The 55,135-nt window shown below is 57.4% G+C and carries 52 protein-coding genes, 1 tRNA gene, 1 pseudogene and 1 riboswitch (1 of these 55 running past the window's edge); of the genes and pseudogenes, 28 read left to right on the top strand and 26 right to left on the bottom strand.

What is annotated here, in order from left to right; translation table 11 throughout:
- Positions 1 to 19 precede the first annotated feature (19 nt).
- The 3 genes from L350_RS12895 (at position 20) to pnuC (ending at position 2,211) form a co-directional block, all read left to right on the top strand.
- Positions 20 to 95 (top strand) — tRNA-Lys (locus L350_RS12895).
- A gap of 330 nt (positions 96 to 425) precedes the next feature.
- Positions 426 to 1,469 carry a quinolinate synthase NadA gene (nadA, locus tag L350_RS12900; protein WP_023299618.1) on the top strand — a complete coding sequence of 348 codons (1,044 nt, stop codon included), beginning with the start codon at positions 426 to 428 and terminating at the stop codon, positions 1,467 to 1,469.
- Positions 1,470 to 1,491: 22 nt separating this feature from the next.
- Positions 1,492 to 2,211 (top strand): nicotinamide riboside transporter PnuC, encoded by a 720-nt coding sequence (gene pnuC, locus L350_RS12905; RefSeq protein WP_022647475.1) that lies wholly within the window; start codon positions 1,492 to 1,494, stop codon positions 2,209 to 2,211.
- Here the strand turns inward: pnuC and zitB are convergent.
- The gene (gene zitB, locus L350_RS12910) at positions 2,208 to 3,146 is read right to left on the bottom strand and encodes a CDF family zinc transporter ZitB (protein ID WP_022647476.1); all 939 of its coding nucleotides are present in this window, start codon (positions 3,144 to 3,146) and stop codon (positions 2,208 to 2,210) included. The genes pnuC and zitB overlap by 4 nt on opposite strands.
- Positions 3,147 to 3,245: 99 nt before the next feature.
- Positions 3,246 to 3,605 (bottom strand): protein YbgS, encoded by a 360-nt coding sequence (locus tag L350_RS12915; RefSeq protein WP_022647477.1) that lies wholly within the window; start codon positions 3,603 to 3,605, stop codon positions 3,246 to 3,248.
- Between the two features lie 304 nt (positions 3,606 to 3,909).
- Between L350_RS12915 and aroG the strand changes: the two genes are divergently transcribed.
- The gene (aroG, locus tag L350_RS12920; protein ID WP_022647478.1) at positions 3,910 to 4,962 is read left to right on the top strand and encodes a 3-deoxy-7-phosphoheptulonate synthase AroG; all 1,053 of its coding nucleotides are present in this window, start codon (positions 3,910 to 3,912) and stop codon (positions 4,960 to 4,962) included.
- Between the two features lie 60 nt (positions 4,963 to 5,022).
- Here the strand turns inward: aroG and gpmA are convergent, their stop codons facing one another.
- The 7 genes from gpmA to modE all read right to left on the bottom strand — a co-directional run bounded on the left by gpmA (position 5,023) and on the right by modE (position 12,839).
- Positions 5,023 to 5,775, bottom strand: coding sequence for a 2,3-diphosphoglycerate-dependent phosphoglycerate mutase (gpmA, locus tag L350_RS12925; protein ID WP_003858562.1), 753 nt, complete (start codon positions 5,773 to 5,775; stop codon positions 5,023 to 5,025).
- Between the two features lie 273 nt (positions 5,776 to 6,048).
- Positions 6,049 to 7,092, bottom strand: a complete 1,044-nt coding sequence (galM, locus tag L350_RS12930; RefSeq protein WP_032624643.1) for a galactose-1-epimerase — start codon at positions 7,090 to 7,092, stop codon at positions 6,049 to 6,051.
- Positions 7,086 to 8,234 (bottom strand): galactokinase, encoded by a 1,149-nt coding sequence (gene galK / locus L350_RS12935; protein WP_032624642.1) that lies wholly within the window; start codon positions 8,232 to 8,234, stop codon positions 7,086 to 7,088. Before galK ends, galM begins: the two co-directional genes overlap by 7 nt.
- Before the next feature lie 2 nt (positions 8,235 to 8,236).
- Positions 8,237 to 9,283 (bottom strand): galactose-1-phosphate uridylyltransferase, encoded by a 1,047-nt coding sequence (gene galT, locus L350_RS12940; RefSeq protein ID WP_032624641.1) that lies wholly within the window; start codon positions 9,281 to 9,283, stop codon positions 8,237 to 8,239.
- 9 nt (positions 9,284 to 9,292) lie between these two features.
- Positions 9,293 to 10,309, bottom strand: coding sequence for a UDP-glucose 4-epimerase GalE (galE, locus tag L350_RS12945; RefSeq protein ID WP_022647482.1), 1,017 nt, complete (start codon positions 10,307 to 10,309; stop codon positions 9,293 to 9,295).
- Positions 10,310 to 10,510: 201 nt separating this feature from the next.
- Positions 10,511 to 11,983: a molybdate ABC transporter ATP-binding protein ModF gene (modF, locus tag L350_RS12950; RefSeq protein ID WP_032624639.1), complete on the bottom strand. Its 1,473-nt coding sequence runs from the start codon at positions 11,981 to 11,983 to the stop codon at positions 10,511 to 10,513.
- A gap of 67 nt (positions 11,984 to 12,050) precedes the next feature.
- Positions 12,051 to 12,839, bottom strand: a complete 789-nt coding sequence (modE, locus tag L350_RS12955) for a molybdenum-dependent transcriptional regulator (RefSeq protein ID WP_032624638.1) — start codon at positions 12,837 to 12,839, stop codon at positions 12,051 to 12,053.
- A gap of 127 nt (positions 12,840 to 12,966) precedes the next feature.
- Between modE and L350_RS12960 the strand changes: the two genes are divergently transcribed.
- The 4 genes from L350_RS12960 (at position 12,967) to modC (ending at position 15,821) form a co-directional block, all read left to right on the top strand.
- Positions 12,967 to 13,119 (top strand): AcrZ family multidrug efflux pump-associated protein, encoded by a 153-nt coding sequence (locus L350_RS12960; RefSeq protein ID WP_003858549.1) that lies wholly within the window; start codon positions 12,967 to 12,969, stop codon positions 13,117 to 13,119.
- A gap of 178 nt (positions 13,120 to 13,297) precedes the next feature.
- On the top strand, positions 13,298 to 14,074 hold the full coding sequence (gene modA / locus L350_RS12965; RefSeq protein ID WP_032624637.1) for a molybdate ABC transporter substrate-binding protein: 777 nt from the start codon (positions 13,298 to 13,300) through the stop codon (positions 14,072 to 14,074).
- A complete protein-coding gene (modB, locus tag L350_RS12970; protein ID WP_032624636.1) occupies positions 14,071 to 14,763 on the top strand; it encodes a molybdate ABC transporter permease subunit in 693 nt (230 codons plus the stop codon). The genes modA and modB overlap by 4 nt, the downstream gene beginning before the upstream one ends.
- The gene (gene modC, locus L350_RS12975) at positions 14,763 to 15,821 is read left to right on the top strand and encodes a molybdenum ABC transporter ATP-binding protein ModC (protein WP_032624634.1); all 1,059 of its coding nucleotides are present in this window, start codon (positions 14,763 to 14,765) and stop codon (positions 15,819 to 15,821) included. The genes modB and modC overlap by 1 nt, the downstream gene beginning before the upstream one ends.
- Here modC and L350_RS12980 read toward each other — a convergent pair whose 3' ends face one another.
- Complete coding sequence (locus L350_RS12980; RefSeq protein WP_032624633.1) at positions 15,822 to 16,640, bottom strand: pyridoxal phosphatase; 819 nt, start codon at positions 16,638 to 16,640, stop codon at positions 15,822 to 15,824. It abuts the gene before it with no gap.
- Between the two features lie 119 nt (positions 16,641 to 16,759).
- Between L350_RS12980 and pgl the strand changes: the two genes are divergently transcribed.
- Complete coding sequence (pgl, locus tag L350_RS12985) at positions 16,760 to 17,755, top strand: 6-phosphogluconolactonase (RefSeq protein WP_023305719.1); 996 nt, start codon at positions 16,760 to 16,762, stop codon at positions 17,753 to 17,755.
- Positions 17,756 to 17,858: 103 nt separating this feature from the next.
- Here the strand turns inward: pgl and L350_RS12990 are convergent, their stop codons facing one another.
- Positions 17,859 to 19,142 carry a putative acyl-CoA thioester hydrolase gene (locus tag L350_RS12990; RefSeq protein WP_032624632.1) on the bottom strand — a complete coding sequence of 428 codons (1,284 nt, stop codon included), beginning with the start codon at positions 19,140 to 19,142 and terminating at the stop codon, positions 17,859 to 17,861.
- A 223-nt stretch (positions 19,143 to 19,365) separates the two neighbouring features.
- Here L350_RS12990 and hutI point away from each other — a divergent pair, with 223 nt between their 5' ends.
- From hutI to hutH, 5 genes are all read left to right on the top strand, one after another.
- Positions 19,366 to 20,589, top strand: a complete 1,224-nt coding sequence (hutI, locus tag L350_RS12995; protein ID WP_032624631.1) for an imidazolonepropionase — start codon at positions 19,366 to 19,368, stop codon at positions 20,587 to 20,589.
- Positions 20,586 to 21,524, top strand: a complete 939-nt coding sequence (gene hutG / locus L350_RS13000; RefSeq protein ID WP_032624630.1) for a formimidoylglutamase — start codon at positions 20,586 to 20,588, stop codon at positions 21,522 to 21,524. Before hutI ends, hutG begins: the two co-directional genes overlap by 4 nt.
- A gap of 19 nt (positions 21,525 to 21,543) precedes the next feature.
- Positions 21,544 to 22,278: a histidine utilization repressor gene (locus tag L350_RS13005; RefSeq protein ID WP_032624629.1), complete on the top strand. Its 735-nt coding sequence runs from the start codon at positions 21,544 to 21,546 to the stop codon at positions 22,276 to 22,278.
- A gap of 127 nt (positions 22,279 to 22,405) precedes the next feature.
- Positions 22,406 to 24,094: a urocanate hydratase gene (gene hutU / locus L350_RS13010; protein ID WP_003858533.1), complete on the top strand. Its 1,689-nt coding sequence runs from the start codon at positions 22,406 to 22,408 to the stop codon at positions 24,092 to 24,094.
- On the top strand, positions 24,091 to 25,611 hold the full coding sequence (gene hutH, locus L350_RS13015; protein ID WP_032624627.1) for a histidine ammonia-lyase: 1,521 nt from the start codon (positions 24,091 to 24,093) through the stop codon (positions 25,609 to 25,611). Before hutU ends, hutH begins: the two co-directional genes overlap by 4 nt.
- Positions 25,612 to 25,714: 103 nt before the next feature.
- On the opposite strand, the gene L350_RS13020 is transcribed toward hutH, so the two are convergent.
- A complete protein-coding gene (locus L350_RS13020; RefSeq protein WP_003858531.1) occupies positions 25,715 to 26,191 on the bottom strand; it encodes a kinase inhibitor in 477 nt (158 codons plus the stop codon).
- 47 nt (positions 26,192 to 26,238) lie between these two features.
- Positions 26,239 to 27,528 carry an adenosylmethionine--8-amino-7-oxononanoate transaminase gene (bioA, locus tag L350_RS13025; protein ID WP_032624626.1) on the bottom strand — a complete coding sequence of 430 codons (1,290 nt, stop codon included), beginning with the start codon at positions 27,526 to 27,528 and terminating at the stop codon, positions 26,239 to 26,241.
- Positions 27,529 to 27,614: 86 nt separating this feature from the next.
- Here bioA and bioB point away from each other — a divergent pair, with 86 nt between their 5' ends.
- The 4 genes from bioB to bioD are packed head-to-tail and all read left to right on the top strand — an operon-like array spanning position 27,615 to position 31,242.
- Positions 27,615 to 28,655: a biotin synthase BioB gene (gene bioB, locus L350_RS13030; RefSeq protein WP_017384942.1), complete on the top strand. Its 1,041-nt coding sequence runs from the start codon at positions 27,615 to 27,617 to the stop codon at positions 28,653 to 28,655.
- Entirely contained in the window at positions 28,652 to 29,809 is a 1,158-nt protein-coding gene (bioF, locus tag L350_RS13035) for an 8-amino-7-oxononanoate synthase (protein WP_032624624.1), read from the top strand. The genes bioB and bioF overlap by 4 nt, the downstream gene beginning before the upstream one ends.
- The gene (bioC, locus tag L350_RS13040) at positions 29,793 to 30,548 is read left to right on the top strand and encodes a malonyl-ACP O-methyltransferase BioC (RefSeq protein WP_032624623.1); all 756 of its coding nucleotides are present in this window, start codon (positions 29,793 to 29,795) and stop codon (positions 30,546 to 30,548) included. Before bioF ends, bioC begins: the two co-directional genes overlap by 17 nt.
- Entirely contained in the window at positions 30,541 to 31,242 is a 702-nt protein-coding gene (gene bioD, locus L350_RS13045) for a dethiobiotin synthase (RefSeq protein WP_074143142.1), read from the top strand. The genes bioC and bioD overlap by 8 nt, the downstream gene beginning before the upstream one ends.
- Here the strand turns inward: bioD and L350_RS13050 are convergent.
- Positions 31,205 to 31,927 (bottom strand): ABC transporter ATP-binding protein, encoded by a 723-nt coding sequence (locus tag L350_RS13050; protein WP_023305730.1) that lies wholly within the window; start codon positions 31,925 to 31,927, stop codon positions 31,205 to 31,207. The two genes, bioD and L350_RS13050, sit on opposite strands and share 38 nt — an antisense overlap.
- Before the next feature lie 748 nt (positions 31,928 to 32,675).
- Here L350_RS13050 and uvrB point away from each other — a divergent pair.
- A complete protein-coding gene (gene uvrB, locus L350_RS13055; protein WP_003858519.1) occupies positions 32,676 to 34,691 on the top strand; it encodes an excinuclease ABC subunit UvrB in 2,016 nt (671 codons plus the stop codon).
- A 516-nt stretch (positions 34,692 to 35,207) separates the two neighbouring features.
- Here the strand turns inward: uvrB and yvcK are convergent.
- The gene (gene yvcK, locus L350_RS13060; RefSeq protein ID WP_023299636.1) at positions 35,208 to 36,116 is read right to left on the bottom strand and encodes a uridine diphosphate-N-acetylglucosamine-binding protein YvcK; all 909 of its coding nucleotides are present in this window, start codon (positions 36,114 to 36,116) and stop codon (positions 35,208 to 35,210) included.
- A 226-nt stretch (positions 36,117 to 36,342) separates the two neighbouring features.
- A riboswitch (molybdenum cofactor riboswitch) is annotated at positions 36,343 to 36,476 on the top strand.
- Here yvcK and moaA point away from each other — a divergent pair.
- The 6 genes from moaA (at position 36,464) to L350_RS13090 (ending at position 39,937) form a co-directional block, all read left to right on the top strand.
- Entirely contained in the window at positions 36,464 to 37,453 is a 990-nt protein-coding gene (gene moaA, locus L350_RS13065) for a GTP 3',8-cyclase MoaA (protein ID WP_032624621.1), read from the top strand. (Overlaps the previous riboswitch by 13 nt.)
- Before the next feature lie 24 nt (positions 37,454 to 37,477).
- Complete coding sequence (gene moaB / locus L350_RS13070; RefSeq protein ID WP_032624620.1) at positions 37,478 to 37,990, top strand: molybdenum cofactor biosynthesis protein B; 513 nt, start codon at positions 37,478 to 37,480, stop codon at positions 37,988 to 37,990.
- A gap of 3 nt (positions 37,991 to 37,993) precedes the next feature.
- The gene (gene moaC / locus L350_RS13075; protein ID WP_032624619.1) at positions 37,994 to 38,479 is read left to right on the top strand and encodes a cyclic pyranopterin monophosphate synthase MoaC; all 486 of its coding nucleotides are present in this window, start codon (positions 37,994 to 37,996) and stop codon (positions 38,477 to 38,479) included.
- Entirely contained in the window at positions 38,472 to 38,717 is a 246-nt protein-coding gene (gene moaD / locus L350_RS13080; protein WP_022647502.1) for a molybdopterin synthase sulfur carrier subunit, read from the top strand. Before moaC ends, moaD begins: the two co-directional genes overlap by 8 nt.
- 1 nt (position 38,718) lies before the next feature.
- Complete coding sequence (gene moaE / locus L350_RS13085) at positions 38,719 to 39,171, top strand: molybdopterin synthase catalytic subunit MoaE (RefSeq protein WP_032624618.1); 453 nt, start codon at positions 38,719 to 38,721, stop codon at positions 39,169 to 39,171.
- A gap of 58 nt (positions 39,172 to 39,229) precedes the next feature.
- Positions 39,230 to 39,937: a Bax inhibitor-1/YccA family protein gene (locus L350_RS13090; protein ID WP_015571081.1), complete on the top strand. Its 708-nt coding sequence runs from the start codon at positions 39,230 to 39,232 to the stop codon at positions 39,935 to 39,937.
- Positions 39,938 to 40,469: 532 nt separating this feature from the next.
- Here L350_RS13090 and L350_RS13095 read toward each other — a convergent pair.
- From L350_RS13095 to L350_RS13105, 3 genes are read right to left on the bottom strand one after another with little or no spacing between them, the layout of a single operon-like run.
- Positions 40,470 to 41,432 (bottom strand): lysylphosphatidylglycerol synthase domain-containing protein, encoded by a 963-nt coding sequence (locus L350_RS13095; protein ID WP_023299637.1) that lies wholly within the window; start codon positions 41,430 to 41,432, stop codon positions 40,470 to 40,472.
- Positions 41,432 to 42,670: a cardiolipin synthase ClsB gene (gene clsB, locus L350_RS13100; RefSeq protein ID WP_032624617.1), complete on the bottom strand. Its 1,239-nt coding sequence runs from the start codon at positions 42,668 to 42,670 to the stop codon at positions 41,432 to 41,434. The genes L350_RS13095 and clsB overlap by 1 nt, the downstream gene beginning before the upstream one ends.
- Positions 42,667 to 43,428 carry an endonuclease/exonuclease/phosphatase family protein gene (locus L350_RS13105; protein WP_022647505.1) on the bottom strand — a complete coding sequence of 254 codons (762 nt, stop codon included), beginning with the start codon at positions 43,426 to 43,428 and terminating at the stop codon, positions 42,667 to 42,669. Before L350_RS13105 ends, clsB begins: the two co-directional genes overlap by 4 nt.
- Positions 43,429 to 43,561: 133 nt before the next feature.
- Between L350_RS13105 and L350_RS13110 the strand changes: the two genes are divergently transcribed.
- Positions 43,562 to 43,972 carry a YbhQ family protein gene (locus L350_RS13110; RefSeq protein ID WP_032624616.1) on the top strand — a complete coding sequence of 137 codons (411 nt, stop codon included), beginning with the start codon at positions 43,562 to 43,564 and terminating at the stop codon, positions 43,970 to 43,972.
- Here L350_RS13110 and L350_RS13115 read toward each other — a convergent pair.
- The 5 genes from L350_RS13115 to cecR are packed head-to-tail and all read right to left on the bottom strand — an operon-like array spanning position 43,934 to position 49,622.
- Complete coding sequence (locus L350_RS13115; protein WP_022647506.1) at positions 43,934 to 45,040, bottom strand: ABC transporter permease; 1,107 nt, start codon at positions 45,038 to 45,040, stop codon at positions 43,934 to 43,936. The genes L350_RS13110 and L350_RS13115 overlap by 39 nt on opposite strands.
- Positions 45,041 to 45,097: 57 nt before the next feature.
- Positions 45,098 to 46,231 carry an ABC transporter permease gene (locus L350_RS13120; RefSeq protein ID WP_022647507.1) on the bottom strand — a complete coding sequence of 378 codons (1,134 nt, stop codon included), beginning with the start codon at positions 46,229 to 46,231 and terminating at the stop codon, positions 45,098 to 45,100.
- Positions 46,221 to 47,960 (bottom strand): ATP-binding cassette domain-containing protein, encoded by a 1,740-nt coding sequence (locus L350_RS13125; RefSeq protein WP_032624615.1) that lies wholly within the window; start codon positions 47,958 to 47,960, stop codon positions 46,221 to 46,223. The genes L350_RS13120 and L350_RS13125 overlap by 11 nt, the downstream gene beginning before the upstream one ends.
- Positions 47,953 to 48,948, bottom strand: a complete 996-nt coding sequence (hlyD, locus tag L350_RS13130) for a secretion protein HlyD (RefSeq protein ID WP_032624614.1) — start codon at positions 48,946 to 48,948, stop codon at positions 47,953 to 47,955. Before hlyD ends, L350_RS13125 begins: the two co-directional genes overlap by 8 nt.
- Positions 48,945 to 49,622, bottom strand: coding sequence for a transcriptional regulator CecR (gene cecR / locus L350_RS13135; protein ID WP_023299641.1), 678 nt, complete (start codon positions 49,620 to 49,622; stop codon positions 48,945 to 48,947). The genes hlyD and cecR overlap by 4 nt, the downstream gene beginning before the upstream one ends.
- Before the next feature lie 204 nt (positions 49,623 to 49,826).
- Here cecR and rhlE point away from each other — a divergent pair, with 204 nt between their 5' ends.
- Together rhlE and dinG are read left to right on the top strand one after the other, a co-directional pair.
- A complete protein-coding gene (rhlE, locus tag L350_RS13140) occupies positions 49,827 to 51,209 on the top strand; it encodes an ATP-dependent RNA helicase RhlE (RefSeq protein WP_032624613.1) in 1,383 nt (460 codons plus the stop codon).
- 97 nt (positions 51,210 to 51,306) lie between these two features.
- The gene (dinG, locus tag L350_RS13145) at positions 51,307 to 53,484 is read left to right on the top strand and encodes an ATP-dependent DNA helicase DinG (protein WP_032624612.1); all 2,178 of its coding nucleotides are present in this window, start codon (positions 51,307 to 51,309) and stop codon (positions 53,482 to 53,484) included.
- Here the strand turns inward: dinG and L350_RS13150 are convergent.
- The 3 genes and pseudogenes from L350_RS13150 to L350_RS13160 form a co-directional block, all read right to left on the bottom strand.
- On the bottom strand, positions 53,471 to 53,974 hold the full coding sequence (locus tag L350_RS13150; RefSeq protein WP_023299643.1) for a fimbrial protein: 504 nt from the start codon (positions 53,972 to 53,974) through the stop codon (positions 53,471 to 53,473). The two genes, dinG and L350_RS13150, sit on opposite strands and share 14 nt — an antisense overlap.
- Before the next feature lie 5 nt (positions 53,975 to 53,979).
- Positions 53,980 to 54,969, bottom strand: coding sequence for a fimbrial protein (locus L350_RS13155; protein WP_022647513.1), 990 nt, complete (start codon positions 54,967 to 54,969; stop codon positions 53,980 to 53,982).
- A 22-nt stretch (positions 54,970 to 54,991) separates the two neighbouring features.
- Positions 54,992 to 55,135 (bottom strand): annotated as a pseudogene (locus L350_RS13160) (fimbria/pilus outer membrane usher protein); it runs 2,399 nt beyond the window's last position.

Raw genomic sequence — 55,135 nt, 5'->3', positions numbered from 1 at the left:
TTGAAGTACATCCCGCAAGGGGTCGTTAGCTCAGTTGGTAGAGCAGTTGACTTTTAATCAATTGGTCGCAGGTTCGAATCCTGCACGACCCACCAATTTTAATGTCTTACTCAGATATTACACGTGAAGGATAACGTTGCTTTAGCAACGGCCCGAAGGGCGAGGCGAAGCCGAGTCATCCTGCACGGCCCACCAGTGTAGAAAGGCGCCCTAAAGGCGCCTTTTTGCTATCTTTCTTTCGCCAGTACCTTGTTGGTCGGGTAAGGCGAAGCCACCAGCCGACAAATGCTACCGGCATCAATTCCCGATGACATTCCCCCTCAAATTCGCTATCTTGTTTAGTATATAAAACACCATTGCCTCATTTTTGTTAGCGCATGCAAAACAAAGGCAATATTGTTAAGCCAGTAAAACGAGAAGCCATAATGAGTGTGATGTTTGATCCCGAAACCGCAATCTATCCCTTCCCGCCGAAGCCAGCTCCGCTAAGCCGGGATGAGAAGCAGTTCTATCGTGAAAAAATCAAGCGCCTCCTTAAAGAGCGTGATGCGGTGATGGTGGCGCATTACTACACCGACCCGGAAATTCAGCAGCTGGCGGAAGAGACGGGTGGCTGTATCTCAGACTCCCTGGAGATGGCGCGTTTCGGTGCTAAGCATTCAGCCTCCACGCTGCTGGTCGCGGGGGTTCGTTTTATGGGTGAAACGGCAAAAATCCTCAACCCGGAAAAAACGATTCTGATGCCTACGCTGAATGCCGAATGTTCTCTTGACCTCGGTTGCCCGATTGATGAGTTCACCGCCTTCTGTGATGCCCACCCTGACCGTACCGTGGTGGTCTATGCCAATACGTCTGCGGCGGTGAAAGCCCGGGCAGACTGGGTAGTAACGTCCAGTATTGCCGTTGAGCTGATTGAACATCTGGACAGCCTGGGGGAGAAAATCATCTGGGCGCCCGATCGTCACCTGGGAAACTACGTACAAAAACAGACCGGTGCGGATGTACTGTGCTGGCAGGGCGCCTGTATCGTTCACGACGAGTTTAAGACCCAGGCACTGACCAGGATGAAACGCTTATACCCGCAGGCCGCAATTCTGGTGCATCCGGAGTCGCCGCAGTCGATTGTTGAGATGGCGGACGCCGTCGGCTCAACCAGCCAGTTGATAAACGCGGCAAAAACCCTGCCGCACAAGCAGCTCATCGTGGCGACCGATCGCGGTATCTTCTATAAAATGCAGCAGGCCGTACCAGAAAAAGAGCTGCTCGAAGCGCCAACCGCCGGAGAAGGGGCGACCTGTCGAAGCTGCGCGCACTGCCCGTGGATGGCGATGAATGGACTTAAGGCGATAGCGGAGGGGCTGGAGATCGGTGGCGCAGCGCATGAGATCCACGTAGACGCCGCCCTGCGCGAAGGCGCGTTAATTCCGCTTAACCGTATGCTGGATTTTGCGGCTACACTACGTACTTAACTTATTACGCCCCGGAGAAAAAATGGATTTTTTTAGCACACAGAACATCCTGGTTCATATCCCGATTGGTGCGGGCGGCTATGACCTGTCGTGGATTGAAGCGGTAGGTACGCTGGCCGGTTTACTCTGTATCTGGCTGGCCAGCCTTGAGAAGATCAGTAACTATGCGTTCGGGCTGATAAACGTCACGCTGTTTGCGATCATCTTCTTCCAGATCCAGCTCTACGCCAGCCTGCTTCTGCAGCTGTTCTTCTTCGCGGCCAATATCTATGGCTGGTACGCCTGGTCGCGGCAAAACAGTCAGCAGGAGGCGGAGCTGCAAATCCGCTGGCTGCCGTTGCCAAAAGCCATTGCCTGGCTCGCGGCCTGCGTGGTGGCAATCGGCTTTATGACCGTCTTTATTGACCCGGTATTTGCCTTCCTGACGCGCGTGGCGGTCTCGGTCATGTCGGGTCTGGGATTAAACGTGACGATGCCTGAGCTTCAGCCTGATGCCTTCCCGTTCTGGGATTCCTGCATGATGGTGCTGTCGATTGCCGCAATGATCCTGATGACCCGTAAATACGTTGAAAACTGGCTGCTGTGGGTGGTCATCAACGTGATTAGCGTGGTGATTTTTGCCCGTCAGGGCGTTTATGCCATGTCGCTGGAGTATATGCTGCTGACCGTCATTGCCCTGAACGGTAGCCGCATGTGGATCAACAGCGCGCGTGAGCGTGGCTCTCGCGCGCTTTCCCGCTAATGATGATGCTCGTGTGAGTGGCCGGACTGCGCCTCGTTCAGGTGACAGTCTGGCCCGTTACAGGGCTGATACTCCATCTGGATGGTGGAGTGCGCAATTTCGTAGTGATGCTCAAGGAAGTGCCGAATACGTTCAAGCAACGCATCGTGATCGTGGGGCGGAATAACCTGAACGTGCAGCGTCATAAGCGGTTTCTCACCCACCAGCCAGACGTGAACGTGGTGAACGTTACGGACTTCAGGAATGGAACGACACAGATTGCGTTTTAGCTCGCCAATATCCAGCGACGTGGGAGCGCCTTCCAGCAGTTCATTCACGCTCTCTTTCAACAGCCGCCAGGCACTGCGTAATACAAGGCACGATACCAGCACGGAAAGAATCGGGTCGATGGGGGTCCAGCCCGTACCCATAATGATCAGCGCGGCGACGATGGCACCTACGGAACCCAGCAGATCGCCCAGCACGTGAAGCGCCGCGGCCCGTACGTTCAGATTTTTTTCGCTGCTGCCGCGGTGCAATATCCAGAATGCCAGAATATTGGCGACCAACCCGGCAATAGCAATCACCATCATCGTCGTTCCGGCTACCGGTTGTGGATGACGAAAGCGCTGAAACGCCTCCCAGACGATAAGAATGGTAATAACCACCAGTGCAATCGCATTCACGAACGCAGCAAGTGTGGTCAGTCTGAGCCAGCCAAAGGTGTGGCGGGCATTGGGAGGGCGACGGGCAAACTGCACGGCCAGCAGAGCAAACAGGAGCGCGGCAGCGTCGGTCAGCATATGCCCGGCATCGGCCAGCAGCGCCAGCGATCCGGAGATCAGTCCGCCTGTCACCTCAATAATCATAAAGGTGGCAGTGACGCCAAAAGCCAGCAGAAGCCGTTTGGCATTTTCATCGCCAGTGGAGTGGGAATGGGAGTGGGAGTGCGCCATGGTATCGTTCCTGATTTATTATTATTTTTAGTGTAGCGTTTTTAAGAGCTTAAATAAAAAAGGAGAGCATTCGCTCTCCCTCTTTTACCTTACGGAAGATTACTGGGTAGTACCGTCCGTTTTGGTATTGGCATCGCTGCCCACTTTGTCATTCGGGTCCGGGCATTTCCCGTCTTTACACATTGAGTTTTTGTGAACTTCGTCAGTGCTCATACCGTCATGGTTCATCGTGCCGGTATTCGTACCGCCGGTGTTGGTATTGCCCGTGTTGATATTACTGTTATCAACATTATTTGGCGCGATATTCTGTTTTGCATCCGGCGCAACCTGGCCCGCTTCGGCAGCGGCATTCGCGTCGCCGTTGCTGCCGGAGGAGCCTGTATCGGCTGCCAGTACGCTACCGCTTGCCAGGGTAAGGGTTGCCGTCAGGAAAAGCGTAGTCAGTTTCGTCATTTTCATCATGGTGCTCCTGTTCTTATCGTTACGCTGGATAACATTCTCCAACAGTGCATCTTGTTCAGTGGCGAAAGATCCCAGATTCCTGAATTATGTCAGGATGGAATCGCGTATAAATATCTAAAAACAGTCGTTACAAGTAAAAAGCTTAGGCGAGATCTCATTTTTCGCTATTTTGTTGCGTATTTTAGGCGAATTCCAGGAATTATCTGCGCGAAGTGTAAAAGCCCGTTTACACTTCGTGACCGACAAGTTAGATTGAAAGCATTGCTTTCATTACTAAAGATATGGCAGAGCCGGAAAGAAGATGAATTATCAGAACGACGATTTACGCATTAAAGAGATCAATGAGTTATTACCTCCCGTAGCGCTCCTTGAAAAATTCCCCGCCACCGAAAATGCCGCCAACACGGTGTCTCATGCCCGCAAGGCGATCCACAAGATCCTGAAAGGTAGCGACGATCGTCTTCTGGTGGTCATCGGACCGTGCTCCATTCACGATCCTGCTGCGGCCAAAGAGTACGCGTCACGTCTGCTCACCCTGCGCGAAGAGCTGAAGGGCGAACTGGAAATTGTGATGCGCGTTTATTTCGAAAAACCGCGTACCACCGTGGGCTGGAAAGGGTTGATCAACGATCCGCACATGGACAACAGTTTCCAGATCAACGACGGCCTGCGTATTGCGCGTAAGCTGCTGCTGGAGATTAACGACAGCGGGCTGCCTGCAGCCGGAGAATTCCTCGATATGATCACCCCGCAGTATCTGGCTGACCTGATGAGCTGGGGCGCTATTGGTGCGCGTACGACTGAATCGCAGGTTCACCGTGAGCTGGCGTCTGGCCTGTCATGCCCGGTGGGTTTCAAAAACGGCACTGATGGCACCATCAAAGTCGCTATTGATGCCATCAATGCGGCTGGCGCGCCGCACTGCTTCCTGTCGGTGACTAAGTGGGGCCACTCGGCTATCGTGAATACCAGCGGTAATGGCGATTGCCATATCATTCTGCGCGGCGGTAAAGAGCCTAACTACAGCGCAAAACACGTGGCGGAAGTGAAGGCGGGTCTGGAGAAAGCGGGACTGGCGCCGCAGATCATGATCGATTTCAGCCATGCGAACTCAAGCAAACAGTTCAAAAAGCAGATGGAAGTTGGTGCAGACGTTTGTCAGCAAATCGCCAACGGTGAACGCGCAGTGATTGGGGTGATGATTGAGAGCCATCTGGTGGAAGGCAATCAGAACCTGGAGGGCAGCGAGCCGCTGGTCTACGGTAAGAGCGTGACGGATGCCTGCATTGGCTGGGATGATACCGATGCGATCCTGCGTCAGCTGGCGGATGCGGTAAAAGCGCGTCGCGGTTAAGTTTATCGCGGGCAATAAAAAAGCGTGGATTGCTCCACGCTTTTTTTATGTCCGGCGAAATTACTTCGCTTTACCCTGGTTCGCCACGGCCGCCGCTTTTGCAGCGATTTCGTCGGCGTTACCCAGGTAGTAATGTTTAACTGGCTTGAAGTTTTCGTCGAACTCGTACACCAGCGGCACGCCGGTAGGGATGTTCAGCTCGAGGATTTCATCTTCACCCATGTTGTCCAGGTATTTCACCAGCGCACGCAGGGAGTTACCGTGAGCAGCGATAATGACGCGCTCGCCGCTTTTCAGGCGTGGCAGAATGGTTTCGTTCCAGTAAGGCACAACGCGGTCGATGGTCAGCGCCAGGCTTTCGGTCTGCGGCAGTTCAGCCTCAGTCAGCTTCGCGTAACGCGGATCGTGGCCCGGGTAGCGCTCGTCATCTTTGCTCAGCTCTGGAGGCGTGACCGCAAAACCACGACGCCACTGTTTAACCTGCTCGTCACCGTATTTTTCTGCGGTTTCTGCTTTGTTCAGACCTTGCAGCGCACCGTAGTGACGCTCGTTCAGTTTCCAGGATTTCTCAACCGGCAGCCAGGCCTGATCCAGCTCGTCCAGAATGTTCCACAGGGTATGGATGGCACGTTTCAGCACAGAGGTGTAAGCAAAGTCAAAGGTGAAGCCTTCTTCTTTCAGCAGCTTACCTGCCGCTTTTGCTTCGCTCACGCCTTTCTCAGACAGATCAACGTCATACCAACCGGTGAAGCGGTTTTCGTTGTTCCACTGGCTTTCGCCGTGGCGCACCAGGACAAGCTTAGTATTAGCCATTTCTTACTCCTCAAGCATTTTGAATGATAACAATTCTCATTATATTGCCGTGACTGTGCCAGCAGCAACGCTTAACCCTAACCATAGCGAAAATAGTTCGAGAGTGTAAGATGCATGTGAATCCAGGGTTATGATTTTGTCTGCGATCGCCGCTATTTTCAGCAAGCTGAGCGGAAAAAAGCCCTCGCGGTGAGGGCCAGGCTTTTTGCCGGATGGCGCTTCGCTTATCCGGCCTACATTCGTAGGCCCGTGCACGCGTAGCGCCGCCGGACATTATGCGCGCGGAATGAAATGATACTCTGTGACGCTTACGTACTCTTCACCCGGACGCAGCACACAGTCAGGCTGCGGCCATTCAGGATGGTTAGGACTGTCCGGCAGGAACTCGCTCTCCAGCGCCAGACCTTGCCAGGCGGCGTAGTCATTATGTTCACGCGCCGTGGTCCCCTCCAGGTAGTTACCGGAGTAGAACTGCAGGGCAGGGGCGGTGGTGTAGACCGTCATCTGTAACTTCTCATCCGCAGACCAGACCTGTGCGGCAGGTTGAGAAAGATCGCCTTTCGCCTGCAACAGGAAAGCGTGGTCGTAGCCTTTCACCTTGCGCTGATCGTCATCACTCAGGAAATCCTGGGCGATGGTTTTCGGCTGACGGAAATCAAAGCTATTACCGCTTACCGGTTTCAGCCCCTGATAAGGGATCCCCATCTCATCGACCGGCAGATACGCGTCCGCCAGGATCTGGAGTTTGTGGCTGCGGACATCGGTCTGATTGCCGTCAAGGTTGAAATAGGCGTGGTTAGTCAGGTTGACCGGGCACGGCTTGTCGACGATCGCGCGGTACTCAATGGCGATACGATTATCTTCGGTCAGGGTAAAGCGTGCGGTTGCGGTGAGATTGCCCGGGAAGCCCTGGTCTCCGTCGAGGGAGTCCAGAGAGAACCAGACCTCACCGTCATTTTGCTGCACAATCTTCCAGCGACGTTTATCAAACCCTTCCGGGCCGCCGTGCAGCTGATTTTCACCCTGGCTGGCAAGCAGGGAATAGGTTACGCCGTCCAGCGTAAACCGGCTTCTGGCGATGCGGTTGGCGTAGCGGCCTATGGATGCGCCCAGAAAAGCGGTCTGCTCGATATACTGCTCGGGCGATGCGCAGCCGAGCAGGGTTTCGCGCACGCTGCCGTCAGGCATTGGTACGCGGGCAGAAAGTAACGTTGCGCCCCAGTCCATCAGCGTAACCACCATCCCGGCGCTGTTGCGCAGGGTCAACAGGCGATACGGCAGACCATCCGGTGCGAGAGTAGGTGTTTCGTTTAGCACTGTCCGGCTCCTTGTGATGCTTTGCAGACATAGAAAGTTTCTTTGATGCCCGTTTTGGCTTCGTACTGCTTAGCCACCGCGTCCTGAATGGCAGGGACCAGCTCTTCCGGCACCAGGGCGACGACACAGCCGCCAAATCCACCCCCGGTCATACGCACGCCGCCTTTGTCGCCAATCGTGGCTTTCACAATTTCAACCAGGGTGTCGATTTGTGGCACGGTGATTTCGAAATCGTCGCGCATGGAGGCATGCGATTCGGCCATCAGCTCGCCCATCCGTTTCAGGTCACCTTTCGCCAGCGCGGAGGCGGCTTCTACGGTACGGGCATTTTCCGTCAGCACGTGACGCACGCGCTTCATGACAACCGGATCCAGTTCGTGGGCAACCTTGTTAAATTCGTCAAGTGAGACATCACGCAGGGCTGGCTGCTGGAAGAAGCGCGCGCCGGTTTCACACTGCTCGCGGCGGGTGTTGTACTCGCTCCCCACCAGGGTGCGTTTGAAGTTGCTGTTGATGATCACCACAGCCGCACCTTTTGGCAGCGGAACCGCTTTGGTTCCGAGAGAACGGCAGTCAATCAGCAAAGCATGTTCTTTCTTGCCCAGCGCGGAAATCAGCTGATCCATAATGCCGCAGTTGCAGCCCACGAACTGGTTTTCCGCTTCCTGACCGTTGAGGGCGATCTGCGCCCCGTCCAGCGGCAGATGATAAAGCTGCTGGAACACGGTGCCGACCGCCACTTCCAGCGATGCGGAAGAGCTTAATCCCGCCCCCTGCGGCACGTTGCCGCTGATCACCAGATCGGCCCCGCCGAAATTCTTGTTACGCTTCAGAAGATGCTTCACCACGCCGCGAACATAGTTCGACCACTGCTGGCTGTCGTGGGTCACGATCGGCGCATCAAGGGAAAATTCGTCAATTTCGTTGCCGTAATCCGCGGCGATCACTCGCACGTTACGATCTGAACGTTTCGTGCAGGCGATCACCGTCTGGTAGTCGATGGCACACGGCAGGACAAAACCGTCGTTATAGTCGGTGTGCTCGCCGATCAGATTAACGCGGCCTGGCGCCTGGATAATATGGGTGGCAGGGTAGCCAAATTTTTCAGCAAACAGGGATTGTGTTTTATCTTTCAGACTCATTTTTAAACTCCTGATTCGCGGTAATGGACGTCGCTAACGGCACGCAGGCGTTCTGCCGCCTGTTCCGCCGTCAGGTCGCGCTGGGTTTCCGCCAGCATTTCATAGCCCACCATGAATTTACGTACCGTCGCAGAACGCAGCAGCGGCGGATAGAAGTGTGCATGTAACTGCCAGTGTTGATTCTCTTCGCCGTTAAACGGCGCACCGTGCCAGCCCATGGAGTAGGGGAAGGAACACTGGAACAGGTTGTCGTAGCGGCTGGTCAGTTTTTTCAGCGCCAGGGCAAGGTCGTCTCGCTGGGCGTCGCTGAGGTCCGTAATACGCTGAACATGGGCCTTTGGCAGCAGCAGCGTTTCAAACGGCCACGCCGCCCAGTAAGGGACTACCGCAAGCCAGTGCTCGGTTTCCACCACAGTGCGGCTGCCGTCCGCCAGTTCACGCTGGGTGTAATCCACCAGCATCGGCGAACCGTTCTGGGCGAAATAGGCTTTTTGCAGCCGGTCTTCACGTTCGGCTTCGTTCGGCAGGAAGCTGTTCGCCCAGATCTGGCCGTGCGGATGCGGGTTAGAGCAGCCCATCGCCGCGCCTTTATTTTCAAATACCTGCACCCACGGATAGGTCTGGCCCAGCTCCGCCGTTTGCGCCTGCCAGGTGCTGACCACCTCTTTCAGCGCCTCAACGCTCAGCTCCGGCAGCGTTTTGCTGTGATCGGGAGAGAAGCAGATCACGCGGCTGGTGCCGCGGGCGCTTTCACAGCGCATCAGCGGGTCGTGGTTTTCCGGCGCGTCCGGCGTGTCGGTCATCAGCGCCGCAAAATCGTTAGTGAAAACGAAGGTGCCCTTGTAGTTCGGGTTTGTATCGCCCGTCACGCGCGTGTTGCCCGGACAGAGGAAGCAGTCCGGATCGTGCTGCGGCAGCGTCTGTTTGGCAGGCGTCTCTTGCGCCCCCTGCCAGGGGCGCTTGGCGCGATGCGGTGAAACTAAAATCCATTGCCCGCTGAGCGGGTTAAAACGACGATGCGGGTGATCGACGGGATTGAATTGTGTCATGACAAATCCTTAATCCGGATAACCCTGCGGATGGCGTGACTGCCAGTGCCAGGTATCCTGTGCCATTTCATCAAGCGTGCGGGTAACACGCCAGTTAAGCTCTTTATCCGCTTTGGTGGCATCGGCCCAGTAAGCCGGGAGGTCGCCATCACGACGCGGCGCGAAGTGATACTTCACTGGCTTGCCGCAGGCTTTACTGAAGGCATTCACCACATCCAGCACGCTGCTGCCGACGCCGGCGCCGAGGTTGTAAATATGCACGCCCGGTTTATCCGCCAGCTGCTGCATCGCCGCCACGTGGCCGTCGGCCAGATCCATCACGTGAATGTAATCGCGCACGCCGGTGCCGTCTTCGGTGGGATAATCGTTACCAAAAATCGCCAGGGAGTCGCGACGCCCTACGGCAACCTGCGCGATATACGGCATCAGGTTATTTGGAATGCCCTGCGGATCTTCACCCATGTCGCCTGACGGATGCGCGCCAACCGGGTTGAAGTAGCGCAGCAGCGCGATGCTCCACTCAGGCTGGGCTTTTTGCAGGTCGGTCAGGATCTGCTCTACCATCAGCTTGCTTTTGCCATACGGGCTTTGCGGCGTACCGGTCGGGAAGCTTTCAACGTAAGGAATTTTTGGCTGATCGCCGTAGACGGTCGCGGAAGAGCTGAAGATAAAGTTTTTAACGTTCGCCGCACGCATGGCGGAGATTAGACGCAGGGTACCGTTGACGTTGTTGTCGTAGTACTCAAGCGGTTTTGCTACCGATTCGCCCACCGCTTTCAGGCCCGCGAAGTGGATAACGGTTTCAATCGCGTGATCGTGAAGGATTTCAGTCATCAATGCTTCATTGCGGATATCGCCTTCCACGAAAGTCGGCTGTTTACCCGCAAGGCGTTCAATGACCGGCAGCACGCTGCGCTTACTGTTGCACAGGTTATCAAGAATGACGACATCGTGGCCGCTTTGCAGAAGTTGTACGCAGGTATGACTTCCTATGTAACCGCTACCACCTGTTACCAGAACTCGCATATTTCGCTCCATTAGGCTTATGGTATGAATTAACCATAGCATATCAGAGACGCGAAAAGTGTGACATGGGATAAAATAGTGGTATCGTTTACACTGGTTTTCACAGGCGCTTTTTCACAGACTGAGTGCATTGTAGATCAAAGAGATAGAGATGTATTGTTGCAGGTTGTCTGAAAAGCGGAGGGCAGCGCCCTCCACGCGTTAATCGATTTTGCTCAGCAGGTAGCGGTAATGCTCGCCGTCAGACACAAATTCCAGCCGATGGGTGATGCAGGATGGGGCATCCTCAGCATGGTGGGAGACAAACAGCAGCTGGGTTTCACCTTCGCTAATCAGGACATCCACAAAGCGGCGGATCAGCTGACGGTTGAGGGGATCCAGCCCCTGCAACGGTTCATCAAGAATCAGCAGAGTAGGATGCTTAACCAGCGCGCGGACGATCAATGCCAGCCGCTGCTGCCCCCACGACAGGCTGTGGAATGGCGCATCGGCTACCCGGTTGTCCATACCCAGAATATCCAGCCACTGCTGCGCCAGCTTGTGCTGCTTGTCGGATACCGCCTGATAAATACCAATGGAGTCGAAGAAGCCAGAGAGGATCACGTTTCGCACCGTAGTGCTCACCCGGTAGTCCAGATGCAGGCTGCTGCTGACATAACCGATATGCTTTTTGATATCCCAGATGGTTTCCCCGCTGCCGCGGCGGCGGCCGAAGAGGGTCAAATCGTTGCTGTAACCCTGCGGGTGATCGCCAGTGATCAGGCTTAGCAGCGTGGATTTACCCGCCCCGTTGGGGCCGACGATCTGCCAGTGCTCACCAGGATTAACCGTCCAGCTGAGATGATAAAGAATAGGGCGATCGTCGTAAGCAACCACCCCATCGCGCAGCACAATGCGCGGCTGGTCAGGATCCAGCCCGTGGCGTGCCGAAGGGGCATCCGGCTCCGGCAGCGCAATACCGTCCAGTTTCTCGCTGTGGGCCAGCTGTGCAATTAGCGCCTGCCGGAGCAGTACGGTTTTCTCGCCGGTTTCGGTCAGGCTACAGTCCGCCAGCACGCCCGCGTAATGTACGAAATCCGGGATCTCATCAAAGCGGTTAAGGACCAGCACAAGGGTGTATCCCTGCTGGTTAAGCGACGCCAGCAACGCTGCCAGCTGCGCACGGGACTGCACATCCAGTCCGTCAAACGGTTCATCCAGAATCAGGAGTTCCGGCTCGCTCATCAGCGCCTGACACAGCAGCGTTTTGCGCGTCTCGCCGGTAGAGAGATATTTAAAGCGGCGGTTAAGCAGGGCGGTAATGCCAAATTGCTCCGCCAGCTGCTGACAGCGGGCAGGATCTTTTATCTCATCCTGGATAATGTCCGCCGTCGTGCGGCCGGTATCTTCTTCGCCGGGGCTGAGCAAATCGGTATTGTTACGCTGCCACTCATCGCTGACCAGCTTTTGCAGCTGTTCAAAGGAAAGGCGCGTCAGCCGGGTAAAGGTGCACTGACGCTCACCCTTCAGCTGGGTTAATTCACCCGACAGGGCGCGGGCCAGCGCCGATTTTCCGCTGCCGTTCGTGCCCACAAACGCCCAGCTTTCTCCGGCGCGTAAGGTTAATTCTGGCAACAATAAGGTACGGGTATCGCTAAGACGAAACGTGCCTTGCGAAATATGCAATGATGACATGTGTTATCCCATTTTTTGCAGCAACAGATGTCAGGGATACTCAGTGTTGGTGGGGTTGTCAATGCGCTTAGCACAATGTGGCGATAATTACCCGGTCTGCATTGAAATATGCGGTCACCACAGCACCTTCATCTAATTCGGTCGCGTCGTTCACCGGAACGGTGGCGCAGAGCGACTGTCCATCCGGCAGGGTCATCAGCACTTCACACTGTTCTGCGCCGCGCTCGATGTGGCTGATACGCCCGCGTAGCTGGTTGTCGGCCTCGGCGGCCTGCTCAGGGTTAAGCGTGATGCTGATCCAGGGCGCTTTGAGTAATACCAGCACTTCCTGATCTTCGTTCAGCCCGAGGCGTTGACCGCTTTGCGCGGTGATGGCGGCTTTCAGGCGCGTTGTGCCGTCCGCGAGCAGGATCTCAATATGCTCCTGCACCTGCGAATGATCGCGCCCCGTCACCGTACCAAACCATTGGTTGCGGGCGCTGGTCTGCAAAGAGAAACGGGAGATGGCGCCCAGCAGGCTGTCCAGCGGCAGGTTGTCGTCATCGCTCAGCACATCAAATGCTTTTTGCTGGATCTGCGCCAGTAAGTCATAGAGCTGGATCAGGCGTTGCCCGTAACGCGTCAACACGGCGCCGCCGCCGCCTTTTCCGCCGGTGGCGCGCTCTACCAGCGTTTGTTCGCTTAGGGTGTTCATGTCGTTAATCGCATCCCAGGCGCTTTTATAGCTGATGCCGGCGTTTTTGGCTCCCTGGCTAATCGAGCCAGTTTGTTCTATTTGTTTTAACAGGGCGATGCGTCGCGGATCGGCGAAAAGCTTCTGCTGAAGTCGTAGGGTGAGGAGAATTTCGGCCTGCATAACAATGTCCCGGCAAAAAGGTTATTGTGACCCAAATGTCCGGGGGCGGAAAGCGCACCGCACAAAAGGGGATGTTTTTCTTACTTTTCAGGGTAGAATAAGCCGTTCACAAGATCTGGAGAAAACCATGTTAGAGTTGTTGAAAAGTCTGGTATTCGCGGTAATCATGGTGCCAGTAGTGATGGCTATCATCCTCGGTGCCATCTACGGCTTGGGTGAAGTGTTCAACGTCTTTTCGAATATTGGTCATCGTCGTGACCAGCCTAAAAAGCAGCAATGATTTCCTCCAAAACGCCCGGCCAGCCCGGGCGTTTTGCTCTCAAGTTTATTCCTCTCCCGCCGATATCTTTTACAACGTTCCTTGAGTTTACACATTAATGGGTACGATTTAGCGCTAGGAACGCCTGCGATATGTCGTTATATTTGTTTGTATATAACGATACGCACAGGAGCTTCAAATGGCACGTTCATGGGTACGCCTTTTCGCAGGGGCAACACTGACTCTCTCACTCACCGCCCACGCGCTGGCGGATGAAGGAAAAATCACGGTCTTTGCGGCGGCGTCGCTGACTAACGCGATGCAGGATATTGCTGCGGTATACAAAAAAGAGAAAAACGTCGAGGTCGTTTCGTCGTTTGCCTCCTCGTCCACGCTGGCCCGCCAGATCGAAGCGGGGGCTCCGGCTGATCTGTTCATCTCTGCCGATCAGAAATGGATGGACTACGCGGTGGAGAAAAAATCTGTTGATACGGCTAGCCGCGAAACCCTGCTGGGAAATAGCCTGGTGGTGGTCGCGCCCGCAAACAGTAAGCAGGGCGACATCGCCATCAACAAACAGACGGACTGGACCCGTCTGCTCAACGGTGGCCGTCTGGCGGTGGGCGATCCGGAGCATGTCCCTGCCGGGATTTATGCGAAAGAAGCGCTGCAAAAACTGGGCGCATGGGAGACCTTATCGCCGAAGCTGGCTCCCGCAGAAGATGTGCGCGGCGCGCTGGCGCTGGTGGAGCGTAACGAAGCGCCACTCGGGATCGTTTACGGCTCCGATGCCGTCGCCAGTAAAGGTGTGAAGGTGGTCGGTACCTTCCCGGAAGACTCGCATAAGAAAGTAGAATATCCTGTTGCGATAGTTGATGGACATAAAAATGCGACCGTGACGGCCTTCGTTGACTACCTGAAGGGGCCTGAAGCGTCCGCTATCTTTAAACGTTACGGATTTACGACTCACGAATGATATTGACCGAACCTGAATGGCAGGCCGTGCTGCTGAGCCTGAAAGTCTCTTCCCTGGCGGTTGCGCTGAGTTTGCCCTTTGGGGTGTTCTTTGCCTGGTTACTGGTTCGCGTGAAGTTTCCAGGCAAAGCCCTGCTCGACAGTGTTCTCCATCTTCCGCTCGTGTTACCGCCTGTGGTGGTCGGCTATCTGCTGCTGATCTCCATGGGGCGACGCGGTTTTATCGGCGAATGGCTGTACGACTGGTTCGGCCTGACCTTTGCTTTCAGCTGGCGCGGCGCGGTTCTGGCCGCGGCAGTAATGTCCTTCCCGCTAATGGTGCGCGCTATCCGCCTGGCGTTGGAGGGGGTGGATATCCGGCTAGAGCAGGCCGCCCGCACGCTGGGCGCAGGCCGCTGGCGGGTATTCCTGACCATTACGCTTCCGCTCACCTTACCGGGCATTATCGTCGGTACGGTGTTAGCCTTCGCCCGCTCACTGGGTGAGTTCGGCGCGACCATCACCTTTGTGTCCAACATTCCCGGCGAGACGCGGACCATCCCGTCGGCCATGTATACCCTGATTCAAACCCCGGGTGGCGAAGGTGCGGCGGCCCGGCTGTGTATTATTTCGATTGTACTCGCCCTGGTCTCGCTGCTGTTGTCTGAATGGCTGGCGCGCCTCAGCCGTGAACGGATGGGGAAACCGTGATGCTGGAACTCAACTTTACGCAAACCATGGGCAGCCACACTCTGACGCTTAACGAAACGCTGCCTGCCAGCGGTATCACCGCCATTTTTGGCGTTTCCGGGGCAGGGAAAACGTCGCTGATTAATGCGATTAGCGGCCTGACGCGTCCCCAGTCTGGCAGAATTGTGTTAAATAACCGCGTCTTAAACGACGCGGAGAAGAAGGTCTGCCTGTCACCGGATAAGCGCCGCATCGGCTATGTGTTTCAGGATGCGCGCCTGTTTCCGCACTACAGCGTGCGCGGAAATCTGCGCTATGGCATGGCAAAAAGCATGGCCGGACAGTTCGATAAGCTGGTGGCGCTGCTGGGCATCGAACCGCTGCTTGATCGTCTCCCGTCTTCGCTGTCGGGTGGTGAAAAACAGCGCGTGGCGATTGGCCGCGCCCTGTTAACCGCGCCGGAATTGTTGCTGCTGGATGAGCCGCTGGCCTCGCTGGATATTCCGCGCAAGCGCGAGTTGCTGCCGTATCTGCAACGTCTGGCGCGGGAAATCAACGTGCCCATGCTGTACGTCAGCCATTCGCTGGATGAGATCTTACATCTGGCCGACAAAGTGCTGGTGCTGGAGGCGGGCAGGGTGAAGGCATTCGGCAATCTGGAAGAGGTATGGGGCAGCAGCGTTATGCATCCGTGGCTGCCAAAGGAGCAGCAGAGCAGCATTCTGAAGGTGAGCGTGCTGGAGCACCATCCACATTATGCGATGACCGCGCTGGCGCTGGGTGACCAGCATTTGTGGGTGAATAAAATCGATACGCCGATTCAGTCCACGTTACGGATCCGCATTCAGGCGTCGGATGTCTCCCTGGTGCTGCAACCGCCGCTGCAAACCAGTATCCGCAATATTTTGCGCGCAAAAGTGGCGCAGTGTTTTGATGATAACGGCCAGGTAGAAGTGCAACTGGAAGTGGGCAACAGAACGCTGTGGGCGCGCATCAGCCCGTGGGCCAGGGATGAGTTAGGCATCAAGCCTGGCCTGTGGCTTTACGCGCAAATCAAGAGCGTCTCTATCACCGCCTGATTACAGCAGGTGGGTATAAATATACTGCGCGATGCTGTCGGTGGTGTTATCGCCAATCACCACGTTAGCACGCGCTTTCACCGCATCATCGGCGTTGCCCATCGCCACGCCCGTTCCGGCCGCTTCCAGCATGCTGATGTCGTTATAGTTATCGCCGAAGGCAATCACGTCCTGCATTGACCAGCCCTGTGACTCAACGAACTGGGTCAGACGCTTTCCTTTGCTGTTGCCTTTACGGGCGATATCCACCTGATCGTGCCAGGACCATTCACATTCCAGACCCAGCGTATGCTCGACATGTTTTGCGAAAGTATTCAGTTTGGCGGTGTCTTCATCGGTCAGGGCAAATTTCCAGATTGCCTGGACGTCTTCCGCCGCCTGGCGCAGGGAGGAAACCTGAGTGAACACCGGACGCTGCGCTTCCGGCAGAGACAGGGCCCAGTTGCTGGTGCGGATCACATGGCCGGTAGGGCGTTCATACAGCATGGCGTTATCCACATACATCAGGCCGTGAATCGCGTGCTCATCCAGTAAATCAATCAATTGCAGCGCCTGCGCAACGGGAAGCGGATCAGAGGTTAAAACCTTTTTTGCCTGATAATCATACAAATAAGTGCCATTACAACAAATTGCAGGTGTATCTAAGCCCAGTGCCTGATAAAAAGGATGAATGGCTACGTGATGTCGACCCGTTACGATGAGAAGTTGATACCCCGCTTCCCGGGCTCGTTTGAGGGCCTCAAGAGAAGAGGGGAGCAGGGTTTTCTGAGGGGTAAGCAGTGTTCCGTCTAAATCCAGGGCAATCACTCGCGAGGTCATTTTTTCTTCCGGGTTAATGTTGAATTTAAGGTCTGTCGGGATGGTACACCGAGAGCGGAACCCTGCAAAATCCCGGACTACAATTCAGCATTCACCGTTAAAAATAATCAGGAGTATTCATGAAACAAACCGTTTATACCGCCAGTCCTGAAAGTCAGCAGATCCATGTCTGGCGTTTGAATACAGAAGGTTCGCTTACGCTGGTTCAGGTTGTTGATGTGCCAGGCCAGGTGCAGCCGATGGTCGTCAGCCCGGATAAACGTTTTCTTTATGTCGGGGTACGCCCGGAATTCCGCGTACTCGCATACCGCATCTCCCCGGATGACGGCGCGCTGACCTATACCGCAGAAGCGCCGCTGCCGGGCAGCCCGACCCATATTTCTACCGACCATAAAGGCAACTTTATCTTCAGCGGCTCCTACAATGCAGGCTGCGTGAGCGTCACCCGCCTGGAAGACGGTATTCCCGTTGAAACCGTCGACGTGGTAGAAGGGCTTGAGGGTTGCCACTCCGCCAACATTTCGCCGGATAACCGCACGCTGTGGGTGCCAGCGCTGAAGCAGGATCGCATCTGCCTGTTTACCCTGAGCGATGACGGTCATCTGGTCGCGCAGAGCCCGGCGGAAGTCACCACCGTGGAAGGCGCAGGCCCGCGCCATATGGTCTTCCACCCGAATCAGCAGTATGCCTATGTCGTTAACGAGCTGAACAGCTCGGTAGATGTCTGGGAGCTGAACGATCCTAACGGGCAGATCGAGTGCGTACAGACGCTGGACATGATGCCAGCTGATTTCTCCGACACACGCTGGGCGGCAGACATTCACATCACGCCGGATGGCCGCCACCTGTATGCCTGTGACCGTACCTCCAGTCTGATCACCGTCTTCAGCGTCTCAGAAGACGGCAGCGTTCTGGCAGTTGAGGGCTTCCAGCCGACAGAAACCCAGCCGCGCGGCTTTAATGTCGATCACAGCGGCAAATACCTGATTGCGGCGGGGCAGAAATCCCACCACATCGCGCTCTATGAAATCAAAGGCGTGCAGGGTCTACTGGAAGAGAAAGGACGCTATGCGGTCGGACAAGGGCCGATGTGGGTTGTAATTAACGCTCACTGATCCGTAGACGAAAAAAAACCTCGCACATGCGAGGTTTTTTTATGCGTGGTTAATGCATGAGGTAGGCCGGGTAAGGCGTAGCCGCCACCCGGCAGCAGGCATTTTACTGCTTCGGTTCAGCAACCACTTTGCTACCCAGACCGCGGTTGTTGTATTCCCACATGCGGTTGAAGTTAGCGTCGTTCAGGTTACGCTGCACGTTGTCTTTATCATCCACCGTGCCGGTGTTGCCGGAGAAAGGACGTTTCGAGATCGCCGCATCCGCCCACGGTTTCGCCATGTTAAAGCCTTCGTTAATCACGCTGTCGCGGATCACGACCTGGCCGTTAGTGGCGGAGTCCACGTCCAGAGAGCGGCCAAGCTGCGCCACGCCATCGCCAGCAGCAGTAAAGCGGCTATTCACGGCCAGGAAGCCATAGAACAGATTGGACTGCGTGGCCGGGGCAAAGACGTAACCTTCCTGCTGCGTACGTGAATTCACCACGCGGAAGTCGGTGTTATCAAATACCACCGCGCCGCGACCGGAGACCATATCCACGTCGCCTTCAATGTAGCTGTTGGTGACCAGAGTACGCGTCAGACGATTGTTCTGAAGGGTATTCTGCACGCCGCTGTTGGTCACGAAGAAGGTATTCTGGCGGCCCAGGATATTGACGTTGTTAATCTGTACCTTGTCGCCATCGCTACGCAGCGCCACGGCCTGGTGATTACCGGCGTCAACGCTGTCGCCCAGGGTGTTCTGAATGGTCAGGTTCTGCAATTGCAGGCCATTGTTCTGTGACCAGAATACTGCCGAGCACATCACGCCAATGGTGGCGGCACGTTTGCGCTGGCAGTTATCAAACATATACCACGCCGGTTTACCTGGCATGTATTTACCGGCCGGGTTCACCAGATGGCGCCAGGTGGTGCTGTCGATCTCTGAATCAATCGCCAGGCCAATTTTCACGTCGACCGCTTTTTCGCCAAGTCCGTAAAGCGTAATGCTTCCCGGTGCAGCCGGAACATAAACGGTTCCTTCGTATTCACCCGGCAGGATGGCAATGTACTGACGAGATGCGCTGTGTTTGGTGATTGCGGCATCAACAGCTGCCTGAATTGAGGTGTGCGTAACGCCCTCTGCTCCGGCCGGGCCGACAACGAAGTCTGGCTGTTTCGGCAGGTTAATAGAAGAAGGCGTCCATGGGGCTGCATTGGGATCCATCGCCGTGAAATAGTGCGCACGGGTGAAGTTCTTCGCTTCAGCCGCTGACAGGATCGGACGGGAAGCGGTGCCCGGAGCAACCTGCTCAGAAGGTTGCTGATCCGGTGGTGTTGAACTGCAAGCGGATAAAGTCACGCCAAAGGCGAGTGCCAACGCCAGACGGGAAATCCTGGAAATATTCAAGGTAATGCTCCTGGGTATGCAAGTCTTATCTGAATAGACGAAATAGCCTGCTTTTTTATACTAAGTTGAGCGAAACGGGAAGATAAAAACGGGAAAAGTTGCATTTTTGCCCGCAGGCGACGGGAAAGTCATCACAAATAAATAACATTTTCCTGCAAGGCGGTTGACAGCAGGTGACAGATGAAAATAAATGTCTATACAACCCATGACAAGCGGAAGGCACATGCAGCAGCTTCATCCCGATGATGTGATATGGCGAAATGCGCGACTGGCGACCCTGGCAACAGGTGAGCCGGAACCCTATGGTCTGAAAGAACAACATGCCCTCGTCGTGCGCGGCCAGACGATTGCGGCCGTTATTCCTGAAGCCGAGATCCCCTCCGGGCATCGTCAGTGTGTCGATCTCGACGGGCGTCTGGTTACTCCCGGCCTGATCGATTGCCACACCCATCTGGTGTTCGGCGGCGATCGCGCAGCGGAATGGGAGCAACGGCTTAACGGCGTGTCGTATCAGACCATCAGCGCGCAGGGCGGCGGTATTAACGCCACGGTCACGGCGACCCGCAACAGTTCGCCGGAAATGCTCCTGACGGTGGCACAGCAGCGGCTCCAGCGGCTGATGAATGAAGGCGTAACGACCATTGAAATCAAATCGGGATACGGACTGAATGCCCAGGCCGAAGAGAAAATGCTGCTGGTTGCCCGCCAGCTCAGCCTGAACAATCTGGTCGATATCAGCCCGACGCTGCTGGCCGCGCACGCCGTTCCTGCCGAGTACCGACAGGATCCGGATGCCTATCTCACGCTGGTCTGTGAGCAGATCATGCCCACGCTGTGGCAAAAAGAGTTATTTGAAGCGGTGGACGTGTTTTGTGAAAACGTCGGCTTTACCCCGGCGCAAACCGAGCGCCTGTTCCAGGCCGCCGCCGCGCTCGGGATACCGGTTAAAGGGCATGTAGAGCAGCTGTCGAATCTGGGCGGCGCGGCGCTGGTCAGCCAGTATAAGGGGCTGTCGGCCGATCATATTGAGTATCTCGATGATTCAGGTATTCAGGCGATGGCGCAAAGCGGCACGGTGGCGGTATTGCTCCCCGGCGCGTTCTATTTTCTTCAGGAGCGCCAGCGTCCACCGGTGGCGCAGCTCAGAGAGCAGGGCGTGCCGATGGCGGTGGCTACCGACTACAACCCGGGCACCAGCCCGTTTGCCAGCCTGCATCTGGCAATGAACATGGCCTGCGTCCAGTTTGGCCTCACGCCGGAAGAGGCCTGGGCTGGCGTGACGCGGCATGCGGCGCAGGCGCTAGGTCGTGGTGCGACACACGGGCAGTTAAAGCCCGGTTATGTGGCTGATTTCGTCGTCTGGGAGGCGAAGCATCCGGTTGAGATGGTTTACGAGCCGGGGCGGAATCCTTTATATCAACGCGTGTTTCGGGGGCAGGTAGCATGAAATTGTGGCATCCCGTTTCCCCGCAGGTCTGGCAGGGTCGTGACGACAGCGCCGAATCCAGCACCGCGAAACGTCTCTTCCAGACCATACAGCAGCGCGTACACTTTGCACCCGTGCCGTCAGGCATCGCCCTGCTGGGCTTTGAATGTGATGAAGGGGTTAAGCGTAACCAGGGCAGGCCCGGTGCTGCACAGGCTCCCGATGTGCTGCGCGGCGCGCTGGCGAATATGGCGAGCCATCAGGGGCATGCGCGCCTCGTGGATATGGGCTCCATTTTTGTTGAAGGCAATGCGCTGGAGGCGGCACAGCAGGCGCTGAGCGAGGCCATAACCGCGTGCCAGCAATCCGGGATGCGTACTCTGGTTTTTGGCGGTGGACATGAAACCGCCTGGGCGCACGGGCGCGGCGTGCTTGACGCCTTTCCGAACGATCGCATTGCGGTGATCAACCTGGATGCGCACCTCGATTTACGTAAGGCTGAACGGGCTACGTCCGGCACGCCGTTCCGCCAGCTGGCGCACTACTGCGCGTCGCAGTCGCGGGCGTTTCACTACGCCTGCCTGGGGGTAAGCCGTGCGGCGAATACCCAGGCGCTGTGGGAGGAAGCTGAACTGTTGAACGTGATGCTGGTTGAAGATCTCGATTTTCGCCGGGATGCGCTATCCGCGCTGGATAGCGTGCTTGCGCAGGCAGACCGGGTTTATCTCACCATTGACCTCGATGTGCTGCCCGCCGCAGAAATGCCCGCCGTATCCGCCCCTGCGGCGTTGGGGATCCCGGCGCTGGATCTGTTCCCGGCGATTGAGCGTATCTGCCGAAGCGGTAAACTACAGGCGGTGGATCTGGTGGAATATAATCCGCACTACGACCGGGACGGTCAGGGGGCGAAGCTTGCCGCCCGACTGGCCTGGCAAATTGCTCACTGGTGGGCATAACAACATTCAAGGAGTCATGATGTTTTCACGCTCGCCCCTGCCGCAGCCGAGCCCTCCCGCGCCTTTTTACGAAAAGGTGAAGCAGGCGATCAGCGAAAAAATTGCTGCCGGCGTCTGGCGTCCGCACGACCGTATTCCCTCCGAAGCTGAACTGGTCGCGCAGTTTGGCTTTAGTCGAATGACCATTAACCGGGCGCTGCGGGAACTGACCGATGAAGGGTTGCTGGTGCGTTTGCAGGGTGTCGGAACCTTTGTCGCCGAGCCAAAAGGACAGTCGGCGCTGTTTGAAATCCGCAGCATTGCCGATGAAATTGCCGCCCGCAACCATCAGCACCACTGCGAAGTGCTGGTGCTTGAAGAGACGCAGGCCAGCGCCGAACAGGCCATTGAGCTGAACGTTAATGAGGGCACCCGGATCTTCCATTCGGTGATGGTGCATTATGAGAACGATATTCCGGTCCAGATTGAAGATCGCTGCGTCAACGCGGAGCGGATCCCGGACTACCTGAACCAGGATTACACCCAAACCACACCGCATGCGTATCTCTCGCTCGTCGCCCCGCTGACGGAAGGGGAGCATATCGTGGAGGCCGTGCGCGCCACGCCTCAGGAGTGCGAGTTGTTGCGTATTAAAGAGCACGATCCCTGCCTGCTGATCCGCCGTCGTACCTGGTCATCCTCGCAGATCGTGTCGCATGCGAAGCTGCTGTTCCCGGGGAATCGTTACCGGTTGCAGGGCCACTTTATGTCATAAGTTTTATAAGCGTGATCGCTAACGCAATATAGCAAAATTGTATCTTTTTTGTTAAATCCGGCCTTGTGTGTGCTTGTCTATACAAGTATATCTAAATGCATCACCTGTCCCTTATGAGGAACACACAATGTCGTCAGATAAATACCGCAAGCAGGATGTCCGCGCCGCGCGCGGCACCACGCTCACCGCAAAAAGCTGGCTTACCGAAGCACCGCTGCGCATGTTGATGAACAACCTTGATCCTGAGGTAGCAGAGAATCCCCATGAGCTGGTGGTCTACGGCGGCATTGGCCGCGCCGCGCGCAACTGGGCGTGCTATGACGCGATTGTTGAGTCTTTGACGAATCTCGAAAACGACGAAACGCTGCTGGTGCAATCCGGCAAACCGGTTGGCGTATTCAAAACCCATAAAAATGCGCCCCGTGTGCTGATTGCCAACTCCAACCTGGTGCCGCACTGGGCGACGTGGGAACACTTCAACGAGCTGGACGCAAAAGGGCTGGCCATGTATGGCCAGATGACCGCGGGCAGCTGGATCTACATCGGCAGCCAGGGGATTGTGCAGGGCACCTATGAAACCTTCGTGGAAGCGGGCCGACAGCACTATAACGGCTCACTGAAAGGCCGCTGGGTGCTAACCGCCGGACTGGGCGGCATGGGCGGCGCGCAGCCGCTGGCCGCGACGCTGGCCGGCGCGTGCTCCCTGAACATTGAGTGCCAGCAGAGCCGCATCGATTTCCGTCTGCGTACCCGCTATGTTGATGAACAGGCCGACAACCTCGATGACGCGCTGGCGCGCATCAAAAAGTACACCGCTGAAGGCAAAGCCGTGTCGGTTGCCCTGTGCGGCAACGCGGCGGATATTCTGCCGGAACTGGTGGCGCGCGGCGTGCGTCCGGATCTGGTCACCGACCAGACCAGCGCTCACGATCCGCTTCATGGTTACCTGCCAAAAGGCTGGACGTGGGAAGATTACCAGCAAAAAGCGGAAACCGATCCTGAGGGCACGGTACTGGCGGCTAAACGCGCCATGGCGGAACACGTCTCCGCGATGCTCGCCTTCAGTAAGATGGGGATTCCGACCTTTGATTACGGGAATAACATCCGCCAGATGGCGAAAGAGATGGGGGTGAATAACGCCTTTGACTTCCCCGGCTTCGTGCCCGCCTATATTCGTCCGCTGTTCTGCCGCGGCATCGGGCCGTTCCGCTGGGTTGCCCTGTCCGGCGACCCGGAGGATATCTACAAAACCGACGCCAGAGTGAAGGAAATTGTCGCCGACGATGAACATCTGCACCGCTGGCTGGACATGGCGCGCGAGCGCATTAATTTCCAGGGCCTGCCAGCGCGTATCTGCTGGGTCGGGCTGGAGTGGCGGCAAAAACTCGGCCTCGCCTTTAACGAAATGGTGCGCAGCGGCGAAGTCTCCGCGCCGATCGTCATTGGCCGCGACCACCTGGACTCCGGCTCTGTCGCCAGTCCGAACCGTGAAACCGAAGCCATGCGCGACGGCTCGGATGCGGTCTCCGACTGGCCGCTGCTGAATGCCCTGCTGAACACCGCCAGTGGCGCAACCTGGGTGTCGCTGCACCACGGCGGCGGCGTCGGGATGGGCTTCTCCCAGCACTCCGGGATGGTCATCGTCTGTGACGGTACCGACGAAGCGGCGGCACGTATTGCTCGCGTGCTGCATAACGACCCGGCAACCGGCGTAATGCGCCACGCGGATGCGGGTTACGAGATTGCCATTGATTGTGCCAAAGAGCAGGGCCTGAACCTGCCGATGATCCCCGCCACACAAGGAAAGCCTGCATGAACGCGTTAACACTTACTCCCGGCTCTTTGTCGCTCAAACAGCTGCGTCACGTCTGGCGTCAGCCGGTGACACTCGCCCTTGATGAAAGCGCCCACCGTGCCATTAATGACAGCGTGGCCTGCGTGGAGGCGATTGTAGCGGAGGGGCGCACCGCCTACGGCATCAATACCGGGTTTGGCCTGCTGGCACAGACCCGCATTGCCACGCACGATCTGGAGAATTTACAACGTTCGCTGGTGTTGTCGCACGCGGCGGGGGTTGGCCAGCCGCTGGACGATGAGATCGTCCGCCTGATGATGGTGTTGAAAATCAACAGCCTGGCGCGTGGGTTTTCCGGCATTCGTCTGAGCGTGATCCAGGCGCTGATGGCGCTGGTGAATGCGGAAGTTTATCCGTGGATACCGGCAAAAGGCTCCGTCGGAGCTTCCGGCGATCTGGCGCCGCTGGCGCATATGTCACTGCTCCTGCTGGGTGAAGGCAAGGCGCGCTGGCAAGGGGAGTGGCTGCCTGCGAAAGAGGCGCTGAAAAAAGCCGGCTTAGCGCCGATCACCCTCGCGGCAAAAGAAGGGCTGGCGCTGCTCAACGGCACGCAGGCGTCGACGGCCTTTGCGCTGCGCGGCCTGTTTGAAGCGGAAGATCTGTTCGCCTCCGCGGTGGTGTGTGGTGCGCTGACCACTGAAGCGGTGCTCGGCTCGCGTCGTCCGTTCGATGCCCGCATCCACGAGGTGCGCGGCCAGCGTGGTCAGATTGATGCCGCAGCCATGTACCGCCACGTACTTACCGATACCAGCGACATTGCCGATTCGCATCACAACTGCGAGAAGGTGCAGGATCCGTATTCTCTGCGCTGCCAGCCGCAGGTGATGGGCGCATGCCTGACACAGCTTCGCCAGGCGGCAGAAGTGCTGCTGGTGGAGGCCAATGCTGTGTCCGACAACCCACTGGTATTTGCTCAGGAAAACGAGGTGGTCTCCGGCGGCAACTTCCACGCCGAGCCGGTGGCGATGGCCGCAGATAATATCGCGCTGGCGATTGCCGAAATCGGAGCGTTGTCCGAGCGTCGAATCGCACTAATGATGGATAAACACATGTCCCAGCTGCCGCCATTCCTGGTGCGCAACGGTGGGGTGAACTCGGGCTTTATGATCGCCCAGGTCACCGCCGCAGCACTGGCAAGCGAAAACAAAGCCCTGTCGCATCCGCACAGCGTGGACAGCCTGCCAACGTCAGCAAATCAGGAAGATCACGTTTCGATGGCCCCGGCTGCCGGGCGTCGACTGTGGGAGATGGCCTCCAACACCCGCGGCGTGCTGGCGGTGGAATGGCTGGCGGCGTGTCAGGGTATTGATTTACGCGAAGGGCTAAAATCCAGCCCGCTGCTGGAGCAGGCGCGTCATACGCTGCGCGAGCACGTTACGCACTACGATGAGGACCGCTTCTTTGCGCCGGATATTGATAAGGCGATACAGCTTCTGGAAGAAGAAACCCTTGCAGGACTGCTACCTTCCGTGCTGTGATTTTTACCCTCACCCTAACCCTCTCCCACAGGGAGAGGGAATTGTTAGGTTTTCTCCCTCTCCCTGTGGGAGAGGGCCGGGGTGAGGGCATCAGCCCGCACGATTATGAATACATCGCCGTAATCGACGCGCTGCCCAGCGAATGGAAATGGACGTTAAAGCCTACCATTGCCCCGCTCGCCCCTTCGTCAACCTCAATCTTGTCCACATCCAGCGCGTGCACCGTGAAGATATAGCGGTGCGTTTCCCCTTTTGGCGGCGCCGCGCCGCCGTAGCCCGCTTTGCCAAAGTCCGTGCGGGTCTGAATCGCACCGTCGGGCAGGGCAACCAGATCGGAACCGGAACCCTGCGGCAGCACGCGGGTGTCGGCGGGCAGGTTTGCCACGATCCAGTGCCACCAGCCCGAGCCGGTTGGCGCATCCGGATCGTAGCAGGTCACGACAAAACTTTTGGTTCCCGCTGGTACATCGTCCCACGCCAGATGGGGAGAGATATTATCTCCCTGATAACCCATCCCGTTAAACACGTGACGTTCCGGCAGCTTTTCGCCGTCGCGCAAATCTTTACTGATGATTTTCATCCTATTTCCCTCGTTACTCACTCATTCAGAAAGTGTAACGCATGGGGTTAAATCGTGAAATGCGCTGATATGTTAACGGCTTTAACCATTGCCCCGGTCAGCTTGTGGAGCTGATCCGGAGAAATACTGTACGGCGGCATGAGGTAAATCAGCTTACCGAAAGGTCGCACCCAAACGCCCTGGTCAACGAAGAAGCGCTGCAACGCGGCCATGTTCACCGGATGCGTTGTCTCGATCACCCCGATGGCGCCCAGCACGCGGACGTCCGCGACGTATTCCGCCTCCACCGCTGCGCTTAGCTGCTGCTTCAGCTGCGCCTCAATCGCCGCCACCTGCGTCTGCCACTCGCCGCTCTCCAGAATGGCGAGGCTTTCGCTTGCCACGGCGCAGGCCAGCGGGTTGCCCATAAACGTCGGGCCGTGCATAAAGCAGCCCGCGTCGCCGTCGCTGATGGTGTCGGCAACCTGGCGGGTGGTGAGCGTGGCGGAGAGCGTCATGGTGCCGCCGGTGAGCGCTTTCCCCAGGCACAGAATATCCGGCGCGATCCCCGCATGCTCGCAGGCAAACAGCTTCCCGGTACGGCCAAAGCCGGTGGCGATCTCATCGGCAATCAGCAAAATCCCTTCGCGGTCGCACATCTTCCGAATGCGCTTCAGCCACTCGGGGTGATACATCCGCATTCCGCCCGCGCCCTGCACAATCGGTTCGAGAATAACGGCGGCAATCTCGTGGCGATGGGCCGCCATCAACCGCGCGAAGCCCACCATGTCCATCTCGTCCCATTCGCTGTCGAAGCGGCTCTGCGGGGCTGGCGCAAACAGGTTTTCCGGCAGGTAGCCTTTCCACAGGCTGTGCATGGAGTTGTCCGGATCGCACACCGACATCGCCCCGAAGGTGTCGCCGTGATAGCCGTTGCGGAAGGTGAGGAACCGCTGGCGCGTTTCGCCCTTCGCATGCCAGTACTGCAACGCCATTTTCATCGCCACTTCCACGGCCACCGAGCCGGAATCAGCCAGGAAAACACACTCCAGCGATTCAGGCGTCATCGCTACCAGGCGACGGCATAAATCCACCGCGGGCTGATGCGTGATCCCGCCAAACATTACGTGTGACATCTGGTCAATCTGCGCTTTCATCGCCGCGTTCAGACGCGGGTGGTTGTAGCCATGGATCGCCGCCCACCAGGAGGACATCCCGTCAACAAGCCGCTCGCCGCTGGCGAGATGCAGCTCGCAGCCGTGGGCCGAGGCTACCGGATAGACGGGAAGGGGGCGGGTCGTGGAGGTGTAAGGGTGCCAGATATGCTGCTTGTCGAAGGTGAGATCGTCCTGGGTCATAATCGACTTGTAAACCATTTTGAAAAGTTTTAGGTTTACAAGTATAAACCGAACCGACAATTAACAAAACCCTTTGGAGAAGCCCGATGGCTCACCACGCACGCTGGACGATGTCGCAAGTCACTGAATTATTCAACAAACCTTTCCTGGAGCTCATGTTTGAAGCGCAACAGGTGCACCGCCAGCACTTCGATCCGCGTCATGTTCAGGTCAGCACGCTGCTGTCGATTAAAACCGGGGCTTGCCCGGAAGACTGCAAATATTGCCCGCAAAGCGCGCGCTATAAAACCGGTCTCGAATCCGAGCGCCTGATGGAAGTCGAGCAGGTGCTCGACTCAGCGCGCAAGGCCAAAAACGCTGGCTCAACCCGCTTCTGCATGGGCGCGGCGTGGAAAAACCCCCATGACCGCGACATGCCCTATCTGGAGCAGATGGTGAAGGGGGTGAAGGAGATGGGGCTTGAAGCCTGCATGACACTGGGTACGCTGAACGAGGAGCAGGCGCAGCGCCTCTCGGCGGCAGGGCTGGATTACTACAATCACAACCTCGATACCTCGCCGGAATTCTACGGCAACATCATCACCACGCGCACCTATCAGGAGCGTCTGGACACGCTGGATAAAGTGCGTGATGCGGGGATCAAGGTCTGTTCCGGCGGGATCGTGGGACTGGGCGAAACGGTAAAAGATCGTGCCGGCCTGCTGTTACAGCTGGCGAACCTGCCGACCCCGCCGGAAAGCGTGCCCATCAACATGCTGGTGAAGGTAAAAGGCACGCCGCTGGCGGATAATGAGGACGTGGATGCCTTCGATTTCATCCGCACCATCGCGGTGGCGCGCATCATGATGCCAACCTCTTACGTTCGCCTCTCTGCCGGTCGCGAGCAGATGAGCGAGCAGACCCAGGCGATGTGCTTTATGGCCGGGGCCAACTCCATCTTCTACGGTTGCAAACTGCTGACCACACCAAACCCGGAAGAGGACAAAGACGTTCAGCTGTTCCGCAAGCTGGGGCTGAACCCACACCAGACCGGGGTACAGGCGGGGGATAATGAGCAACAACAGCAGCTGGAGCAGCAGATATTCAACGCCGACACTGACCAGTTCTACAACGCGGCAGCCGTATGACCTGGCAGGCACGTATCAGGACCGCGCTCGACGAGCGGCGGGCGGCGGATGCATTTCGGGTACGCAGGGTAGTGGAAAACGGTGCAGGCCGTTTTCTCACCCGGGAAGGAGAGCGGTTCTGTAATTTCTCCAGCAACGATTATCTGGGCCTGAGCCAGCACCCGCAGATCGTTCGTGCCTGGCAGCAGGGCGCGGATCGTTACGGCGTGGGCAGCGGTGGCTCCGGGCACGTCAGCGGCTACACCACGGCCCATCAGGCGCTGGAGGAAGAGCTGGCCGACTGGCTGGGCTACCCGCGGGCGCTGCTGTTTATCTCCGGTTTTGCCGCGAATCAGGCGGTGATTGCCGCCCTGATGGGCAAAGACGACCGCATCATCGCGGACCGCCTGAGCCACGCCTCCCTGCTTGAAGCCGCCAGTCTCAGCCCGGCACAGCTGCGGCGTTTTGCCCATAACGATGCCTCTCAGCTGAACGTCCTGCTGGGTAAACCCTGTTCAGGGCTTCAGCTGGCGGTCACGGAAGGGGTATTTAGCATGGACGGCGACAGCGCGCCCCTGGCCGCGTTGCACGACGCCGCAAAACAGCAAAACGCATGGCTGCTGGTCGACGATGCCCACGGCATTGGCGTCACCGGCGAGGAGGGGCGCGGAAGCGCTTATCAGCAGGGCGTCAGGCCGGAACTGCTGGTGGTCACCTTCGGCAAAGGCTTCGGCGTCAGCGGTGCCGCGGTGTTGTGCAGCGAGCCGGTGGCCGACTACCTGGTGCAGTTCGCCCGGCACCTGATCTACAGCACCAGCATGCCCCCGGCGCAGGCCGTGGCACTCTCTGCGTCGCTTGCGGTGATCCGCGGCGAAGACGGCGCTGAACGCCGGGCTCGCCTGGCCGACCATATTCAGCGTTTCCGCCGGGGGGTAAGCGAACTGCCTTACCGGCTTACCGACTCGCACAGCGCCATTCAGCCCGTGATTGTGGGTGAAAACCATCGGGCGCTGATGCTGGCACAGGCGCTACGAGAACGCGGGCAGTGGGTCACGGCGATCCGCCCACCCACCGTGCCGCCAGGCACCGCGCGCTTGCGTCTGACGCTTACGGCAGCGCACGAGCCGCAGGATATCGATACCCTTCTGGAGGCACTGTATGTCTCCCGTCAATAAACAGGCCGTTGCCGCTGCGTTTGGCCGGGCAGCGCAAAGCTATTCACAGCACGATGAGCTGCAACGCCTGAGCGCGCGCGGGCTGCTGGCCGCGCTCGGGGAGGGGCATTTTATGCAGGTGCTGGACGCGGGCTGCGGGCCAGGCGGCAATAGCCGCTACTGGCGCGCAACGGGCAGCCACGTCACGGCGCTGGATTTATCCGCGCAGATGCTGGATGAAGCCCGCCAGCAGCAGTCAGCAGAGCGCTATCTGGTGGCCGATATCGAGGCCATCCCGCTGGAGGATGCGCTGTTTGACCTCGTCTGGAGCCATCTGGCGGTGCAGTGGTGCACCAGCCTGTCGCAGGCGCTACGCGAGCTTTACCGCGTGGCACGGCCCGGCGGAGCGGTGGCCTTTACCACCCTGCTGGAAAGTTCGTTGCCGGAGCTGAATCAGGCGTGGAGGGCGGTGGATGCGCAGCCGCACGCCAACCGGTTTCTCTCGCACGAACAGGTCACACAGGCGCTGGCCGGCTGGCGCTATCGCAGCGTGGTCCAGACCGTCACCCTCGAATTTAGCGATGCGTTAAGCGCCATGCGCTCTCTTAAGGGCATAGGCGCGACGCACCTGCACGCCGGTCGGGAGAAGAAACCCCTTACCCGCGAACAACTCCAGCGTCTCGGGCTGGCCTGGCCGCAGGATCGGGGCCGGTTCCCGCTCTCTTATCATCTTTTTCATGGGATTATTGAACGTGACTGAACGTTATTTTGTTACCGGTACGGACACCGAAGTCGGTAAAACGGTTGCCAGCGCCGCGCTGTTGCAGGCGGCGCGTCTGCTGGGGAAAACAACGGCCGGGTATAAGCCCGTAGCCTCCGGCAGCGAGATGACGCCGGAAGGCTTACGCAATACTGATGCGCTGGCGCTACAGCGTAACAGCAGCCTTGCGCTGGCCTATTCTGCGGTGAACCCCTATACCTTTGCTGAACCCACCTCGCCGCACATCGTCAGCGCCGATGAAGATCGTTCGATTGATTTTTCGGTGCTCTCTTCCGGATTACGCAACCTGGAAACGCAGGCCGACTGGGTGCTGGTGGAGGGGGCTGGCGGCTGGTTTACCCCGCTGTCCGACGAGCAGACCTTTGCTGACTGGGTGCAGGCCGAACAGCTTCCGGTCATTCTGGTAGTCGGCGTGAAGCTTGGCTGTATCAATCACGCCATGCTGACCGCTCAGGCCGTGCAGCAGGCCGGGTTGCGTCTGGCAGGGTGGATTGCCAATGACGTGGTTGCGCCGGGTAAACGTCATGCTGAGTATCTGGCGACGCTGAAGCGGGTGCTGCCTGCGCCGTTTCTCGGCGAGATCCCGTGGCTTGCCGACGGCGCAGAGCAGGCGGAAACCGGACGCTATCTTGACCTCAGCGCCTTATGTCCCGCGCCATCCAGTGCGCAATAAGGTCGTCATCCAGCTCGTTAACGTGGCCCTGTGCCACGTTACGCCCGCGATAGAGCATGCAGAAACGATCCGCTACCCGGCGGATAAACGACAGCTGTTGCTCCGCTAACAGCACCGTCATTCCCAGCTCCCGATTCAACCGTACCAGCAGTTGACCCAGCCTGCGGGCGAAGCCTTGCCCTGCGCCATACATGGGCTCATCCAGAATCAACACGCGCGGGCGATTAACCAGCGCACTGGCGAGGGCCAGCTGATACTGGTCGTCGGGGGACAGCGCAGAGGCACGGCTCTGTCGCAGCGGATAGAGCTCCGGAAACAGGGCGTACACGTCATTTTTTGATGTCGGGTCGGATTTCCCCGTCGCCCGCATAGCGATATGCAGATTTTCATCGACGGTCAGTTGGGAAAATATCCGCCGATCCTGCGGGACGTAGCCTATCGTTGGCGGCGCCGTTAATGCTGACGCAGGGCTGAGCAAATTACGCGGCGGCGCGCCAGCCTCATGCCAGATGATGGTGCCGCTCTCAACGGGCACCTTTCCGGTAATGCAGTTCATGAGCGTGGATTTACCCATGCCAGGCAGGCCAACAATGCCCGTACAGATGCCTTGCGGGAAATCGATATTCACGTTCCATAGCGTATGTTGGCTTCCGTAAAACTGATTTACAGCACGCAGACTCAACATCTTTCTCTCCTTAAAAATGTGTGGGGTAATGCTCAGGCTGATATCTGCAAAACGCCTGCCAGCAACAAAATAATGATTAAAAAAGAGCCATTTTTAGGAATAACCCACTGCTAAAAGCTTAACGTTTGTTCGAATTGCACGCTCCCGGTGCCGTGCGTGTCGAATCGTGGTGCAGGGAAAATGACGGAATTGTGATTAAGATCTCGCCGGTTACTTATGAAAAAATGAACGTTTTCCAGGCAAAAAAGAGTGATAAAAATTTTTTACTGCCGCTTCGTGGGAAAAACCGGGAATTTGCTGGAGTGCATGCTGTACGGGCTGGAGGCAGTTATCCACTATTCCTGTGGATAACCTTGTGCATTAGAGTTAGAAAACACGCGATAAGCGAGAGAATACGCGGGTTACGCCCAAATTGATGCGAAACGCGGCTTTAGGAAATAGTCTATATTTTTTAACGAATTAGATAAAAGCAATTCCCTCAGCGCCAGCGACACCTGTTGCCATAAAACTTTCATAACCGCCCTTGACAAATGTTAAAAAAGTAATAGTTCTGGGGATAACCCCCTGAGGCTGGTGTTTTATATTGTCACAGTTGAAATTTAGCTCGCGAACGCACTAATCCTCTCTGCGCTACGCTAAATATCCTGACACGCTACTGGTTTTCCATCCAGTGTTTTTTACTGGCAATCCTGGCCACAACGAGTAAAATTACTCACCTGCCGCTTATTCTGTCATCAGGTCGTCGCCCATGAGTAAACCGTTCAAATTGAATTCTGCTTTCCGTCCTTCCGGGGATCAGCCCGAGGCCATTCGTCGCCTGGAAGAGGGGCTGGAAGACGGGCTGGCGCACCAGACCCTGCTGGGGGTAACCGGTTCGGGTAAAACCTTCACTATTGCCAACGTCATTGCCGATCTTCAGCGTCCTACGATGGTTCTCGCGCCGAACAAAACGCTGGCGGCGCAGCTGTATGGTGAGATGAAAGAGTTCTTCCCGGAAAACGCGGTGGAGTATTTCGTCTCCTACTACGACTACTACCAGCCGGAAGCCTACGTTCCCAGCTCCGACACGTTTATCGAGAAAGATGCCTCGGTGAACGAACATATCGAGCAGATGCGTTTGTCGGCGACCAAGGCGCTGCTGGAGCGTCGTGATGTGGTGGTGGTGGCCTCGGTGTCGGCGATCTACGGCCTGGGCGATCCGGATCTCTATCTCAAGATGATGCTGCACCTGACGCAGGGGATGATCATCGATCAGCGGGCGATTTTGCGCCGTCTGGCGGAGCTGCAGTACACCCGTAACGATCAGGCGTTCCAGCGCGGGACCTTCCGCGTACGTGGTGAGGTGATTGATATCTTCCCGGCGGAATCGGACGACATGGCGCTGCGCGTAGAGCTGTTTGATGAAGAGGTTGAACGCCTGTCGCTGTTCGATCCGCTGACCGGTCATGTGGAGTCGGTGATCCAGCGCTTCACCATCTACCCAAAAACGCACTACGTGACGCCACGCGAGCGTATCGTACAGGCGATGGAAGAGATTAAAATTGAGCTGGCAGACCGCCGCAAGGTGCTGCTGGCGAACAACAAGCTGCTGGAAGAGCAGCGCCTGAGCCAGCGTACCCAGTTCGATCTGGAGATGATGAACGAGCTGGGCTACTGCTCCGGCATCGAAAACTACTCGCGCTACCTCTCCGGACGCGGGCCGGGCGAAGCGCCGCCGACGCTGTTTGACTACCTTCCGGCGGACGGCCTGCTGGTGATCGACGAATCCCACGTTACGATCCCCCAGATCGGCGGGATGTACCGCGGTGACCGCGCGCGTAAAGAGACGTTGGTGGAGTACGGATTCCGACTGCCGTCAGCGCTGGACAACCGTCCGATGAAGTTTGAAGAATTTGAGGCGCTTGCTCCGCAGACCATCTACGTATCGGCGACGCCGGGCAACTACGAGCTGGAGAAATCCGGTGATGACGTGGTGGACCAGGTTGTGCGTCCGACCGGGCTGCTGGATCCGATTATCGAGGTGCGTCCGGTGGCGACGCAGGTGGACGATCTGCTCTCGGAAATACGTGCCCGTTCCGCCATCAACGAGCGTGTACTGGTGACCACGCTCACCAAACGTATGGCGGAGGATTTGACGGAGTATCTGGAAGAACACGGCGAGAAGGTGCGGTATCTGCACTCGGATATTGATACCGTGGAGCGTATGGAGATCATCCGCGACCTGCGCCTGGGCGAGTTCGACGTGCTGGTGGGTATCAACCTTCTGCGAGAAGGTCTGGATATGCCGGAAGTGTCGCTGGTGGCGATTCTGGATGCGGACAAAGAGGGCTTCCTGCGTTCCGAGCGCTCGCTGATCCAGACCATTGGCCGTGCCGCGCGTAACGTCAACGGGAAGGCGATTCTGTACGGGGATAAAATCACCCCGTCGATGGCCAAAGCGATTGGCGAAACGGAACGTCGTCGCGAGAAGCAGCAGCGCTATAACGAAGAGCACGGCATCACGCCGCAGGGGCTGAACAAGAAAGTGGTGGATATCCTGGCGCTGGGTCAGAACATTGCGAAGACCAAAGCGAAAGGGCGCGGCAAGGCCCGTTCAGTGGTGGAAGAGGATACCGTCGCGCTGACCCCGAAAGCGTTGCAGCAAAAGATCCACGAGCTGGAAGGGCAGATGATGCAGCACGCGCAGAATCTGGAGTTCGAAGAGGCTGCGCAAATCCGCGATCAGCTGCATCAGCTGCGGGATCTGTTTATTGCGGCATCGTAGTTTTTTGCCCGGTGGCGTTTTCTCCCTCTCCCTGTGGGCTGAGGGATCCCCAGTAATTTTTTTATGCAAAAGCAATAAAGTTGCTTTCTAAATGACTGAGGGCTGTCAGCGATGCCCTGGTCCGGCTGTAAATCGCTGAGGCGTTTGCCTTCCGGCCGGGGCGAGGCGCAGGGATGCGCCGAGAGGGCGGCTTTACAGGGATGTTGCCTCCGCCCGTACCCGATAAGCCGGAAGGAATAAGCCGAGGGCACCGCGAAGCGGCGATTTACCGCCGGGAGCCCGGGTCGCCAGGGTGGTGGCGACTGAGCCACCCTGGCACGTTCACCGGTCATGTCGTTACAGAGTAGCAAGGAACATAAAGTGAACGGAATGACCACCACCGCCGTATGTTCCCCTCACCCTAACCCTCTCCCCGGAGGGGCGAGGGGATTGCTCAGTGCTCGCATTAATTTGTGGGGAACCCTCAGCCCTGTGGGAGAGGGCCGGGGTGAGGGCATCAGGCCGCACAAAACGAACCTAACCTAATGCCTGAATCGCCTTCTCCAGCGCCTCGCGCAGCAGATGGCGGTCGTGGCGATATTTAATATCGCTGGCTTCCAGCGGCTCCTGCACCACCACGCGATCGCCAATCCCCGACACATCTACTTTTGGCCCGACCACGACACCATCGATAATTTTCTTACCAACATACTGTTCCATCAGGTCCAGCTTATCCGCCAGCGACAGGCTTGCCGCCGCCGGACTGAGTTCGCGGCCTAAATTACCGATATAGACCATGGGCGCAGGCGTTCTGCGCAGCGCCTGCGCCAGCTCTTTCACCAGCAGGATCGGCATCAGGCTGGTATAAAAACTCCCCGGCCCAATCAGGATCAGATCGGCCTCGCCAATCGCTTCAACCGCTTCACGCGTTGCGGGTACGCTGGGGTAGGTCATCAGCTCTTTTGGCGGAAGGAGAAGCTGGTCGATATTCACTTCACCATACACTTCGTGATCGTCAGCATCGATCGCCATCAAATCTACCGGCTGTTCGGACATCGGGATCAGGAACGCATCCACTTTTAGCAGGTTACGAATTAAATTGATCGCTTCCAGAGGGCGCACGCTCAGGTGATCCAGCGCCTTTAACATCAGATTTCCAAGGTTATGGCCTGAAAGTTCGCCATTTCCCCCAAAACGGTACTCAAACATCGCCGAGGCCACGCTTGGCTCAGTGATGAGCTGGTTGAGGCAGTTGCGCATATCACCCCAGGCTATCCCGCCTTCAGCACGTCGGATCCGCCCGGTTGAGCCGCCGTTGTCCGTTGTTGTCACGATGCCCGTCAGGCGTGAGCCCAGTGACGATAACGACGACATAACCCGTCCCAGACCGTGACCTCCTCCAAGAGCGACCACGCGGTCCAGATCCGCAAAAGTGCGATTGCGCATACCTATTCCTTATCCTGTTAAGCTTGCGTCACAGTAACGCAACTACTCCTAAAAGACGATGCCTCTCACAAACCATAATGACGTATATCAATGCGAAAGCGCTGTTTTTGCGTATTCTATAGTGAAAATGCACGATAACATCGTTATTTATAAATTTATATAGCGAAAAGCGACAATGGCGAAGTGGCGATTTCCACGCTACTATCGCCATAACCACGTTTTCAAAACTGAAAACATACACTCTAGCCCTGGCGCCTGTGTCGAGAGATATGGCGCCCTGGCCGTGGCGGATTTGCCACCAGGGTACAGAAAGAAATGACTGTGCCTCCCGATCTGGAAAGGTGTACATGGCTTCACAACTTACTGATGCTTTCGCGCGTAAGTTTTTCTACTTACGTTTGTCGATTACCGACGTGTGTAACTTCCGTTGCACCTACTGCCTGCCCGACGGCTACAAGCCGGGCAGCGTCACCAACAACGGCTTTCTCTCCGTGGATGAAGTACGCCGCGTCACGCGCGCGTTCTCTGAACTCGGTACGGAAAAAGTGCGTCTTACCGGGGGAGAGCCCTCCCTGCGCCGTGATTTCCCTGACATCATTGCCGCCGTGCGTGAAAACGAACGTATCCGCCAGATAGCGGTGACCACCAACGGTTACCGCATGGCGCGTGACGTGGCGAACTGGCGCGATGCGGGGCTGACGGCGATCAACGTCAGCGTCGATAGCCTGGACGCCCGTCAGTTCCACGCCATTACCGGCCAGGATAAGTTCCAGCAGATAATGGACGGCATCGATGCCGCGTTCACCGCCGGTTTCGACAAGGTCAAAGTCAATACCGTGTTGATGCGTGATGTGAACCACCATCAGCTGGACACCTTTCTGGCGTGGATCAAACCGCGCCGCATTCAACTGCGTTTTATTGAGCTGATGGAGACCGGGGAGGGCAGCGAGCTGTTCCGTCGCCATCACATCTCCGGCATGGTCCTGCGTGACGAACTGCTGAAACGCGGCTGGATCCACCAGATCCGCCAGCGCAGCGATGGCCCGGCGCAGGTCTTTTGTCATCCGGATTATGAAGGCGAAATCGGCCTGATCATGCCCTATGAAAAAGACTTCTGTGCCAGCTGCAACCGCCTGCGCGTCTCCTCTGTTGGCAAGCTGCACCTCTGCCTGTTCGGGGATGGCGGCGTCGATCTGCGCGATTTGCTGGAAGACGACGCCCAACAGGACGCGCTTGAAGCACGCATTTCCGAGGCGCTGACGCACAAAAAGCAGACCCATTTCCTGCATCAGGGCAACACCGGCATTACTCAGAACCTGTCCTATATCGGCGGGTAATCAGGCTTTAGAAGGAACCAGAAGATGAGTCAGGTAAGCGCGGAATTTATCCCGACACGCATTGCAATTCTTACCGTTTCCGAACGTCGTGGTGAAGAGGATGATACCTCCGGCCACTGGCTGCGCGAGGCGGCACACGAAGCCGGGCACCAGATTGTTGATAAAGCGATCGTCAAAGAGAACCGTTACGCCATTCGCGCTCAGGTTTCACAGTGGATTGCGAGTGATGACGTCCAGGTTGTACTGATCACTGGCGGCACCGGCTTTACCGCAGGCGACCAGGCGCCGGAAGCGCTGCTTCCGCTGTTCGATCGCGAAGTAGAAGGCTTCGGCGAAGTGTTCCGCATGCTCTCATTTGAAGAGATTGGCACCTCTACGCTCCAGTCCCGTGCCGTCGCGGGGGTAGCGAACAAGACGCTGATCTTCGCCATGCCGGGCTTGACCAAAGCCTGCCGCACCGCGTGGGAAAACATTATTGCCCCGCAGCTGGATGCCCGTACCCGTCCGTGTAATTTCCATCCCCATTTAAAGAAATAAGCTATGTCACAACTGACCCACATAAACGACGCTGGCGAAGCGCATATGGTGGATGTCTCCGCCAAAGCCGAAACGGTGCGCGAGGCGCGTGCTGAAGCGTTCGTCACCATGCTGCCGGAGACGCTGGCGATGATTATCGACGGTAGCCATCACAAGGGTGATGTGTTTGCCACCGCCCGCATCGCCGGTATTCAGGCCGCTAAACGCACCTGGGACCTCATCCCGCTCTGCCATCCGCTGATGCTTAGCAAAGTGGAGGTAAATTTGCAGGCGCAGCCGGAGCATAACCGCGTGCGTATCGAGTCCCTGTGCCGCTTAACCGGGAAAACCGGTGTGGAGATGGAGGCGTTAACGGCAGCCTCCGTGGCGGCGCTGACCATCTACGACATGTGTAAAGCGGTGCAGAAAGATATGGTGATTGGCCCGGTGCGTCTGCTGGCAAAAAGCGGCGGCAAATCCGGTGATTTTAAGGTGGAAAGCCATGATTAAGGTGCTCTTTTTTGCCCAGGTCCGTGAGCTGATCAATACCGACAGCCTGACGCTGGACGGCTCTTTCGAAAACGTCGCCGCCCTGCGTGCGCATCTGGCGGCGCAAAGCGACCGCTGGGCGCTGGCGCTGGATGAAGGCAAATTGCTGGCCGCCGTGAATCAGACGCTGGTGGAGTTGACCCACCCGCTGGCTGATGGGGATGAAGTGGCCTTCTTCCCGCCGGTCACAGGGGGTTGAGATGACGGAAACCCGAATTCTGGTTGGCCATGAGCGTTTTAACGTGGGCACGGAATATGACTGGCTGGCCGGGCGCGACGAAGACGGCGCGGTCGTGACCTTTACCGGGAAAGTGCGTAATCATAATCTCGGCGACAGCGTAAAAGCGCTGACGCTGGAGCACTATCCGGGAATGACCGAAAAATCGCTGGCGGCCATTGTCGAAGAGGCGCGAGGCCGCTGGCCGCTGGGGCGCGTTACGGTTATCCATCGCATCGGCGAAATGTGGCCCGGCGAAGAAATTGTGTTTGTCGGCGTCACCAGCGCCCATCGCGGGAGTGCTTTTGCGGCGGGGGAGTTCATCATGGATTACCTCAAAATTAAAGCGCCGTTCTGGAAGCGTGAAGCGACGCCGGAAGGTGAGCGCTGGGTGGAATCGCGGGACAGCGACAAACAGGCTGCCAGCCGCTGGTAACAGGTTTACGTGGATGTGTTAGTCTTAACGTGTGTGTTTACTTAATCAGGAGTGAATCATGGACCGATTTCCGCGTTCCGATTCGATAGTTCAGCAGACCCGTAGCGGGCTGCAAACCTACATGGCTCAGGTATATGGCTGGATGACGGTTGGCCTGCTGCTTACCGCGTTTATCGCGTGGTATGCGGCAAACACGCCTGAACTGATGATGTTTATCTTCTCCAGCAAAATCACCTTCTTTGGGCTGATTATTGCGCAACTGGCGCTGGTATTCGTGCTCTCCGGGCTGGTGCACAAGCTCAGCGCGGGCATGGCGACCACGCTGTTTATGCTCTATTCGGCGCTGACCGGGCTGACGCTCTCCAGTATTTTCATCGTTTACACCTACTCCTCCATCGCCAGCACCTTTGTGGTGACCGGCGGGATGTTCGGTGTGATGAGCCTGTACGGTTACACCACCAAACGTGACCTGAGCGGCTTCGGCAACATGCTGTTTATGGGGCTGATAGGGATTGTGCTGGCGTCGCTGGTGAACCTGTGGTTGAAGAGTGACGCGCTGATGTGGGCGGTGACCTATATCGGGGTGGTGATCTTCGTGGGCTTAACCGCCTACGACACCCAGAAACTGAAAAACATCGGTGAACAAATTGATGTTCGCGACAGTTCAAACCTGCGCAAATACTCGATTCTGGGCGCGCTGACGCTGTATCTGGACTTCATCAACCTGTTCCTGATGCTGCTGCGTATTTTTGGCAACCGGCGTTAGTGAGGGTGGCGCTGTCTGATGCCCTCACCCTGACCCTCTCCCTTTGGGCTGAGGGTTCCCCACAAATTAATGCGAGCACTGAGCAATCCCCTCGCCCCTCCGGGGAGAGGGTTAGGGTGAGGGGAACATACGGCGGTGGTGGTCATTCCGTTCACTTTATGTTCCTTGCTACTCTGTAACGACATGACCGGTGAACGTGCCAGGGTGGCTCAGTCGCCACCACCCTGGCGACCCGGGCTCCCGGCGGAAAATCGCCGCTTCGCGGTGCCCTCGGCTTATTCCTTCCGGCTTATCGGGTACGGGCGGAGGCAACGTCCCTGTAAAGCCGCCCTCTCGGCGCATCCCTGCGCCTCGCCCCGGCCGGAAGGCAAACGCCTCAGCGATTTACAGCCGGACCAGGGCATCGCTGACAGCCCTCAGTCATTTAGAAAGCAACTTTATTGCTTCTGCATAAAAAAATTACTGGGGATCCCTCAGCCCACAGGGAGAGGGAACACACCCTAAAAACGGCAACGAAGTTGCCGTTTTGCTTTTATTTTGCCATCGCCTTCTCGTTTTTGGCGCGCAGCTTCTTCGCCCGACTCTCCAGCACCAGATAACAGATCGTTGCCAGCGCCAGCGGCAGGAAGTAGTAGATCATGCGGTACGCGAGCAGGGCAGCGATAATCGTCCCGTGAGACACATGCTCCCCTGCAAGCAGCGCGATAAACACCGCTTCCAGTACGCCGATCCCCGCCGGAATATGCACAATTACCCCGGCAATACTGCTTACCAGCAGCACGCCCAGCACGAAGAAGTAGTTCACATCTTCGCCAATCAGCAGCCAGATAATGGCCCCCATCGCCATCCAGTTGGCGCTGGAAACCACCATTTGCAGGACGGCAAACTTCCATGACGGCAGCACCAGCTTCTGCCCTTTAATGGTCATGTGACGACGTTTGGCAAAGGCGCAGGCCCACAGGTAGGCGGCGATGATCAGCAGCAGTACGATGCCCAGAATGCGCAGGGTGGCCTCATCGATGTACCAGTGCGCAGGCAGCTGCACCACGCCAATGGTGAAGATCACCCCGCCGAGCAGGATATACCCCAGCCAGTTGGTGGTGATACTCAGCGAGAAAATACGCGTGATGGTGCCGCCCGGTAAGCCAAGGCGGGAGTACAGGCGATAGCGCATGCCAATCCCGCCCACCCAGGTGCTCAGCGTCAGGTTAAAGGCGTAGCAGATGAATGACACCAGCATAACCTGCCGTTTGGCAAGCTTATGCCCGCAGTAGGCGCGTCCCAACAGGTCATAGCAGCCGTACATCAGGTAGCTCACAATCACCAGGCCAACCGCCCCCAGCAGGACTGTCCGGTTGTAGTTGCGAATAACCTTCCACACCTCTTCCCAGTCGACCTTTTGGGCATACACCACCAGCAGGACCGCGACGGCAATGAAGAACAGCCAGGTCAGGATTTTTTTCGCCAGCCGCCAGCGAGGATGAGATTTCGACATCAGGTTTTCCCTCCATCTTCCGCCTCTACGCGGTCCTGGGTTTCCATTTCGGGTTGCACTGGCGGATCCACCAGCGCCAGTTTCGGTGTATGCGCGGGCAGCCAGCCCACCATGGCCGGGAAGTGGCGCAGGAAGTGGAACACCACCACGCCGATGCCAACGTTCCACCAGCTGCGTTTCGGCACCATGGACTCATCCACACGCACGCAGTCTTTATTGATCAGACCCTGAAGGTTATCGCGCAGGGTCTGATTAAACTGGCGATCGTGGATGATCAGGTTCGCTTCCAGATTGAGCGATAAGCTCAGCGGATCGAGGTTGCTTGAGCCAACGGTCGCCCAGTGGTCATCCATCACGGCCACTTTGCCGTGCAGCGGGCGGCGGCGATATTCATAGATTTGCACGCCGCTTTTGACCAGATAGCGATAGAGCAGACGCGCGCCCACCTTCACAATCGGCATATCGGGCTCACCCTGGACGATGAGCTTCACGCTCACGCCGCGTCGGGCCGCGTTGCGCATGGCGTGCAAAATCCGGTAACCGGGGAAGAAATAGGCGTTGGCGATAATCACCTCGCGCTTCGCGTTCGCCAGCATCTTCAGGTAGTGACGTTCGATATCGTCCCGGTGCTCCTCGTTATCCCGCCAGACGAACAGCGCCTGCGCCTCGCCGGGCTTGCGGTTCTCTTCCGGGCGATGGCGGCGTCGCCACCAGCGGCGTGCGGCCTCTTTGCCGGGTAAGTTTTCCAGCACGAACAGCTGGATGTCCTGTACCACCGGTCCCTCAATGCGGATCGCGTAGTCCTGTTTGGCCTCAGGACCGTAATCCGACATATGCTCGGCGGAGTAGTTAATGCCGCCCACGAAGGCCACCGTTTCGTCCACCACCACAATTTTGCGGTGCATTCGGCGGAACAGGTTGGTGCGCATCCCGAACAGACGCGGGCCGGGATCGTAATAGCGGAATACCACCCCTGCGGCAGTGAGCTCGTTAACAAATTTGTCGCTGAGATCCGGCGAACCATATCCGTCGAGCAGGACCTCGATTTTTATACCGCGACGAGCGGCTTGCAGCAGCGCGCTGTGCAACTGCCTGCCCACGTCGTCTTCAAACCAGATAAACGTTTCCAGAAAGACTTTCTGCTGTGCGTGGCTAATCGCCTCAAAGACCGCCGGATAAAAGTTATCGCCATTTTCCAGCAGCGTAATACGGTTACCTTCCTGCCATGTGCATTTCATAAGTGGATCTCCGCGCTGAGTGGGGCATGGTCGGAGAGATGTCGCCAGTTGAGTAAAGCCAGCGCCGTCGGGCTGCTGGCGTGGGCATTTTTTACGTAGATGCGGTCAAGGCGCAGCAGGGGGAAGCGCACCGGAAACGTCCGCGCGGGACGACCGCGTGAGCGGGTAAAAATCTCCTCCAGCCCCGCATTCACCTTCAGCGGATGGTTGGCCCGCTGTCGCCAGTCGTTAAAATCACCGGCCACCACCACGGGCTCGCCCTCCGGCAGCGCATTGGTCCAGTCTGCCAGCATCTGTAGCTGAGCCTGACGGTGGGCCTCACGCAGGCCAAGATGAACGCAGCCCACATGAATGGGAAAATCGAGCGCCGGTGGCGTGATGCGGCAGTATAACAACCCGCGTTTTTCGCTCTCGCCAACGGAGACGTCCCGGTTCTCATAATGCTCGATAGGAAAACGCGACAGCACTGCGTTACCGTGATGCCCCTCCGGGTAGACCGCATTGCGCCCGTAGGCGTAATCGCTCCACATGGTATCCGCCAGAAACTCGTAATGGGGCGTGTCGGGCCAGTTTTCGAAATGCATCGGGTGCACTTCGTGCGCGCCCATGACCTCCTGGAGGCAGACAATATCGGCGCTGACGGTGCGTACCGCGTCGCGCAGCTCCGGTAAAATGAAGCGGCGGTTAAATGCTGTGAAGCCCTTATGAATATTTATCGTCAGCACCTTAAGCGAGAAATGCTGCGTTCTTTTGCTCATAAACACCTTCCTGGGTGACTATCCCGATGAAAATAAAGTGTAGTAGGCGTCACAAAAAGATGCGGCGTTACGGAATTTTCCGTAAAGTGCGGTAGTCTGAATTAGCAGAGAAAAATCCTTCAGGAGAGAAGCCATGAAGTGGCAACAACGCGTTCGTGTCGCAACCGGTTTGAGTTGCTGGCAGATAATGTTGCATTTACTGGTCGTGGCCGTACTGGTGATGGGCTGGATGAGCGGCACGCTGGTGCGTGTCGGCTTAGGGTTATGTGTGGTTTACGGCGTGACCGTGCTGTCGATGCTGTTTTTACAGCGTCACCACGACGTGCGCTGGCGTGAAGTGGGTGATGTGCTCGAAGAGCTCACCACCACCTGGTATTTTGGTGCGGCAATGATCGTCCTGTGGCTGTTGTCACGCGTGCTGCAAAACAACCTGCTGCTGGCCCTGGCGGGTCTGGCTATCCTCGCAGGGCCTGCGGTGGTGTCGTTGCTCACCAAAGAGAAAAAGCTACGCGATGTTTCGTCTAAACATCGCATAGGCCACTGAGCCCGTTGTGGCCGCGATGACCAGTAGCGGCCACAAACTTCCCCACACAATATCCAGACTCGCATCCTTCAGATAGATTTGCTTGGTGATATCCGTGAAGTGACGAATCGGGTTTATCCATGTCAGATCCTGTAACCACACCGGCATGTTCTCCACTGGCGACACGTACCCTGAAAGCAAAATCGCCGGCATCATAAAGACAAACACCCCGATAAACGCCTGCTGCTGCGTTGAGCAGAGCGCGGAAATCAGCAGCCCAAACCCCACCAGCGACAGGCCGTAAATCACCATCGTGAAGTAAAACAGCGCCAGCGATCCGGCAAACGGGATCTGGTACGCCCATATTCCCACCCCCAGCACGATGGTGGCCTGGAACGTCGCGACAATCAGTGCTGGCACCGCCTTGCCGACAAATATCTGCCAGGTAGCGAGCGGCGAGACCAGCAGCTGATCCAGCGTACCTTGCTCACGTTCGCGTGCCACGGACAGCGAGGTGACAATCATCACGCCAATAGTGGTGATCATGGCGATTAACGACGGCACCACAAACCACTTGTAGTCCAGATTCGGGTTGTACCAGTTGCGCACCACCAGCTCGCTGTTGTTGGGTTTGGGTTTGCCCGCCATCAGCTCTTGCTGGTAGTCCTTCACTACCTGCTGCAAATAGTTCGCCGCTATCTGGGCGCTGTTGGAGTTACGTCCGTCGAGGATCAGCTGCATCGGCGCGGTCTGGAAGGTGTCCAGATTGCGGGAGAAATCCGCCGGGAAGCGCACCAGCAATAATGCTTTCTGCGTGTCGATGGTGGGCTGGATCGCCTGGGGGCTTTGCAGCAGCAGGACATGGGTAAAGGCTTTGGCGCGGGCGAAACGCTGTGTCAGCTCGACGGAATGCTTGCCATTATCTTCGTTGTAAATGGCGATGGTGGCGTTGGTGACCTCCAGCGTGGCGGCAAACGGAAACAGTACAACCTGAAGCAGCACCGGCAGCACCAGAATGGCGCGGGTCTGCGGCTCGCGCAGCAAGGATTGCAGCTCTTTGCGGATCAATGTCCATAAACGGTGAAACATCGCGTCGTCCTCCTGTCGGGTGGCGCTTGCGCTTATCCGACCTACAAAATCCGATGGCTAATCCAATCTTCTTTTCGTTTTCATCCACGTCAGCCCGATAAACATCACCGCCGACGCCAGCAAAAACAGGGTGTTGATAATCAGCACTACCGGGATGTTCCCCGCCAGAAACAGGCTTTGCAGGGTGCTCACAAAGTAGCGTGCCGGAATGATGTAGGTCACGGCACGGATCACCGCTGGCATACTGTCAATCTGGAAGATAAAGCCGGAGAGCATAATCGACGGCAGGAAGGCGGCATTAAGCGCCACCTGCGCGGCGTTAAACTGGTTGCGGGTGATGGTGGAGATCAGCAGCCCCATTCCCAGCGTGCTGAGTAAAAACAGGCTGGTAATAAAGAACAGCACCACCAGCGAACCGCGGTACGGCACGCCAAGAATAAATACCGAGACCAGCATACAGAGCAGCATCGCCAGCATGCCGAGGAAGTAGTAGGGGATCAGCTTGCAGAGCAAAAGCTCGACGCGCGTCACTTCGGTGGAGAGCAGCGCCTCCATGGTGCCGCGCTCCCATTCGCGGGCGATCACCAGCGAGGTGAGGATCGCGCCAATCACCGTCATGATGATAGTGACTGCACCCGGGATAATAAAATGCTGGCTGATGGCGGCGGGGTTAAACCAGTAGCGCGTCTGCACGTCAATCAGCGGTTCAAACTTCTCCCCCCGGTCTTCGGCGCGCTGCATCTGCCAGAGCTGCCAGATCCCCTCCGCATAGCCCTGCACGAAGTTGGCGGTGTTCGGTTCGCTGCCGTCGGTGATCACCTGAATTGGCGCATCGGCGCCCGGGCGTGCCATGTTGGCGGCGAAATCGACCGGGATGACGATCAGACCGCGAATTTTACCGGCCTGCATTTTCTGGATCAGTTCCTGCCGGTTGTCGCTGATGGTGGCATCGATGTAGGGCGAGCCGGTCATGGCGTGGGTGAAGTCCAGCGCCTCTTCGCTCTGCTGCTCCAGCAGGATCCCGACCCGCAGCTTGCTGGAATCGAGGTTAATTCCGTAGCCAAAAATAAACAGCAGCAGCAGGGGGATCACCACCGCAATCAGCCAGCTGCTGGGGTCACGCACAATCTGCCGCGTCTCTTTGACGCACAGGGCGCGCACCCGGCGCCAGGAGAGGGCGTTACTGCGCATGAGGATTCTCCTTATCCCAGTCGTGGATGAGGGTGATAAACGCCTGCTCCATGGTCGGGTCCGGCTGTGCGTCGTCGGCGGCCTGCGCTTTCAGGTCGTCCGGCGTGCCGTGGGCAATCAGCTTGCCGCGATAGACCAGCCCGATGCGGTCACAATACTCTGCCTCGTCCATAAAGTGGGTGGTGACCATCACGGTCACGCCTTTTTCCACCATGCTATTGATATGCAACCAGAATTCACGGCGGGTGAGGGGGTCCACGCCTGACGTAGGTTCATCAAGAAAGAGGATATCGGGCTCGTGCATCAACGAACAGGCCAGCGCCAGCCGCTGTTTGAAGCCAAGCGGCAGCGCGTCGGTAGCGTGTGAGGCGATATCGGTCAGGCCAAAGGCGTCGCACATGCGGCCGATTTTCTCGTTCTGCGCCCGTCCCCGCAGGCCGTAGACGCCGGAGAAAAATCGCAGATTTTGCTCCACCGTCAGGTTGCCGTAGAGCGAAAACTTCTGCGCCATATAGCCCAGATGCTGGCGCGCCTTGCCGGAGCTGACTTTGAGATCCATGTTCAGCACCAGCGCTTTGCCGGAGGTCGGTACCAGCAGGCCGCACATCATTTTAAAGGTGGTGGATTTCCCCGCACCGTTCGGCCCGAGCAGGCCAAATATCTCGCCGCGCTTCACAGCAAAATTGACGTTATCGGTGGCGGCGAAATCGCCAAATTTTTTGGTGAGCGATTTCGCTTCAATGACCGTTTCGCCCGGCGTGCCTTCCACCGTGTGCAGAATGGCGCCAAGCGGTGATTCTGAGGTTCCCGCCCCGCCCAGCAGATCGATAAACGCATCTTCAAAGCGCGGCGCGGTCTCTGTCATGTCGATTTCAGGCATCCCCTGCGCACGCTGGATATCGTCGGCGGTGGCCTCTTTTTTGAGGATCACGCGCACCGAACGGCCCTGAATCATCCCGTCGCTCACCTGGGGCAGCTTCAGCACCCGTTGCAGCAGCTTGCGGTTGGATTCCTGCGCGCTGTGTAGCAGAAAACTGCGCCCGGCCATGGTTTGCGTCAGCTCGGTGGGCTCGCCCTGATAGAGCAGTTCGCCTTCGTTCATCAGCAGCACGTCACGGCACTGCTCTGCTTCATCAAGGTAAGAGGTACTCCAGAGGATCAGCATGCCGTCACCCGCCAGCTCGTGCACCATCTGCCACAGCTCGCGGCGGGAAATCGGGTCCACGCCGACGCCGGGTTCATCCAGCAACAGCACCTTCGGTTCGCCCACCAGCGTGCAGGCCAGCCCCAGCTTCTGCTTCATCCCGCCGGAAAGTTTGCCCGCCAGCCGGTCGGTGAACGGGCCGAGGGAGGTAAACGCCAGCAGACGCTCGAAGGTTTTCTGCCGGGTTTCGCCGGTAACGCTGCGCAGATCGGCATACAGGTTGAGGTTTTCCATTACCGTCAGATCTTCATACAGACCAAACTTCTGCGGCATATAGCCGAGTATGCCGTGGAGCGCCGCGTCGTCTTTGATGGGATCAAGGCCAAGCACGCTGGCGCTGCCTTCATCCGGCTTCAGCAATCCCGCCAGCATCCGCATCAGCGTGGTTTTACCCGCGCCGTCCGGCCCCACCAGCCCGGTCACATAGCCTTTCTGAATCGTACAGTTCAGCGGCGCGACCGCCGGTTTAGCCATTCCCGGGAAGCGTTTGACCAGATTATTGAGCTGGATAACCGCATCATTCATGTTGTTCCCCGTCGTTTAAGGTCACGGTAACAGGCATGCCCTGACGCAGCGCGTCGTCCGCATCGGTGACGATGATGCGCAGGCGATACACCAGGTCGGTACGCAGATCCGGGGTTTCAACGGTTTTTGGCGTGAACTCGGCCGTTGGGGAGATGAAGCCCACTTTGCCGTGATACGGCTTGTCCGGGCGACCATCGGTGTAGAGCAGCAGTTCGCGGCCCGGCTGCATCTGGCCAAGATTCGGCTCATCAATGTAAGCGCGCACCCACACCGGACGGGTTAAGGAGAGCGTTAACACGGTGCTGCCCGCGCTGAGCATGCTGCCCGGCTCCACGGCGCGGGTCATCAGCGTACCGTCAGACGGGGCGATTAACGTGGTGTCGTGCAGATCCAGCTCCGCCTGGGCTAACTGCGCCTGCGCCTGCTCAAGGCTGGCCTTCGCCTGGGCAATGTCCTGCGCGCGGTTACCGGTGCGGTACTGGCTTAACTTATCCTGGGCAGATTTCAGCGTCGCCTGCGCCTGGTCGCGGGATGAGCGCGCGTTTTCCAGGTCGTTGGCGGAAATAGTGCGGCTTTTCCATAAGCCTTGCTGACGGTTATAGAAATTCTGCGCATAGTCATAGGCGGCTTTTGCCTGCTTAACTGCAGCGGCCGCCTGGGCGATCTCTTCATCACGATAGCCCGCCAGCATCAGGTCGTACTGCGCCTGTGCGACGGCGACGCCCGCTTTTGCCTGCATCAACGCGTTTTCAAACGGGGCTTTGTCCAGCATCCCCATCGTCTGCCCGGTTTTGATGGCATCGCCTTCGTCAACGCTCAGCGAGGCCAGCCGTCCGCCGACGCGGAAGCTCATGTTCACGGTGCGGATATCCACGTTGCCGTACAGCGTCAGGCCACGATCCTGCTGGCTCTGATACCACAGCCAGCCGCCTGTTCCCGTAGCAAGCAAGACAACAACCACCAGAATAATGGCGACAGGTTTTTTCATGACTTCTGGCTCCTTTGCGTTAAGCCTTGCAGGATCAGATCAACGTGACAGGTAATGACCTGGCTAATTTGCGCGGCTTTATCCTCATCGAATTGTGTCCAGCCCGTACGTAACAGGATGGTCTCACGCCCCAGACGGAAGGCGAGCACTTCGCCCAGCAGGGCGTGGGTATGCAAAATGGTGTCCGTATCGCTGGCGTCCCGTCCGGTATAGGCGGCAATAAGCCGGGTCAGATGGCTATGCATCGGGGCGATCACCTGATCGTGTACCAGCTGGTACGCGGCAGTGGGGGAGAGCTGCTCGCGGGAGATAAATTTGCTCAGGTTCAGCGTATCGTCGTGCGTCAGCAGGCGGATCATGTTGTGACAGGCGTTAAGGATCAGCTGGCGGATGGCAACCCGGTCCGGCTCTGGCTGGCTGAACAGCGCGGTGGCTTCTTCCACGTGCGGGCGAAAGCTGGTGCCGATAAAATCCGCGATCCACTGGGCGCAGGCGAGGTATAAATCCTCTTTTGAGCCAAAATAGTAGGTAATGGCCGCAATATTCTGCCCGGCCTGCGCGGCGATATCCCGCGTGGTGGCATGCAGACCATACTCGCCAAACTGCGCCAGCGCGGCGGCGATAAGCTGACTTTTCGCCTGTTCGCCTTTGGTTGTCGTTGGGGTTGTATTCATAGCAGCATTAAAAATTAATCAATCGATTGATTAAGATTATGCCTGATTTGCGCAAACGTCGAGTCATCGCCGGGGATATTTTATGCGCCACGTCACAAAAGCTGCTACACTCCGCTCCTTCGCGACATTGTGGTTTTTGTCCTTCTATTCGTTATATCTCCCTGAAAACTACACCTGTGATGGTCGGGGCGGTTCGGAGTTTTTATGTCTTTTGATTCCCTTGGTCTGAACCTGGAAATTCTGCGCGCCATCGCAGAGCAGGGCTACGTTGAGCCAACCCCTATTCAGCAGCAGGCTATCCCGGCCGTTTTGCAGGGCCGTGACCTGATGGCAAGCGCGCAGACCGGTACTGGTAAGACCGCGGGCTTTACCCTGCCGCTGCTGGAGCTGCTGGTAAAAAACCAGCCACACGCCAAAGGCCGTCGTCCGGTGCGTGCGCTGATCCTCACCCCAACCCGCGAGCTGGCGGCCCAGATTGGTGAGAACGTGCGTGAATACAGCCGCTATCTCAACATTCGTTCGCTGGTAGTTTTCGGCGGGGTAAGCATTAACCCGCAGATGATGAAGCTGCGCGGCGGCGTCGACGTGCTGGTGGCAACCCCGGGGCGTCTGCTGGATCTCGAACACCAGAACGCGGTGAAGCTCGATAACATCGAAATTCTGGTGCTGGACGAAGCCGACCGTATGCTCGACATGGGCTTCATCCACGACATTCGCCGCGTGCTGGCGAAGCTGCCGACGCGTCGTCAGAACCTGCTCTTCTCCGCGACCTTCTCCGACGAGATCAAGGCGCTGGCGGAAAAGCTGCTGCATAACCCGCTGGAAGTGGAAGTCGCGCGCCGCAACACCGCCTCCGAGCAGGTGACGCAGCACGTGCACTTTGTAGATAAGAAGCGCAAGCGGGAACTGCTCTCCCAGATGATCGGCCAGGGCAACTGGCAGCAGGTGCTGGTCTTTACCCGCACCAAGCACGGCGCCAATCACCTGGCGGAACAGCTGAATAAAGATGGCATCCGCAGCGCGGCCATTCACGGCAACAAGAGCCAGGGCGCGCGTACCCGCGCGCTGGCAGACTTCAAGTCCGGCGACATACGCGTGCTGGTGGCAACCGACATCGCCGCACGCGGTCTGGATATCGAAGAGCTGCCGCACGTGGTGAACTACGAGCTGCCAAACGTGCCGGAAGATTACGTTCACCGTATCGGCCGTACCGGACGCGCGGCGGCAACCGGGGAAGCGCTCTCTCTGGTTTGCGTGGATGAGCACAAGCTGCTGCGCGACATCGAACGCCTGCTGAAGAAAGAGATCCCGCGCATTGAAACCCCGGGCTATGAAGTTGACCCGTCAATCAAAGCCGAGCCAATTCAGAACGGTCGTCAGGGTGGCGGGCGCGGTCAAGGCGGCGGTGGTCGCGGTCAGCAGCCGCGTCGTGCCGAAGGCGGCGCGCCGAAATCTTCGGGCAAACCGCCGCGTCGTAATAACGACAGCAAACCGGCCGGTGAAAACCCATGGCGTAGCGGCGAAGGGAAACCGGCAGGCGAGGGGCAGCGCCGACGCCGCCCGCGTAAGCCTGCTAACCCGCAGTAATCTGGAAGCCCGGTCGTAAAGCCGGGCTTTTCTTTTTGCGGCAGCGGAGAGAAAGTGCCACAATAGTGGCTGTTTATACAGTATTTCAGGTTTTCCGATGGCTTTAACCGCTGCGCTCAAGGCGCAAATTGGCGCATGGTATAAGGCGCTACAACAGCAGATCCCCGATTTTATCCCCCGAGCCCCGCAGCGGCAGATGATTGCCGACGTGGCAAAAACGCTCGCCGGGGACGACGGGCGACATCTGGCGATTGAAGCCCCGACCGGCGTCGGGAAAACCCTGTCGTATCTTATTCCCGGCATTGCCATCGCGCGGGAAGAAGATAAAACGCTGGTGGTCAGTACCGCTAACGTGGCCTTGCAGGATCAGATCTTCAGCAAAGATTTGCCGCTGCTGCGCAAAATTATCCCCGATTTACGGTTTACCGCCGCCTTTGGTCGCGGGCGCTACGTCTGTCCGCGCAATCTGGCGGCACTGGCCAGCAGTGAACCCTCCCAACAGGATCTGCTCGCGTTTCTTGATGACGAGCTGACGCCAAACAACAAGGCGGAGCAGGAGCAGTGCGCAAAGCTGAAGGCCGATCTCGACGGCTACAAGTGGGACGGCCTGCGGGATCACACCAACCAGGCGATCGGCGACGACCTGTGGCGCAGGCTCAGCACCGATAAAGCAAGCTGCCTGAACCGTAACTGTCACTACTATCGCGAGTGCCCGTTCTTTGTCGCCCGGCGTGAGATTCAGGAAGCGGAGGTGGTTGTCGCCAACCACGCGCTGGTCATGGCTGCACTGGAGAGTGAAGCGGTCCTGCCGGAGCCCAAAAACCTGCTGCTGGTGCTCGATGAAGGTCATCATCTGCCCGACGTGGCGCGAGATGCGCTGGAGATGAGCGCGGAAATTACCGCCCCGTGGTTTCGCCTGCAACTGGATCTGTTCTGCAAACTGGTGGCAACCTGCATGGAGCAGTTCCGCCCGAAAACCACGCCGCCGCTGGCGGTTCCGGAGCGGTTGAGCGAGCACTGTGAAGAGGTGTACGGCCTCATCGCCTCGCTGAATAACATCTTTAACCTGTATCTCCCCGCCACCCAGGAGGCGGAACACCGCTTTGCGATGGGTGAGTTGCCGCAGGAAGTGATGGAGATTTGCCAGCAGCTGGCGAAGCACCTGGAAAAGCTGCGCGGGCTGGCGGAGATGTTCTTAAACGATCTCAGCGAGAAAACCGGTACTCACGACGTGGTGCGTTTGCACCGCATTCTGCTGCAAATGAATCGTGCGCTGGGGATGTTTGAAGCGCAGAGCAAACTCTGGCGGCTGGCTTCGATGGCGCAGGCGTCCGGCGCGCCGGTGACTAAGTGGGCCACCCGCGAAGTACGAGACGGGCAGGGACATCTCTTCTTCCACTGCGTGGGCATCCGCGTGGCCGATCAGCTGGAAAAGCTGATCTGGCGCAGCGTTCCGCACGTGGTAGTGACGTCAGCGACTCTGCGTTCCCTGAACAGCTTCTCAAGGTTGCAGGAGATGAGCGGCCTGAAAGAGAATGCGGGCGACCGCTTTGTGGCCCTGGACTCGCCGTTCAACCACTGTGAGCAGGGAAAGCTGGTCATTCCGCGCATGAATTATGAGCCGCTTATCGATAACGAAGAGCAGCATATTGCGGAAATGGCGGCCTATTTCCGCGAGCAGGTTGAGAGTAAAAAATACCCCGGTATGTTGGTGCTGTTTGCCAGCGGTCGGGCGATGCAACGCTTCCTGGAGCACGTCACCGATCTGCGCTTACTCCTGCTGGTGCAGGGCGATCAGCCGCGCTATCGGCTGGTGGAAACCCACCGTAAACGCATTGATAACGGCGAGCGCAGCGTGCTGGTGGGGTTACAGTCCTTTGCGGAAGGGCTTGATTTGAAAGGCGACTACCTGACGCAGGTGCATATCCATAAAATCGCCTTCCCGCCCATCGACAGCCCGGTGGTGATCACCGAAGGCGAATGGCTGAAAAGCCTTAACCGTTATCCGTTTGAAGTGCAAAGCCTGCCTGCAGCGTCGTTTAACCTGATTCAGCAGGTCGGGCGCTTGATCCGTAGCCACGGCTGCTGGGGCGAGGTGGTGATTTATGACAAACGACTGCTCACCAAAAACTACGGCCAGCGGCTGCTGAATGCGCTGCCGATCTTCCCGATTGAGCAGCCGGACGTGCCGGAAGTAAAAAAACGCCCGACAAAACTGGCTGCCGGGCGTCGAAAAAGCTTCCGTGCTAAGGGGCGCGGTCCTACTGGTAAGTGAAGGTCACCTGGATCACGCTGCTGAACGTGCCGGCAGAGATGGGCATCGAGGTGGCGTAATAGCGTGCGGCCAGCGGGAACGTGGCCGTGTGGTCTGACGGGTTTATGGCAGCGTTAAAGGCGGCCTGCGGGGCAATCAGTATCTTGTCCTGACGATCTGCCAGCTCCAGTGCCAGCCCCTTTGCGCTACCGAGATTGGCAAATTTGGTGGGATGGGTGCTGTCGGCCTGACCGTAGAAAAAGGCGGTGGCAAGCGCCAGCGTGGCCGGGCAGTGCGACACCGAAAGGGAAAAGTCCTTCCACTCGCCGGTATCGCCCACGTCTTTAAAACTACCCGATGCCGCCTGGCCTAAGTCCACCGTCAGGTTGCGGCTGGCACTGTCAATGACGCACGTGTTGGCGTAAATGTTACCCGTCATCTGGATCTGTATATCATCGGCGTGGGCCTGGGCGATCAGCCCCAGCGCGAGAATCAATGCGGTTTTTTTCATGACGTTCACTTATAAGCGAGGGTGATGGTTGCCACAGTATTGGCTGGCCCGGGGGTGACTACATTGCTGACCTGCTCGTAGCGAACCTCAAACGGGATCACCAGCGTTTCGTTGGCTACGGCCTGATTTTGGGTACTTACATAGGTACCGAAGGTGGCGAGATGGTCATCAAATAGCATTCTTACTCCGACGCCTGTAGCCATGCCGGTCTGCTGCGTGAGTTTGATCACCCCCTCAAATGCTGTGTCATATCCATTCGCGCTGGTGATTTTTAGCTCAGGCTGTACGGTTGTGTCACAGTTGACGGTGATATTAAATTTTTGAGCAGGGCTGGATAAAAAACCTACGCTGATGAAATCACTGACGGGAAAATCGCCCAAATTAACGGTGAGATTTTTCGGTAAAACGGAGCAGGTGACCTGATGAAGAATAACATTACCTGCATAGGCGATGTGGTTAGGGTTGCCGATCCCTTCATGGCCGAAAACGCCAATGCCAAATTCGGTTTGAGACTGCACCAGCGTACCGGATGTCACGGTGTCACTCGTTTTAACCAGCTCAAGCGTTATTTCAAAGCTAAAAGTCTGTGTTCCATCGGTAGAGACGTAGCCGACAGGCGTTCCACGTGAATCGCACTGCACGCCGCCAGCGCCGCTAATTCGCTGCCCGTGATCATTCATCAATGCTACGCCAATCCCCGGCACGCCGGATTCGTATACCCCCCTGAGCCCTGGCATTTCCGCTCCGGTGCCGTAGTAGCAGGAGACAATCTCCAGGCCGCTGTCGGTACTCTGATCGCAATGCCCGGCAACATGAACGCTCTGCTCTGTACCCGGGATAGTTGCGCCAACTGCCAGCGTCGTCGGGACAGAAATGGATGCCACGTTGATCATTTTGGGGAGATCCGGCGTGGTGCAGGTCGCCTTCGCATGCGGCATGAATAACGCAGCGGTTCCCAGAATCAGTAAGAAAAAGCACTGTTTAATCATTTGCATAATGTTTTGCCTTTAGGGGAGATCAGTGACACCGCGCGGCAGCGTTAATGATGCTGGTTTTCGCTTTCTCATCCGTGAGCACATAGTCAGCGACGCAATGCTCGTTTGCCTCCTGTCCCAGGAAACGCGGAGATGCCCTTGCTGTGGCAGACCGGAGAGATAGGTC

The sequence above is a fragment of the Enterobacter sp. MGH 4 genome (genome assembly GCF_000534735.1).
In the GTDB taxonomy this organism is placed as follows: Bacteria; Pseudomonadota; Gammaproteobacteria; order Enterobacterales; family Enterobacteriaceae; genus Enterobacter; species Enterobacter intestinihominis.
This window is presented reverse-complemented; position numbering and strand designations above follow the sequence as displayed.

Bases quoted from the DNA above. Each gene is read 5' to 3' on its own strand.
- nadA (WP_023299618.1), top strand. From the start codon at position 426: ATGAGTGTGATGTTTGATCCCGAAACCGCAATCTATCCCTTCCCGCCG.
- pnuC (WP_022647475.1), top strand. From the start codon at position 1,492: ATGGATTTTTTTAGCACACAGAACATCCTGGTTCATATCCCGATTGGT.
- zitB (WP_022647476.1), bottom strand. From the start codon at position 3,146: ATGGCGCACTCCCACTCCCATTCCCACTCCACTGGCGATGAAAATGCC.
- L350_RS12915 (WP_022647477.1), bottom strand. From the start codon at position 3,605: ATGAAAATGACGAAACTGACTACGCTTTTCCTGACGGCAACCCTTACC.
- aroG (WP_022647478.1), top strand. From the start codon at position 3,910: ATGAATTATCAGAACGACGATTTACGCATTAAAGAGATCAATGAGTTA.
- gpmA (WP_003858562.1), bottom strand. From the start codon at position 5,775: ATGGCTAATACTAAGCTTGTCCTGGTGCGCCACGGCGAAAGCCAGTGG.
- galK (WP_032624642.1), bottom strand. From the start codon at position 8,234: ATGAGTCTGAAAGATAAAACACAATCCCTGTTTGCTGAAAAATTTGGC.
- galT (WP_032624641.1), bottom strand. From the start codon at position 9,283: ATGACACAATTCAATCCCGTCGATCACCCGCATCGTCGTTTTAACCCG.
- galE (WP_022647482.1), bottom strand. From the start codon at position 10,309: ATGCGAGTTCTGGTAACAGGTGGTAGCGGTTACATAGGAAGTCATACC.
- modF (WP_032624639.1), bottom strand. From the start codon at position 11,983: ATGTCATCATTGCATATTTCGCAAGGCACGTTTCGTCTTAGCGATACC.
- modE (WP_032624638.1), bottom strand. From the start codon at position 12,839: ATGCAGGCCGAAATTCTCCTCACCCTACGACTTCAGCAGAAGCTTTTC.
- L350_RS12960 (WP_003858549.1), top strand. From the start codon at position 12,967: ATGTTAGAGTTGTTGAAAAGTCTGGTATTCGCGGTAATCATGGTGCCA.
- modA (WP_032624637.1), top strand. From the start codon at position 13,298: ATGGCACGTTCATGGGTACGCCTTTTCGCAGGGGCAACACTGACTCTC.
- modB (WP_032624636.1), top strand. From the start codon at position 14,071: ATGATATTGACCGAACCTGAATGGCAGGCCGTGCTGCTGAGCCTGAAA.
- modC (WP_032624634.1), top strand. From the start codon at position 14,763: ATGCTGGAACTCAACTTTACGCAAACCATGGGCAGCCACACTCTGACG.
- L350_RS12980 (WP_032624633.1), bottom strand. From the start codon at position 16,640: ATGACCTCGCGAGTGATTGCCCTGGATTTAGACGGAACACTGCTTACC.
- pgl (WP_023305719.1), top strand. From the start codon at position 16,760: ATGAAACAAACCGTTTATACCGCCAGTCCTGAAAGTCAGCAGATCCAT.
- hutI (WP_032624631.1), top strand. From the start codon at position 19,366: ATGCAGCAGCTTCATCCCGATGATGTGATATGGCGAAATGCGCGACTG.
- hutG (WP_032624630.1), top strand. From the start codon at position 20,586: ATGAAATTGTGGCATCCCGTTTCCCCGCAGGTCTGGCAGGGTCGTGAC.
- L350_RS13005 (WP_032624629.1), top strand. From the start codon at position 21,544: ATGTTTTCACGCTCGCCCCTGCCGCAGCCGAGCCCTCCCGCGCCTTTT.
- hutU (WP_003858533.1), top strand. From the start codon at position 22,406: ATGTCGTCAGATAAATACCGCAAGCAGGATGTCCGCGCCGCGCGCGGC.
- hutH (WP_032624627.1), top strand. From the start codon at position 24,091: ATGAACGCGTTAACACTTACTCCCGGCTCTTTGTCGCTCAAACAGCTG.
- L350_RS13020 (WP_003858531.1), bottom strand. From the start codon at position 26,191: ATGAAAATCATCAGTAAAGATTTGCGCGACGGCGAAAAGCTGCCGGAA.
- bioA (WP_032624626.1), bottom strand. From the start codon at position 27,528: ATGACCCAGGACGATCTCACCTTCGACAAGCAGCATATCTGGCACCCT.
- bioB (WP_017384942.1), top strand. From the start codon at position 27,615: ATGGCTCACCACGCACGCTGGACGATGTCGCAAGTCACTGAATTATTC.
- bioF (WP_032624624.1), top strand. From the start codon at position 28,652: ATGACCTGGCAGGCACGTATCAGGACCGCGCTCGACGAGCGGCGGGCG.
- bioC (WP_032624623.1), top strand. From the start codon at position 29,793: ATGTCTCCCGTCAATAAACAGGCCGTTGCCGCTGCGTTTGGCCGGGCA.
- L350_RS13050 (WP_023305730.1), bottom strand. From the start codon at position 31,927: ATGTTGAGTCTGCGTGCTGTAAATCAGTTTTACGGAAGCCAACATACG.
- uvrB (WP_003858519.1), top strand. From the start codon at position 32,676: ATGAGTAAACCGTTCAAATTGAATTCTGCTTTCCGTCCTTCCGGGGAT.
- yvcK (WP_023299636.1), bottom strand. From the start codon at position 36,116: ATGCGCAATCGCACTTTTGCGGATCTGGACCGCGTGGTCGCTCTTGGA.
- moaA (WP_032624621.1), top strand. From the start codon at position 36,464: ATGGCTTCACAACTTACTGATGCTTTCGCGCGTAAGTTTTTCTACTTA.
- moaB (WP_032624620.1), top strand. From the start codon at position 37,478: ATGAGTCAGGTAAGCGCGGAATTTATCCCGACACGCATTGCAATTCTT.
- moaC (WP_032624619.1), top strand. From the start codon at position 37,994: ATGTCACAACTGACCCACATAAACGACGCTGGCGAAGCGCATATGGTG.
- moaD (WP_022647502.1), top strand. From the start codon at position 38,472: ATGATTAAGGTGCTCTTTTTTGCCCAGGTCCGTGAGCTGATCAATACC.
- moaE (WP_032624618.1), top strand. From the start codon at position 38,719: ATGACGGAAACCCGAATTCTGGTTGGCCATGAGCGTTTTAACGTGGGC.
- L350_RS13090 (WP_015571081.1), top strand. From the start codon at position 39,230: ATGGACCGATTTCCGCGTTCCGATTCGATAGTTCAGCAGACCCGTAGC.
- L350_RS13095 (WP_023299637.1), bottom strand. From the start codon at position 41,432: ATGTCGAAATCTCATCCTCGCTGGCGGCTGGCGAAAAAAATCCTGACC.
- clsB (WP_032624617.1), bottom strand. From the start codon at position 42,670: ATGAAATGCACATGGCAGGAAGGTAACCGTATTACGCTGCTGGAAAAT.
- L350_RS13105 (WP_022647505.1), bottom strand. From the start codon at position 43,428: ATGAGCAAAAGAACGCAGCATTTCTCGCTTAAGGTGCTGACGATAAAT.
- L350_RS13110 (WP_032624616.1), top strand. From the start codon at position 43,562: ATGAAGTGGCAACAACGCGTTCGTGTCGCAACCGGTTTGAGTTGCTGG.
- L350_RS13115 (WP_022647506.1), bottom strand. From the start codon at position 45,040: ATGTTTCACCGTTTATGGACATTGATCCGCAAAGAGCTGCAATCCTTG.
- L350_RS13120 (WP_022647507.1), bottom strand. From the start codon at position 46,231: ATGCGCAGTAACGCCCTCTCCTGGCGCCGGGTGCGCGCCCTGTGCGTC.
- L350_RS13125 (WP_032624615.1), bottom strand. From the start codon at position 47,960: ATGAATGATGCGGTTATCCAGCTCAATAATCTGGTCAAACGCTTCCCG.
- hlyD (WP_032624614.1), bottom strand. From the start codon at position 48,948: ATGAAAAAACCTGTCGCCATTATTCTGGTGGTTGTTGTCTTGCTTGCT.
- cecR (WP_023299641.1), bottom strand. From the start codon at position 49,622: ATGAATACAACCCCAACGACAACCAAAGGCGAACAGGCGAAAAGTCAG.
- rhlE (WP_032624613.1), top strand. From the start codon at position 49,827: ATGTCTTTTGATTCCCTTGGTCTGAACCTGGAAATTCTGCGCGCCATC.
- dinG (WP_032624612.1), top strand. From the start codon at position 51,307: ATGGCTTTAACCGCTGCGCTCAAGGCGCAAATTGGCGCATGGTATAAG.
- L350_RS13150 (WP_023299643.1), bottom strand. From the start codon at position 53,974: ATGAAAAAAACCGCATTGATTCTCGCGCTGGGGCTGATCGCCCAGGCC.
- L350_RS13155 (WP_022647513.1), bottom strand. From the start codon at position 54,969: ATGCAAATGATTAAACAGTGCTTTTTCTTACTGATTCTGGGAACCGCT.